We start from the raw sequence: 57,671 nt of genomic DNA, 5'->3' as shown, positions 1-57,671 counted from the left end.
GTGGTTCGTTCTGCCAGGTCGCGACGTTCGTCGCTGGCATGCTTTCCGTGATGCGTCTGGCAGCTGCACCCATTGAGTTGCCTGGCGTGCAGGGCGGCAGTTACAGCCTGCACATCACGAGCCTGAAAGAGGCACGTTTCAGGAACACGATCCGCCAGAAGTACGATTTCAGTTGCGGCTCGGCCGCGGTCGCTACCTTGCTGACCTATCAGTACGGTTATCCGGTAAACGAACAGACGGCGTTCGAGCAGATGTACGCCCACGGCAACCAGCCGAAGATCAACAAGGAGGGTTTCTCGCTGCTCGATATCAAGCGCTACCTCGAGAGCAACGGTTTCGAGGCCGATGGCTTTCAGGCACCCCTGGAAAAGCTGCAGCAGGAGCACCTGCCGGCGATTGTGCTGATCGACGAGAAGGGCTATCACCATTTCGTGGTCATCAAGGGATTGCTCGATGGCCGCGTACTGGTAGGTGATCCTGCGCGTGGCACGCGCTCGATGTCGCGCGCTCAATTCGACGCGGCATGGAAGAATCACCTGCTGTTCGTGATCCACAACCGGCGCGAACTGGCTGTCTTCAACAGGCGCCGTGATTGGCTCACTTCGCCGGAGGCACCACTGAGCTTCGCGATCGACCGGACCGGACTGGCCAATATCACCGTGCGCAAGCTTGGTTCGGGAGATTTGTGAGTACCGCCATGACACGACACGCACCCCTCAGGTTTGCTCCATGCGCGCTGGCTGTTTTTGCGGTCGCCTGGGCTGGCGCGACACGGGCGCAGGATCCGGCGAATCATCGGTTGATGGCATCGTCCGTGATCGCTACTTCAACAGATATCGGGCGAGTGGCTTCAACGCGAACGCTCAGCGTCGACGCAAGACCCTTGAGTGCATGGCCGGTCGTCAGCAACAGCCAGCTGGATGCTGTGCGTGGTGGCTTCGATATCGGTCGCGGGCTGTTGGCGTCGTTCGGCTTGCAGCGGTTGGTTTATATCAACGGCAATCTGGTTTCCAGCACCAGCGTGGACATTCCGAATATCGGGCAGATGACTTCGGATCAGGCAAGTGCGCTGGCCGCCGCCATCGGCACGGTCAATGTCATCCAGAACGGAGCGGGCAACCGCTTTGATCCATCCACCCTCAATCACACGATCTCGGCGACGGTGATCCAGAACAGTCTCAACAACCAGGAGTTGCAAAGTCTGACGACGATCAACGCCACAGTGGACAGTCTGAACATCTTCCGCAATCTCAACCTGCAGGGCAGCCTTCAGGCGGGACTTGTCGGTTCGCTGGGGCATTGAAGCGGCGGGCGTCGAACGTGGGAATGCGGTTTTCAAAGAATCTGTCGGGCCGGCCCTGTGCCGCCGTGCGTGAATGACGATCAGTCCTCAGGGGAAGCTTGATGGCCGGAAAATCATGGCGAAGCAGGTCCTGCGCAGGTTGTGCTGCAATGCTGCTGCTGGGCGGTGCGGCAAGCGCTCAGGATGCATCGCCGCAGCCGGCGGTGCCGACGGCATTCACTGGTGCGAGCGAGCTCTCTGCCGCAATTCGCAAAAGCATGATTGAACAGGATCGGCGGATTGAGGAGATGCGCCGCCAGCTGGCCGCGCAGACCGCGCAGATCGAGGCGATGAAGCGCGCATTGGCGGCGCAGCAGGCCGATTATCACGCGCTGCGCCATGCCGTCGGCTTGGACGTGCTTGATCGACAGCGTGCCGGCAACGTGAATGCCGGAGGCGCAATGGCCAGCGCACTACCCATGCCGGCCGGCACTGCCGTCGCCGATGGTGCCGAGCCTGAGGGGCAGGCTCAGGGTCAACCTGTAGGAAGGGCGCCCGAACGTACGCCCGGGCCGCCGGAAGTGGCGCCGATCTTCGACCAGCCGGGCGTACTGACCCCACGTGGAAAACTGGTCGTGGAGCCGTCCTACCAGTTCGGCTATTCCTCCGTCGATCGCATTGATCTGATCGGATATACGGTCATCCCTGCGGTTCTGATCGGCCTGATCGATGCCCGCCAGGTCAAGATCACCACCCAGACCGCCGCGGTGGCTCTGCGTTATGGTTTGACGAACCGGTTGGAAGTGGAACTGCGCGTGCCGTACGTCTACGCCCATACGGATACGATCAGCCGTGAAATTTTCACCGGAAGTGCCCAGGACAAGGTATTCACCACCACCGGTCACGGCCTCGGCGATATCGAGGCAACGGCCCGTTACCAAATCAATGATGGCGGTGCGGATCGGCCGTATTACGTGGGCTGGTTGCGTTTCAAGTCGCGTACCGGCACCGACCCGTTCGATGTCGTTACAGACTGCGTGACGCGGTGTGTGCAGAATGCGACGGGCACCGGGTTGCCACTGCAACAGCCGACCGGTTCCGGGTTCTATTCTCTGCAGCCGGGCATGACCTGGCTGTTCCCCTCCGATCCGGTGGTGTTCTTCGGCAATGTGAGTTACCTGCACAATTTCCCGCGCTACGGCGTCAGCCGGAATGTGCTGCTGGCCGGCAAACAATACCTGGGCAAGATTTCGGTCGGCGATATTGCCGATGCCAGCATCGGCATGGGACTGGCACTGAATGACAAGGCATCCATCAGCATCGGCTATGACCAGAGTTTCGTCGGCCTCACCAAGCAGAACAACAAGACAGTAGCCGGCTCGGCCAGGACGGTGCTGGGTACCTTGCTGATAGGTGGTTCGTACAAGCTTAACGACAAGCGCACCTTGAACTTCACTCTCGGCGTGGGCGTGACCCGGGATACGCCTGATGCCACCGTAACCGTCCGATTGCCGACGATGTATTAATCGCCGCTGCGGATGCCCTAGGCATGTGCGACGGCAATCGACGTCCATGCATGTGCAAGGCGTTCAAGGTGATTGAAGCTGCGAAAGTCGACTGCCTTCGCCATCGCCCGCTCTCGCATCATGAACGGGCAGGGCGCGGCATCGTGCTCGCACCAACGAGCTGCGGTCAGGACGGCTCGCCGGCCTTGCCCGCGCGCTGTGCTGCCCACCAGCCGCCGCCACAAATGCCAGCCACCAGCGCGGCATCCAGCACATATTGCATGGCGACATGCGTGTCGAACCAGCCACTCAGCCAGGAATCGTGCGAAATCATGCGACCCGCAGTGAACGCGATCGCGCCGGCACCGATGTACATGATGAGCGGAAAGCGCCCGATCAGCCTGAGGAGCAAGGTCGAACCCCAGACCACCAATGGCACGCTGACCAGCAGTCCGATGATCACCAGGGTCAGGTGCCCTTTCGACGCACCGGCAATCGCCAGCACGTTGTCCATGCCCATCAGCGCATCGGCGACGATGATCGTGCGCAGGGCGCTCCAGAACGTATTGCTGGCGCTGACAAGGGGGGCGTCGTCGGCATCGTGGCGCAGCAGCTTCCAGGCGATCGGCAACAACAGCAGTCCGCCGACCAGCATCAATCCCGGCAGTTTGAGCAGATAGACGACGACGGCGGTGAGTGCGAAACGAACCGCGACGGCGCCGAACGTGCCCCAGAACACGGCCTTTTTCTGCATGGCCTTCGGCAGGCGGCTGGCCGCCATGGCGATGACGATGGCGTTGTCGCCGGCCAGCACCAGATCGAGCAGGATGATGGCCAGCAAGCCGGAAAAGAAGTCAGTACCAGGGAGTGCCATGCGAGGTTCCATGCGCGTCGGACAATGCAGTGGACACGGACGCGCGCGGCCCGCAATCCACCGCAAAAGTCTCGTTCGCAGCATGACTGCCGAGGTGACCGGAGCGAAGCGTCGCTCGTGTTGACGATCACCGCACCGGGGCAGATGAACCTGCGCCGGGAACTACTCCCCTTTGGGATGTGTTTGCGGATTGTCGGGGGCCGGGTGATCGCGGTCAAGCAACGCGGGAAGCGCCAGTCGGCTAAAATGGGCGTTTCCTCTGTTGCGAGATCCCTCATGAGTGCGCATGACATCCGTTCTGCCGTCCGTCCCGATCCCGACCAGCCACTGGTCGATATCGCCGATTACGTAGTCGACTACCAGATCGACTCGAAGGAGGCTTACGACACCGCGCGCTATATGCTGCTCGACTCTCTAGGCACCGCGATGCTGGCGATGAAGTTTCCGGAATGCGTGAAGCATCTCGGCCCGCTGGTGCCGGGCGCGACGCTGCCGGGCGGCGCGCGCGTACCGGGCACCAGCCACGAGCTGGATCCGGTGCAGGCCGCGTTCGCGATCGGCACGCAGATCCGCTGGCTGGACTTCAACGACACCTGGCTGGCGGCCGAGTGGGGCCATCCGTCGGACAATCTGGGCGCGATCCTCGCCGTCGCCGACTACCTGAGCCGCAAGGCCGAGCGTGAAGGCGGCCAGCCGCTGACCGTGCGCGATGTGCTGGGCTATGCGATCAAGGCGCACGAGATCCAGGGCTGCTACGCGCTGCTGAACAGCTTCAACCGGGTAGGCCAGGATCATGTGATCCTGGTGCGCCTGGCCTCCACTGCCGTGGCTACCGCGATGCTCGGTGGCAACAAGGACCAGATCACGACTGCCGTCTCGCACAGCTGGATCGACAACGGCGCGCTGCGCACCTATCGCCATGCGCCGAACACCGGTCCGCGCAAGAGCTGGGCCGCCGGCGATGCCTGCCGGCGTGCGGTGACCCACGCGATCAATGCGGTCTATCGCGGCGTGGTCGGCTATCCCTCAGCTCTATCGGCAAAGACCTGGGGCTTCTACGACGTGGCGTTCAACGGCAGGGCGTTCGAGTTCGAACGGCCGTTTGGCAGCTATGTGATGGAAAACGTTCTCTTCAAGATCAGCTTCCCGGCCGAGTTCCACGCCCAGACAGCGGTGGAGTGCGCTATGCAGTTGCATGGTGAAGTTGTCGACAGGATCGACCAGATCGAGAAAATCGTCATCGAGACGCAGGAAGCCGGCTGCCGGATTATCGACAAGACCGGCCCGCTGGCGAATTATGCCGACCGCGACCATTGCATCCAGTACATGGTCGCGGTGCCGCTGATTTTTGGGCGTCTGGTGGCCTGCGACTACAACGATGATGTTGCCGCCGATCCGCGCGTCGACGCGTTGCGCGCCAAGATGACGGTGGTCGAAAACCCCCAGTTTACGAAGGATTATTTCGATCCGGCCAAGCGTTACATCGGCAATTCGGTGCAGGTGTTCTTCAAGGACGGGAGCAGCACCGGAAAGGTTTCGATCGATTACCCGATCGGCCATCGCAAGCGCCGTGCCGAGGGTATCCCCGTGCTGCTGCAGAAATTCGAAGCGGCGATGCGTGACCATTTGCCGGCACATCGGGTCAAGGCGATCGTGGCTGCGACGAAGGATACGGCGAAGCTCGATGCGATGCCGCTTCAGCAGTTCCTGGCGCTCTTCACATTGTAAAGACGGCGTGAGTGGAAGATTAAGGCAGGGTCAGAAGCGAAGGCAGGGCTGACGACCCTGTCGACCGGGTTCTGTTCGCCCGGCGCGGACGAGTTGAACTGGCGTTACCGCCGAAAAATTTAGCGGCCCAAACCCGACAAACTTTTCTGAACGGAGTCTCACCGGGATTTAAACACGCAGCGCTAAAGCACCAATAACTTAACAAGTTTGCTACACTCGCCACCGCTTGCCGCAGAAACGCCAAGCAGGGGCTGTAAATGCTCTGAATGACGTAGTTCAGTTCTGACGCGCGACTTCCGGTTGGGGTTGAACGGACGCGAAACCTAATAAATTGAGGAGACACCTGATGAAACGTAAGGGCTTGTATTTTCTTATTGCGCTGGCCCTGGGCGGCGTAGGTGCCGTTCATGCGCAGGACACCACTGCACCGGCGGCAGCACCGGCAGCTGCTCCGGCAACCTCGGACACGGCCACTTCAAGTTACGATGATCGTTGGTATATCGCTCCGACCGTGGGCGGTTATTACAACGACACCGACCGCAACACCAACAGCCGGCAGATCTATTACGGTTTGGGCGTAGGTCGTTTCTTCTCGCCGAACATGTCGATCGATGTCTTTTTTGACCGCACCAAGCGCAAGATTGATAACCATGTCCTGAATGGCGGCAGCGGCCATTCCGACAATAGCTGGTTCAACAACAACATCGGCGCAGTGGCGCGCTTCTATGCTGGTGACTGGAATGCATGGCGTCCATACCTGCTCGCCGGTGTGATGGGCAGCGATCATCATTCTGCGTTCGACAAGGGTTGGTCGCCGGCAGCCGAACTGGGCGGTGGCGTATCCAAGACGGTTACCGACAGCTCGGACATCCGCGTCGAAGCCGGCTACCGCTATGACTGGGACAACAAGACCCAGCCGGCGAAGAGCGGCTATGGCGACTGGTTCCTCGGCTTCAGCGTCGTGTCGCGCTTCGGCGCCCCGGCAGCTGCTCCGGCTCCCGTGGCAGCGACTCCGCCGCCGGCGGATTGCTCGACCAAGGACAGCGACGGCGACGGCGTGAACGATTGCGACGACAAGTGCCCGGGCACGCCCGCCGGTACGATCGTCGGTCCCGACGGTTGCCCGCAGAAGGTCGTGATCGACCTGCGTGGTGTGAACTTCAAGTTCGATCGCCCGAAGAAGGGCGAGACCGATATTTCGAAGTCGCTGGCTGAGCCGAGCGCGGATTCGATCGCGGTCCTGAACCAGGCCGTCGATACCTTGCAGCGCTACCCGCAGGTGCATGTAACGGTTGCCGGTTACACCGACTCGGTGGGCACCGATGCGTACAACCAGGGCCTGTCGGAGCGTCGTGCCTCGATCGTCTACAACTACCTGACCAGCCACGGTATCGACGCCAGCCGTCTGGAAGGCCCGATCGGTCATGGCGAGAACAATCCGATCGGTGACAACGCCACCGACGCCGGTCGCGCGCAGAACCGTCGTACGGAACTGCAGGTTCAGCAGTAATCGAACCGCGTAAGACAGTATGAAAAAACCCGGCTTCGGCCGGGTTTTTTTTGATTCGTCGAAACAGCCGCACGCATGCAGGCGGCGACAATCGATATCCGGGTCGTTCGCCACTTTGCAATCCTTGTGACTTTGCAGCTCGGGCCTATACCCTAGAGTAATGCCTCGTCCGCCTCTTCACTCCGCGCGCTCTGTTGCGCCCGCGTTGCATCCACCGCGGCATGGATTGGCGCGCGTCCTGTCCAAGCTGGGTGCGTGTTCACGCAGCCAGGCAGAGCAATGGATACGCGCTGGCCGCGTCAGCCTTGACGGGCGCGTCGTGCGCGATCCTTATCACCCAACCCTGATCGACCGTCAGCAGGTTGAGGTCGACGGCCAGCCGCTGAGATCCGCTGAACGGATCCATGTGGTCTTCAACAAGCCGCGGGGGCTGGTCGTCAGCGCGGCCGACGAGCAGGGACGCGCCACGGTATATACCGCGCTGGCCGCCGCCGGATTGCCGTGGCTGGGTCCGGTCGGCCGGCTGGACAAGGCCAGCGAGGGTTTGCTGCTGCTGAGCAACGACACCACCTGGGCCGCAGGGATCACCGATCCGGCCACGCATCTGGACAAGACCTACCACGTACAGGTGGCCGGCCAGCCGGATGCGGCGACGTTGGCGGCGATGCAGGCAGGCATCAACGATGCAGGCGATCTGCTGAAAGCGCGACGAGCGACGCTGTTGCGTGTCGGCGAGAAGAACGCATGGCTGGAAGTGGTGCTGGATGAAGGCCGCAACCGGCACATCCGCCGCCTGCTGGCGGCACTGGGTTTCGATGTGCTGCGCCTGATCCGGGTGGCGATCGGGCCATTGACGCTGGGTGAGTTGGTCAAGGGCCAATGGCGGCGGCTGAGTGCTGACGAAGTTCGCGCACTGGATATCAGCCGATGACGGACGACCTTGCCCGGGGCAGGAAGTTGTAGGAGCGGCTTCAGCCGCGATGCTCTTGATCTTGCCCGAGATCGGATCAAGAGCATCGCGGCTGAAGCCGCTCCTACATGGGATTCGGGGGATTCGGCGGGATCAGCTGCCGATCACGCCCAGCTGCCGACCCACCTTGGTGAATGCGGCGATCGCGTGATCGAGATGCTTGCGGGTATGCGCCGCGCTCATCTGCGTGCGTATCCGCGCCTGGCCCTGCGGCACCACCGGATAGAAGAAACCCGTGACGTAAATGCCTTGCTCCAGCAGGCCGGCGGCCATCGCCTGAGCCTGCTTCGCGTCGTAGATCATCACCGGCACGATCGGATGCACGCCCGGCTTGATGTCGAGGCCGGCCGCGCTCATCTGCTCACGGAAGTAGCGGGTGTTCTCCTTGAGCGCGTTGCGCATGTCACCGGCGCTGCTCAGCATATCGAACACCTTGATCGCGGCGGCAACCACGTGCGGCGGCAGCGAATTGGAGAACAGATACGGGCGTGAGCGCTGGCGCAGCAACTCGATCACTTCCTTGCGACCGGTGGTGAAGCCGCCCAACGCGCCACCGAGCGCCTTGCCCAGCGTACCGGTGAAGATGTCGATCTTGTCCATCACGCCGTGCACTTCGGCCGCGCCGCGGCCGGTCTCGCCGAGAAAGCCGGTGCAATGGCATTCGTCGATATGCACCAGCGCATTGTATTTCGCGGCCAGCGCGGTGATCCGGTCCAGTGGCGCGATGAAGCCGTCCATCGAGAACGTGCCGTCGGAGGTGATCAGCTTGGTCCGTGCGCCGGCTGCGTCGGCGGCCTGCAGTTGCTTCTCCAGGTCGGCCATGTCGCTGTTCGCGTAGCGGAAGCGCTTGGCCTTGCACAGGCGGATGCCGTCGATGATCGAGGCGTGATTCAGTGCATCGGAGATGACCGCGTCCTCTTCACCCAGCAGCGGCTCGAACAGTCCGCCGTTGGCATCGAAGCAGGCTGCGTAAAGAATGGTGTCCTCGGTGCCGAAGAACGCGGCGATCTTCGCTTCCAGTTGCTTGTGCAGGTCTTGCGTGCCGCAGATGAAGCGCACGCTGGCCATGCCGAAGCCATGTGTGTCGAGCGCATCCTTCGCCGCCTGGATTACCGCGGGGTGATCGGCTAGGCCGAGGTAGTTGTTGGCGCAGAAATTCAACACCTTGCGGCCGCCTTGCAGAGTGATCTCGGCGGACTGCGGCGAGGTGATGATGCGTTCGGCCTTGAACAGGCCCTGCTCGCGGATGGATTCGAGTTCGCTGGCGTAGCGCGCCTTGGCTGTATAGGTCATGGGAGGATTCCGGCCGGGGGCAAATTGCCATTGTAGGGCGCCGGCCGCCTGCTGCGCATGCGTCGCAGGCGGACTCAGTGCAGGCCGAAATCCGCGCGTGTGGTTTTTCCCTTGTCCTCGATGCCCTCGGCAGTGAGTTTTGGCTGCTTGATGGACACCCGCTTGTCGTCGAGCTTGCCATGCAGCCAGGTCTGCACGGCGGCGGCGCGGCGCTCGGCCAGGGAACGCATGGCGGCGGTGTCCACGCTGACATGGGTCTCCAGCAGGCTGCGCATTTCGTCGGGCTTCAGCGACTTGTTGAGGCCGATGAAGTCGTGTGGCTTCTCGAAATCCGCGTGCTTGTATGCGCGTTTGAGAAAGTGCTCGTATTCGTCGGGCGTGATCGACAGCGTGGCCAGCGTGGCTTCGGGCGTGTTGGCATCGGGCTTGCCGCCGGACTGGTCGGCCAGTTTCTCGCGACGGACCAGATCGTCGACGGTCACCTTGCGCAAGCCATCTTCGTCCTTTGACGGGTCGACGCGGCCGGTGATGTCGAGGGTGAGCGAAGGCTTCTTGCTGAGCATGCTCACGATCTGCCCCAGACGATCCTGGGCGTGCCCATCCAGCACGGCCGATCCCGGCGCGAACTCGACGTAGCCCAGGTCCTCGTGGTTGCCGCCGCCAAAGGCCGAGGCGAGCAGGCGGAACGGTGCCGTGGCGGCCCGGGCGATGAGGTTGCCGAACGCACGCCAGATCATCCCGCCCAGACTGAACTGCGGATCGTCCAGCGAGCCGGATACCGGCACATTCACGTCGATATTGCCCTCGGTGTCCTTGAGCAAGGCCACCGCCAGCTTCACCGGCAGGTGCGAGATGCCCGGGCTCGTCATGCGGTCGCCGAAGGTCAGCTGGGTGATGAAGATGTGGTTGTCGGCGCTGAGCTTGCGCTGGTCCAGCAGGTAGTGCACATCGGCGGTGAGCTTGCCCGCCGTGATGGGGTAGCCGGTGTACCTGCCGGAATAGGCGCTGAGCCGGGTCAGTTCGACATCGGTGGCCTTGCCCTTGATGTCGAGGAAAGCCACCGGCGCGAGCGGGTTGATCGTGCCGCTGATGTCCACCGGCGAGTTGTCGTCCAGCTGCGCCTGCACGGCCAGATCGGCTGGCGGGTCGCCGGCCGTGGTACCGAAGGCGCCGATCTTGCCGGTGAGCTTGGTGAGGTTGGCGGTGTAATTGGGTTTGATGAAATTGTCGGTGTAGTTGAGCTGGCCGTTGACCAGGGTTATCTGGCCGATATGGATGTCCGCGGCGGGCGCGGTCGCTGCAGCCGCTGCCGGTGATTGCGGCGCTGCGGCCGGGGCATTGTTCTGGGCGCGGGTCACCGAGACGGGCGCCTGTGCTTCCTTGGCGATCACATCGGACAGGTTGAGCCGGCCATTGCTGTTGACGATGACGCGGGCATAGAAGGCATCGAGCACCAGCCCCCCCAGGTGCAGGCGCGGCACGCCACTGCCGTAGCGCAGGTCGATATGGGAGCCGGCCAGCGAACGCCAGCGCATGAGGTCGTCGCCGGTGAGCTTGTCCTGCACGCGCACCAGTTCGAACGCGGCGTCACCTTTGTAGTCCAGCTTGGGCTCGGACTTGCGTCCGTCGTAATGCAGCTTGCCCTTGCTGCTCAGTCGCGCGCTGGTGACGTTCACGTTCAGGGGAACCCTGGCGTAGGGCACGAAGCCGGCGACGTCCAGTCGTGTCGTGGTCAGCTGCAGATCGGCGACGGTGGGCAGCGGCTGAAGTGTGCCGCCCGCCGCGAACGTGCCTTTGCCCAGGCTGCCCTCAAGCTTGATCTGCCGAGGCTGGTTGAGCTTGTCGCTGAGCCCTTCGATACCGCCCTTGATGGCATCGATGAACACGACGGCCGGCTTGCCGCCGTCGAGCGTCCGATCCGTGAGGCGCAATGACCCCTTGTCGAGGCCTAGGTGCGCGATGCTCCAGTGCCATGCCGGGCTGTCGTCATGCTTCGCGGGCGCGGCGCCCTTGGCGGCGAGCAGCCGCGTCAGGTCGATGCGGTTGCCGCGCTCGCGTTGGGCATCGATCTGCAGCCCATCCGTCGTCACGGCGCCCAGCTGCGCGTCGCGACCGGCCAGGTCGAGGCGGGTGATCTTCGCATCGAGCCGGTGCCAGGCCACCGGAGGGGCGTGGCCTTTGGCCAGGGGGGCCAGCGTAAAGTCGGCGATGCCGAGCTGGGCGGGCTCGATATGCAGGTTGATCGCCTTGCCCCAGTCGAGTCGCAGCTGGCTGGTGGCATCGAGTTTGCCCTTGGCGATGCGGGCGGCCACGCCGGAAGCGGCCAGCGCCTGCAACGGCACCATGTCCACCTGCTTGAGGCCCAACGCGCCGGTGTAGCGGCCGGTATGGATATCCAGGTCGCCGCGCGCCGTGACCTCGCCGCCGTTGAGCCCCGCGCCGAGATCGAGCGTCGCCGCCGGTGCGGCGAGCGTGGCCACGCCGCGCAGATTGCCGTGCAGTTGGACAAGGTGCAGCACAGCGTTGTTGGCGTCGGTGTAGCTGACCTCGCCGTCGTCCAGCGACAGCGATGCGATGCGCATATCGGTCGGCACCGCCTTTTCGTCCGTGCCGGCCGGGGCCGGGGAAGCCAAGAGCGTATCGAAGTTGCTGTGGCCACCGGGATGCTGGGTGTAGAACACCGAGGCGTGCTGCAGCTGCATCGCGCCGAAGTGATAGCGCGAGATCAGCGGCTGTACATCGGCCAGCTCGATCGTGCCGTGGCCCAGCCGCGCGATCGCGTCGCCGTTGCTGCTGTCGAGCATGAAGTCGTCCAGTTGCAGGTGCCCGGTGAGCTGTACCTGCGGTGTCGGCTGGGCCTGCACGAAATGCAGCGCCAGCTGGCCGCTCAGCGTGCCCTTGGGAATCGCCACGGGCAGCGGCTTCGGCACGTAGCCCAGGTAGCGCGGCAGGTCGAGGCGGTCGAGCCGGAAGTCCACGGTGGACTCGCGGCTGCTGGCAAATGGCTTGGTGCGGCCGTCGATGCGCAGCGGGCTGCCATCTACCGTCATCGCCAGCAACGGCTGCACGAAGATGTCGGTGTCGCTGGGCAGGTTGGCCAGAAACGGAATGCCCAGATCGAGGTGCTCGATATGGTGCTGGCTGCCCAGCACGCGATCGTCGAAGCGGATATCGCCATTCTGGATGCGGATGTTGGACAGGGCGAATCGCGCCGGCATGCTGTTCGGCGGCGAAGGCTGCCCGGCGAAGCGATCGATCAGGTCGGAGAAGTTGAAGCGCTGATTGGCCTCGCGCGTGATGGCGATGCGCGGACCGTCCAGTTCCAGCTCGTCCAGCACCGGCGCCAGGCGGAACAGCGAGCCCCACGAGGCATTGATACGCAACCGGTCGATGTCGACGAACGGCGTATGGCCGTCCGGATCGGGCAGATGCAGTTTTTCCATCTGCAGGTTCAGGGTGAACGGGTTGAACCGCACCTGTCCCAGCGTGAGCGGCCGACCCAGCATCGCCACGGCATGATTCTGCAGGTAGTTGCGCAGCAGCGGCGGCACCGCAAAGAAGCCGAGCAGGCCATAGACCAGCACCAGTACAGCCAGGATGAGCGCGGTGCGACGGGTGCGGTGCGAGCGGCTGGCGACTTGCGCGCGCGCGCGCGTGGAACCCCAGAGGGCGCGAAGACGCGACGAGCTCGACCCGGACATACCGACTCCATGGAAATGCTTGTTGGGCTGGTTCGATCCGGCACTGGCCCCTTGGATGGCGGGCATCGACCGTAGCTGCAAAATCTACTGCTGCGCGGCTTAATGCAAGTAGTACCGTGCGGCCCCGGTGCCGGGGACCGGCGGTTGCCGGTCAGATCACAATCCCGGTGGGCTGGCTGTGCGCCCGGTGATCAGTTCCAGGAGCAGACGACCTTGCCGCAGGTGCCGGCGTCCATCAGGTCGAAGCCTTTCTGGAAATCGTCGATATGGATCTGGTGCGTGAGCACCTTCTGCAGCGGGAAGCCGGTCAGCACCATCTGGGTCATCTTGTACCAGGTCTCGTACATCTTGCGTCCGTAGATGCCTTGAAGGGTGAGGCCTTTGAAGATCACCTTGTCCCAGTCGATGCCGGCGCCGCGGGGCATGATGCCCAGCATGGCGATCTTGCCGCCGTGGTACATGCAGTCGAGCATGTCGCCGAACGCGCGCGGGTTGCCGCTCATCTCCAGGCCCACGTCGAAGCCTTCGATATGCAGGTCCTTGACCGTGTCCTTCAGCGACTGCTTGGAAACGTTGACCACGCGCGTCGCGCCCATGTCGGCGGCGAGCTTGAGGCGGTAGTCGTTGACATCGGTGACCACCACGTTGCGCGCGCCGACGTGCTTGCAGATGCCGGCGGCGATGATGCCGATGGGGCCGGCGCCGGTGATCAGCACGTCCTCGCCGATCAGGTCGAATTCCAGCGCGCAATGCGCGGCATTGCCGTACGGATCGAAGAACGCGGCCAGCTCGGACGGGATCTGGTCCGGAATCGGCCACAGGTTCGAGGCCGGCATCGTCATGTACTCGGCGAACGCGCCGTTGCGGTTCACGCCGATGCCGATGGTGTTGGGGCACAGGTGCTGGCGGCCGGCGCGGCAGTTGCGGCAATGACCGCAGACGATGTGGCCCTCGGCGGAGACGCGGTCGCCGATCTTGTAGCCGGTCACGCCGGGGCCGATCTCGACGATGCGGCCGACGAACTCATGGCCAATGGTGAGGCCGGGCTTGATCGTGCGCTGGCTCCACTCGTCCCACTTGTAGATGTGCAGGTCGGTGCCGCAGATGGCCGTCTTCTCCATCTTGATCAGCACTTCGTTCGGGCCCACCGCCGGCAGCGGTACCTCTTCCATCCAGATGCCTTGTTCGGGCTTGCGCTTGACCAGGGCTTTCATCGTCTGCGGCATGGGAAATCCATTGTTTGGCCCGCGTGGCGGGCAGGGAGACGGCAATTATAGAGGGATCGTCCCGGGCACCGAAGAGGCATCGGTGGCATGGCGGCGAACCGGATCGGCGGCCCGCACCCTGTCGATAGACATTATCGCCATCGCGCAGGTTTACGGCACAGAGGCCAGTCCATGCCGCAAGAAAATACGATGTGACCTGATGCCAGTCCGGATGAAAGGAGTTGCCCATGCGTCGTGTTCTGCTCGCTGTCGCGCTGACCGCGCTACATGCAGGCGACGATCGCGTGGAAGGACTCGCAGCACCTGCCGGTCTATCCGGACGCGACCAGCTCGCTGCACGTCACCTTCGGCAACGTGCAAGGCATCGCGCCGCGCGACGGCGTGAGCTACGCGCCGTTTACCACGGTGCAGGGCATTCTGGAAAAGGCACCGGCGTCGAGCCGTTCAACTCGCCAAAGGCCGAACTCGCCGCGATCAAGGCCAAGGCATTCGGCGGTTATGCGTCACCGTAACTGGGTACGCTGCCGGTCGACTTCCTCGCCGACCTGGATATCACCGGTGGCAACTCCGGCTCGCCGGCGATGGACGCGAACGGCCAGCTGGTCGGCCTGGCGTTCGACGGCAACTGGGAGTCGGTGAGTGGCGACTGGCTGTTCAACCCGCAGCTCAATCGCTCCATCCGGGTCGACGTGCGCTACATGCTGTGGGTGATGCACCACCTCGATCACGCCGACAACCTGCTGAAGGAAATGGGCGTGCCAACGAAATAAGGCTGTAGGAGCGCACCTTGTGCGCGATGCTCTTTCTCCAATGACCGGCAAAAGCATCGCGCACAAGGTGCGCTCCTACAGGGTCGTCGCAGCTCAGATATCCAGCCGGTCGTAGCTGCGCTTGAACACGATCGGCTGTTGCACGGCCGGCGTGGTCCATGTTTCGGTGACGGTCAGATGATGGCCGTCGGGTGACTGTATCCAGTCCTGCCGGAGCCGGACGCCGCCTTCGAATTGCATGGAGATCTGCAGGCCTTCGGCAGTCAGTCGGGCCTGCACCAGCGCGTTGCCGCTGAGTGACTGACGCGTGCTGCCGTCGAGCCGGCCGTCCAACTGGTCCTTGTCGTCGAACGCCACGCGGATATCCCGGGCATCCTGCTGCACATTCATCAAAGAATCGTGGGCCAGCAGCGGTGGCGGATCGTCGGGAGCAGCCGTACCGTTGTCGGTGGTCGCGGCCTTGTCGTGGCTTCGACCGCCACCAGCATGGCCATGACCGCCGCCACCCATGCCGCGGCCACCGCCATGTCCACCAGGTGTGTGGCTTGCCGGTGTGCTCGCTACGGCGGCGCCGGCCGGCTGCTGCACGGGTTGTTCGCGTTTCTTTTCCGCGCGCAGGCGTGCCGCGATGTCGGATGAACTGTCGCTCTGCTGTTCGTTCAACCGCCATGTGCCGCTGAAATCGGGCATTGAAGGACCGGCCGCACGCACCGCCAGCGAGGACATCGCCAGCAGCAGCGCCAGCGACAGGCAACGCGATTTCGGGAACGTCAAGGGAAATACCTCTGAGGGTCGGCAGGGGCGATGTGACGGTCATCGGGACGCTGTCATCCCGTCAGGTCGCGGCATGGCAGCTCGCTCAAACGCATTGCTCGATGCAGCGGTTGACCGCGGCAGCGGATAGCCATGCGCCCGTTACAATGGACCGATGCCCGTCGATCATCGCCCCCTCGCCATCTTCCTGATGGGTCCTACCGCCTCAGGCAAGACCGCGCTGGCGTGCGGGCTGAGCGAGCGCTTTGCGCTGGATCTGGTCAGTGTGGATTCGGCGCTGGTTTACCGCGGCATGGACATCGGCACGGCCAAGCCCGATGCGGCGACCTTGGCGCGCTACCCGCACGCGTTGATCGACATTCGCGATCCCGGCCAGCCGTATTCGGCGGCGGACTTCCGTGCCGACGCGTTGCCGGTGATGCGGCAGATCAGTGCGCGGGGCAGGGTGCCGCTGCTGGTCGGCGGCACCGGGCTGTATTTCCGCGCGCTGCAGCAGGGGCTGTCCGATTTGCCGGAGGCCGATCCGGCGATCCGGGCGCGGCTTTCCGCGGAGGCCGAACAGGTGGGCTGGCCCGCCCTGCATGTGCGACTGGCGCAGCAGGATCCCGCGGCGGCGGCACGGATCGGCTGCAACGACGCGCAACGCCTGCAGCGCGCCTTGGAAGTTATCGAGCTCACCGGCCGGCCGCTGTCCGAACTGCAACGGGGCGGCGCGACGGGGCACTTCCCGTGGCGCGTGCTCAAGCTGGCGCTGCTCCCCGAAGACCGGCGCGTCCTGCACGAACGCATCGCCCTGCGTTTCGACATCATGCTGGCGGCGGGTTTTCTCGACGAAGTTCGCGCACTGCGCGCACACGGCGACCTGCATGCCGAGCTGCCGGCGATCCGGGCCGTGGGCTACCGGCAGGCGTGGGAGCATCTGGACGGCCTGACCGACCCGGCCGAATTCCGCGACAAGGCCATCTTCGCCACCCGTCAGCTGGCCAAGCGCCAGATCACCTGGCTGCGCAGCGACTATGGCGCCCGCCTGTTCGATCCCGATCGGCCCGGCCTGGCCGCGCGCGTCGCCGACGCCGTGCAGCTGTTTCTGGGTGGCCGGGACCAATCGGCCTAGCCATAACGACCGGATAGCCTCGCGGGCGTGACCCAGTGCACTTGCGCTACGCGAAAATCCCCTTTCATCAAGTATTTGAAAGCAGCTAACATCCCAGCATGTTGGGCCGGGGCGCCTCTGGCGTTTTTTCTTCGGTCTGTGTGCCGTGGCAAGGGGAGAACAAGAAATGTCCAAGGGACAATCGTTGCAGGATCCGTTTTTGAATGCATTGCGGCGCGAACGCGTGCCGGTCGCCATCTATCTGGTCAACGGCATCAAGCTGCAGGGGACGGTCGAGTCGTTCGACCAGTTCGTGGTGCTGCTGCGCAACCAGGTGAGTCAGATGGTCTACAAGCACGCCATCTCCACCGTGGTACCGAGCCGCAATGTGCGTATCGGCAATGGCCATGACGGTCATGAAGGCCATGAAGGCCACGACGGGCCGGCATCCGCCGACGCGGACGCTTGATAGACGGGGCATCAGCCCGCATGAAGTGGGTCTGACCCTGAAGGATCGCACCCACTAGTGTTCGATAGAAAAGAGAAAGGCGACCGCGCGGTTCTTGTCTTGCCGCATTCGCGCGGCGAGGGCGATACGGCGCGCCGTGCCGAGGAATTCGCCGAACTGGTGAAGTCCGCCGGTGCCGACGTGCTGGGCGTGGTCGCGGCCCGCGTCGAGGATCCCAACCCGCGCTATTACATCGGCAGCGGCAAGGCGGACGAAGTCGCCGAGGCGGCGCGGGCGCTGGAGGCCGACGTGGTGCTGGTCGACCACGTGCTCACCCCGGTTCAGGAACGCAACCTCGAGAAGCACCTGGGCATCCGCGTGGTCGACCGTGCCGGCCTGATCCTGGACATCTTCGCCCAGCGTGCGCGCTCGCACGAAGGCAAGCTCGAAGTGGAGCTGGCCCAGCTCAAGCATCTGGCCACCCGCCTGGTACGCGGCTGGACCCATCTGGATGCGCAGCGCGGCGGTGCCATCGGCAACCGCGGTCCCGGCGAAACCCAGCTGGAAACCGACCGCCGATTGATCGGCGTGCGCGTGAAGATGCTGACCAAGCGGCTGGAAAAGGTGCAGACCCAGCGCGGCCAGCAGCGCCGCTCGCGCCTGCGCAACACGGTGCCGCAGGTAGCACTGGTCGGCTATACCAACGCCGGCAAGTCGACCCTGTTCAATGCGCTGACCACCGGCGACGTCTACGCCGCCAACCTGCTGTTCGCCACGCTCGACCCGACCGTGCGCAAGCTGGAGGGCCTCAGCTGCGGGCCGGCCGTGCTGGCCGATACGGTGGGTTTCATCCGCGAGCTGCCGCACGATCTGGTCGCCGCCTTCCGCGCCACCCTGGCCGAGGCACGCGATGCGGATCTGCTGCTGCACGTCAGCGATGCCGCCGACGAGGAGCGCGAGCACCTGCATCGCGTGGTCGACAACGTGCTGGAAGAGATCGACGCCGGCGACGTGCCGCAGCTGCACATCATGAACAAGATCGACCTGGCCGGCGCCGAGCCGCGCATCGACCGCGATGCCGCCGGCAAGCCCGTGCGGGTCTGGCTGTCCGCCGCCACCGGCGTCGGCCTCGATCTGCTGCGCCAGGCGCTGGGCGAACTGCTCGGCGGCGAACGGGTGCAGTCCGCGCTGCAGTTGCCGTTGACGGCGGGCCGGCTGCACGCGCGCCTGAAGGCGGCCGGCGCCATCAGCGGCGAGACGGTGGACGAGCACGGCTGGCAGTTGCGCATCGACGCGCCGCGCAGCGTGATCGCGCCGCTCAGCGGAGGCGATCCCGCCGAAACCCTGCTGCTGCGCGAGCTGCTCGCCGTGGCGGAATAAGGCGCCGGCTCTGCTAGAATATCCAGCGTTTGTGCGGCCAACTCCTCATCGGGCCGTACACCATCGACAGCTCAGGCTGAATCTCATGTGTAACCCGGTGCCAAGCATGTCCTGGACGGGGTTGCCGGCCTCCGACGGCCTCAAGGAGACTGACAGTGGCATGGAATGAACCCGGCAAGAACGGGCAGAACGATCCGTGGAACAGGAAGCGTCCCTCCGGCAAATCGCCGCTGGACGACCTGCTCGACAATGCGAAGAGCCATCTGGGCAAGCTGGGGCAGGGTCCCGGCAGCATCCTTCTGGCCGTGCTGGTGCTGGTGGTGGTCTTCCTGCTGCTGAGCAGCTACACCATCGTGGGTGCGCGCCAAGCCGGCGTGATACTGCGCTTCGGTCAGTACTCGCGCACGCTGGCGCCGGGCTTCCACCTGAAGCTGCCGCAGCCGATCGAGTCGGTCACCAAGGTCGAGGCCACGCGGATCCGCTCGGTCAACGACAAGGTGGCCATGCTGACCAAGGACGAGAACATCATCACCATCGACTTCACCGTGCAGTACCAGGTGGATGATTCGCGCAAATACCTGTTCTCGCTGAACGACCCGGACGGCACCATCGGCGCCGCGGCCGAGGCCGCCGTGCGCTCGGTGATCGGCAGCAGCGACATGGACCAGATCCTGTCCGCCGCCGGCGCCAGCCTGGTCAGCGAAGCCCAGGTGGCCTTGCAGAAGACGCTGGACAGCTACGATTCCGGCCTGCGCGTCACCGAGGTCAGCTTCCAGAACGTGTCCCCGCCGAACGAAGTGAAGGACGCCTTCGACGACGTCAACAACGCCCGCGAAGACAAGCAGAGCATCGAGAACGGCGCCCTGGCGTACGCGAGCAAGGTGGTGCCGGTCGCGCGTGGCGATGCCGCGCGCATCGCGGCCGAAGCCGCCGGCTACAAGGCGGCGCGGATCGCCCGTGCGCAAGGCGACACTGCCGGCTTCGACCTGATCCTGGCCCAGTACAAGGCTGCGCCGGAGGTGACCCGCAAGCGCCTGTGGCTGGAAACCATGGAGCAGGTGATGGCCGACAACCCCAAGGTGATCGACAGCTCCGGCGGCCGCAACATCATCAACCTGCCGCCACTGCAGGGCGCGGCGGCCGCGCCTGAAACCGGTTCGGCCACGGTCGGCGCGATCTCGCCGGCGCCGGCGCCGGCCGGCAGCAATGCAGCCGACAAGGGGACGCAGCCATGATGAAGATCGCTTCCGCCGTCGTCGCGCTTCTGCTCATCCTGCTCGGCCTCAACAGCATGTTCGTGGTCGGCGAAGGACATAGCGCCCTGCTGCTGCAGTTCGGCCGCATCGTGCATACCGACTACCAGCCCGGCCTGCACTTCAAGATTCCGGTGCTGCAGCAGGTGATACATTTCGACAAGCGCATCCTGTCGCTGGATGCTCCGCCGGAGCGCTATTTCACCTCCGAGAAAAAGAGCGTCAACGTCGACTTCTACGTGAAGTGGCGCGTGGCCGACAACGCCGCGTACTACCGCGCCACCGGCGGCGACGAGCTGACCGCCGCGCAGCGGCTGACCCCGATCGTGAAGGATGCGCTGCGCTTCGAATTCAACGCGCGCACCTTGCCCGACCTGATCTCCGGCGGGCGCAAGGACATCACAGAGCGCGTACGTGCCCAGACCGATACCTCGGCGCGCAAGAACCTCGGCATAGCGGTCGTCGACGTGCGCATCAAGCGCATCGACCTGCCCAACGAGGTCAGCGAATCGGTCTACAAGCGCATGCGCGCAGAGCGCCTGCAACTGGCCAACGAACTGCGCTTCACCGGGCAGGAGTCGGCCGAGACGATCCAGGCCGACGCCGACCGGCAAGGCCAGGTACTGCGCGCCGACGCCCAGCGCGACGCGGCCAAGGTTCGCGGCGAAGGCGACGCTCAGGCGGCGGCGATCTACGCGCAGGCGTACAGCCAGGATCCGGAGTTCTTCGCGTTCTACCGTAGTCTGCAGGCGTACAAGAAGTCGTTCGAGGACGGCAAGGGCGTGCTGATCATGAAACCGGACGACGAGTTCCTGCGCTACTTCGGCCAGCCCGCCGCCAAGCGCTGAGCCGGCGGATTTCGGCGCGGTATTTCGAACCATCCGTCATTCCGCCGCGGGCCGGAATGACGAGCAAACATTTGACGATGCCCATCAGTGGTCATCACCGACGAAGCGAGAACAGCATGGGTAAGTCAGTAGTCATTCTTGGTGCCCAGTGGGGCGACGAAGGCAAGGGCAAGATCGTCGACCTGCTGACCGAGCGGGTCAGTGCCGTGGCCCGTTTCCAGGGTGGCCACAACGCCGGCCACACGCTAGTGATCAAGGGCAAGAAGACCGTGCTGCACCTGATCCCCTCGGGCATCCTGCGCGACGACGCGCTGTGCCTGATCGGCAACGGCGTGGTGCTGTCGCCCGAGGCGCTGATCCAGGAAATCGCCGAGCTCGAGGCCAACGGCGTCGAAGTGCGCTCGCGCCTCAAGATCAGCCCGGCCACGCCGCTGATCATGCCGTACCACATCGCCGTCGATAAGGCGCGCGAGATCGCCGCCGGCGGCAAGGCCATCGGCACCACCGGCCGCGGCATCGGCCCCGCGTACGAGGACAAAGTCGCCCGCCGCAGCGTGCGCGTGGCCGACCTGATGTACCCGCACGAGCTGCCGGCGCTGATCAAGACCGCGGTGGACTACCACAACTTCATCCTCACCCAGTGGCTGAAGGTAGAGCCGGTCGATTACGACACCGTGCTGAAAGATGCGCTGGCCTGGGGCGAGTACATCCGCCCGATGGTCGACGACGTCGCCACCATCCTGCACGACGTGCGCAAGGACGGCGGCAACATCCTGTTCGAAGGCGCGCAGGGCGCGCTGCTCGACATCGACCACGGCACCTATCCCTACGTCACCTCCAGCAACACCACCATCGGTGGCGCGCTCGCCGGCACCGGCGTGGGCGCGCGCGACATCGACTACGTGCTGGGCATCTGCAAGGCTTACGCCACCCGCGTCGGCAGCGGCCCGTTCCCGACCGAATTGAACGATGAGATGGGCGAGCGCCTGCGCAAGGTCGGCAACGAGTTCGGCGCCAGCACCGGCCGCCCGCGCCGCTGCGGCTGGATCGACCTGGTCGCGCTCAAGCGCGCCACCCAGATCAACGGCATCAACGGCCTGGCCATCACCAAGCTCGACGTGCTCGACGGCCTGGAAACCGTCAAGGTCTGCATCGCCTACGAATACCGGGGCAAGCGCCGCGAACTGGCTCCGCTCGACGCCGACGGCTGGGACGAGTGCAAGCCGGTCTACCTGGAATTCCCCGGCTGGGAAGAATCCACCGCCGGCATCCGCGACTGGAACCAGCTGCCACCCGCCGCCCGCGCCTACCTGCGCGCGGTGGAAGAGCTCTCCGGCTGCAAACTCGCCCTGGTCGCCACTGGTGCGGATCGCGACGACACCATCGTGCTGGATGATCCGTTCGCCTGATCGCCGCCACTCATAGATTGGAATCAAAGGCCCCGCATTGCGGGGCTTTTGTTGGCTGGGGCACCCACAGACAGCCATAAAGCTGGGTAGGTCACAGGCTATAATAAATAAAGTGTCTGGTATTATGGACATTTATATAAATATGTCCGATATTCGAGACATGGATACCCAAGCCCTCATGAGCGATATCGGCCAACAGATTCGACTGTTGCGCAAGCGTCGTGGCCTCACTCAAGCCGCGCTGGCCGAGCGTGCCGGCATGGCGCGTTCCAAACTGGTGCTGCTGGAACAAGGCAGCGGCTCGGTGGCATTCGAGAGCTACGCCCGCATCGCTGCGGCGCTTGATGCGGCGTTCCGTCTGGAGCCGGCGCAGCGCCCGATCTTCGAGGAACTCGCGGAGCATTACCGTGAGTAGGGGAACGGCCGCTGTCGTGCAGGCGCAAGTGTTGACGCCGCAAGGTGTAAGCGGCGATCTGCACCACGAAGCCGGTCAATACGAATTCCGTTATTCGGGCACCACACCGGATGTGGCGGTCAGCCTGACCATGCCGGTGCGACGCGATCAATACCGTGCCACGCAACTGCTGCCGATCTTCCAGCAAAGCCTGCCGGAAGGCTTTGTGCTGGAACAACTGCGCCTGCGCCTGGCCAAGCTCACCCAGCTCGATCCCATGCTGCTGCTCGCGCTTACCGGGCACGATGGTGCGATTGGCCGTCTATGCGTGCAATCGCCCGAGGTCGAACGCCTGCTCGGCAACGCGCAGACGGAAGCGAAGGGTGAACGACTGTCCGATATCCTCGCCTGGGACGGCACCGAAAACCTGTTCACCGAGCTGGTGGAACGCTACCTGTTGCGCACCGGCGTTTCCGGCGTGCAGCCCAAGGTGCTGGTACCCGAGCGCACTGACGCAGGTGCATCCAAAGCCACCCTCGTCGCCGGCGATCTGATCGTGAAAAGCGGGCAGGCCCAGTACCCGGGGCTGGCAATCAACGAATTCGTCTGCATGTCGATTGCGCGTGCCGCGAACATTCCCGTGCCCGAGTTCTTTCTATCCGACAGGCATGATTTGTTCGTGATGCGACGCTTCGATCGCGATGCGCAAGGCATGCCGCTCGGCTTTGAGGACATGGCCACGCTGATGGGTCTGGGCACGCAACAGAAGTACGAAGGCAGCTACGAGCGCCTGACCAAGGTCATCCGCAACAACTGCCCGGCCGAAAACGTACGGGCCGCACTGACCCAGCTGTTCGATACCGTGGCGCTGTCGGTGATCGTGGGTAACGGCGATGCCCATCTGAAAAATTTCGGTCTGCTCTATACCCACCCCGCCGTGGCCGACTGTCGCATGGCGCCGGCTTACGACATCGTCAACACCACCGCGTACCTTCCCGACGATGCACTGGCGCTGACTCTCAGCGGCAGCAAGAGTTTTCAGGCTGCGCGTCTGCATCTGCTGGAGTTGGCCGCACGCTGCGACATCGAACAACCGCGTGAACGCATCGGACACCTGCTGATAGCCTGCGCTCAGCAGCTGCAAACCCATGCTGACCTGCTCGATGAAGTGCCCGCCGTGAAGCAGGCCTTGCACCACTGCATGCAGCGAATGGAAGCGGGGTTCAGTCGCCCACTGGCACCACGCTGATTTCGGCAGCCATGTTGCGGGCCCTGCATGCGGCCTTGACGGAAGCCATGCTGACGGGAGCACCTGACCGGGGTCGGGAAAAATGTCGGGCAGAGTGTGGGGGAAAATCCTGGCTGCCGACTATGCCGCCGAATCGATGATCTCCTTCAGCGTCTGCTCCACCGCGCGCGCCGCCTCGGTAATCCGCGGGTCGTCGGAGATCAGCGACAACTGCGCGGTCGGCTGCACCATGCCGATCCAGGTCTTGCCGTGATCCTCGTAGGTCGAGATGCGGCAGGGCAGCGCCATGTTCAGCGACATGTCCATGCCCAGCACCTCCGCCGCCTGCCGCGAGTTGCAGACCTCCATCACCAGGCACTCGTTGGGCAGGTCGAAGCCCTTGTCGGCCAGCGTCGCCACCACGCGGCCGCAGGCAACGATCTCGCCGCGTGCGACCCGCAGGCGTCATGATCGACCTGCCGATACCAATCCCAGGGGGCAACATGACTGCACTTACCGACCGCTTCAGCCGCGCCGTCGACTACGCCCGCATCGCCCACGCCGCGCAGTTCCGCAAGGGCTCCCGCATTCCGTACATCTACCACCTGCTCGGCGTGGCCAGCCTGGTGATCGAGTTCGGCGGCAGCGAAGACCAGGCCATCGCCGGCCTGCTGCACGACACCCTAGATGATTGCGGCGCCGCGCACGAAGCAATGATCCGCGTGGAGTTCGGCGACACCGTCGCCAACATCGTCAAGGACTGCACGGACGGCACCGCCGAAGGCAAGGCCAGCCACACCGACCCCGACGCCAAGCGCCGCGACTGGATCGAACGCAAGCTCGCCTACCTCGCGCACCTGCGGGCGGCATCCGAGCAGACCTTGCTGGTCTCCGCCTGCGACAAGCTGCACAACGCGCGGGCCATCGCGCAGGACTTGGAGAATCCGGACGTGGACACGCGCGTGTTCGAGCGTTTTACCGGCGGGCGCGAGGGCACGCTGGGCTACTATCAGGCGCTGGCGGAAATCTTTTCCGCGCGCAACGTACCGGCTGCCAGGGTGCTCGATGCGACGGTGGAGTGGATGCATGAGCTGGCGGGGGCGGGCTCGCGCGTAGCGCTTGCTGTCACCTCGATGGGGTGATCGCCGGCTGACAACCGTGATAGGTGGGAAGGCCCCGCATCGCTGGGGTATTTCGCTTGCCGAAGCCGGTCGACGCAGTACAGACTTGGAGTTCTTCTGCGCCGCCTCATGGCGGCGCACGGTAGTCGCGGCTTTGCGATTGCCGGGATGTTGCGTGACTTTGCATTTCATTGGACCAAGATGGCCATCAAGAAATCCGAGCTCTATTCCTCTCTCTGGGCCAGCTGCGACGCCTTGCGCGGCGGCATGGATGCCAGCCAGTACAAGGATTACGTGCTGGTGCTGCTGTTCATCAAGTACGTCAGCGACAAGTACGCCGGCGTGCCGTTTGCGGCGATCACGGTGCCCGAAGGTGCCAGCTTCAAGGACATGATCGCGCTGAAGGGCAAGAGCGACATCGGCGACCAGATCAACAAGAAGATCATCGGGCCGCTGAAGGACGCCAACCGGCTGTCCGAGATGCCGGACTTCTATGACGCTACCAAGTTGGGCAGCGGCAAGGAGATGGTCGACAAGCTCACCGACCTGATCAGCATCTTCGAGAACAAGGCGCTGGATTTCTCGAAGAACCGTGCCGAGGGCGACGACATCCTCGGAGATGCCTACGAATACCTGATGCGTCACTTCGCCACCGAGAGCGGCAAGAGCAAGGGCCAGTTCTACACGCCGGCCGAAGTCAGCCGGATCATGGCGCAGGTGCTCGGCATCCGCGACGCGAAAACCAGCAACGCCACCACCGTGTATGACCCGACATGCGGCTCGGGATCGCTGCTGCTGAAAGTGGCCGATGAGGCGCGCAGCAAGCTGACCATCTACGGCCAGGAAAAAGACGCCACCACCGCCGGCCTGGCGCGCATGAACATGATCCTGCACGACAACGCCGAAGCGCAGATCGTGCAGGGCAATACGCTGACCGACCCGAAGTTCATGGACAAGGGTGCGTTGCGCACGTTCGATTACGTGGTCGCCAATCCGCCGTTCTCCGACAAGCGCTGGAGCACCGGCCTCGATCCGCTCAACGACCCATTCGAGCGCTTTGCGTCCTTCGGCACGCCGCCGGCCAAGCAGGGCGACTATGCCTACCTGCTGCACATCGTGCGTTCGCTCAAGAGCACCGGCAAGGGCGCGTGCATCCTGCCGCATGGTGTGCTGTTTCGCGGCAACGCCGAGGCCGAGATTCGCCGCAACCTGGTGCGCAAGGGCTACATCGCCGGCATCATCGGCCTGCCGGCCAATCTGTTCTACGGCACCGGCATTCCCGCCTGCATCGTGTTCGTCGACAAGCACGGCGCGCATGCGCGCAAGGGCATCTTCATGCTCGACGCCAGCAGCGGCTTCATGAAGGACGGCCCGAAGAACCGCCTGCGCTCGCGCGACGTGCACCAGATCGTCGACGTGTTCACGCGGCGGCTGGATATCCCGAAGTATTCGCGCATGGTGCCATTCGCCGAGATCGAGAAGAACGACTACAACCTCAACCTGCCGCGCTACATCGACAGTCAGCAGGCCGAGGACCAGCAGGATATCGAAGGCCATCTCAAGGGCGGCATCCCGCTCGCCGACGTCGACGCGTTGCAGCGTTACTGGGAGGTCTGCCCCGACCTGCGCAAGACGCTGTTCAAACCCAACCGCACCGGTTACGTGGACCTGGCCGTCGACAAGGCCGCGATCAAGTCCACCATCTACGAACACCCGCAGTTCGCCGCCTTCATCGACGGCATGAATACCCATTTCGATCGCTGGCGCAAGAAAAGTGCCGCTGCGCTCAAATCACTCGATGCCGGCTGTCACCCCAAGGACGTGATTGCCAACTTGTCGGAAAAACTGCTGGCGCATTACACCGGCCAGCCGTTGATCAATGGCTACGATGTCTACCAGCACCTGATGGACTATTGGGCCGAGACGATGCAGGACGACCTGTACCTCATCGCCGCGGACGACTGGAAGACCAGCACCTATCGGGTGATCGAGCAGAAGAAAAACAAGGACGGCAAGGTCACGAAGGAAGTGGACAAGGGCTGGGCCTGCGATCTGCTGCCGAAGTCGCTGATCGTGGCGCGCTACTTTGCCGCTGAGAAGGCGGCTGTCGATCAGCTTGCCACCGATGTCGAAGTCACCGAGGCGCAACTGACCGAGCTGGAAGAAGAACACAGCGGTGAGGATGCGGTGTTCTCCGGCTTCGACAAAATTAATACGAAAGCGGTGAAAGAGCGGCTGGACGAGATCGGCGACGACCGCGAAGCACGCGACGAGATCGCGGTGCTCAAGCGCTGGCAGAAGCTGGATCGCGAGAAGGCGGCGTTGAAGAAGCAGCTCAAAGAGGCCGAGGCGGCGCTGGATGCGGCGGCTTATGCGAAGTATCCGCAGCTTTCCGAGGGCGAGATCAAGACGTTGGCGGTGGACGACAAATGGCTGGGGGCGCTGGCCGTCGCCATTCACGGTGAGATGGATCGGATCAGCCAAGGGCTGACGCGGCGTGTGCGGGAATTGGTCGAGCGTTACGAAGCGCGGTTGCCGCAGATCGTGAATCGATTGGCCCCGTTGCAGACCAAGGTCGACACCCATCTTCAGCGGATGGGTTTTGCATGGAAGTGAAAGAGGCCTGTGCAACTTACGATGCACCGATCACCATGTCAGCGGGATACAAGCAGACTGAGGTTGGGATTATTCCTGAAGATTGGACTATTGCTAGTCTTTCTACGATTTCGGCTTTTATCACCAAGGGCGCAACACCAACCACGTATGGCTTCAAATGGGAGCAAGAGGGGATTCTATTCCTGCGTAGCGAATGCGTGGCAGAGGATGGTCTAGACCTCTCGCAGTCTATGCGCATCTCAGATGCGGCACACGCGACTCTTGGCCGAAGCCAAGTTACTGATGGTGACATCCTCGTTACGATCACAGGCAATGTAGGTCGTGCAATTTTCTTTCGTAGCGTAGAACCTGCGAATATCAATCAACACATTGCTAGAGTCCGGATTCGCGCGAATACGAAGGCCGATTTCGTCTATCACTTTCTTACACTTCCACAGTGTCGCGCTCGGTTTAACTCCATTACGACCGGCCAAGCTTATCCGCAGATCAGCCTAAAGCAGGTACGTGAAGCACCGATCGCGATCCCCCCGTCCAGAGCCGAGCAAGAAGCCATCGCCGAGGCCTTGAGCGATGCGGATGCGCTGATCGAATCGCTGGAACAGCTCATCGCCAAGAAGCGCCAGATCAAGCAAGGCACCATGCAGGCCTTGCTGACCGGCAAGCAGCGCTTGCCGAGTTTCGACGGCAAATGGCACCGGAAGGCCTTGAGCGAGCTGTTTGATTTCAGTGGAGGTTATTCCGCATCGCGCGATCAACTGTCGACGGAAGGGCACTGCTATCTGCATTACGGCGATATCCACATGTCAACAAAGTCATTCGTTGATGTCACAGCAGAGCGCCAAGAGCTGCCAAAGCTGGATATTTCGCTCAACAAGGTCAATGCCAATTCGCTGCTCAAGGATGGCGATGTAGTCTTTGTGGACGCATCCGAAGACGATGATGGAACGAGCAAGCACGTCGTCATCATCAATAGAGACAACGCGCCGTTCATTTCCGGTCTCCATACGATTGTTGCCAAAAGCAAGACAGATGAGCTTGACCATGCGTTCCGGCGTTACTGCTTTCAAACGTCTGACATCAAGCAGCAGTTCCGTTTCTTTGCCGTAGGTACGAAAGTTTCTGGTGTCAGCAAGTCCAATATCGGAAAGATTGAGCTTTCTATGCCGCCAAGCGATGAGCAGCGTGCCATCGCCACGATCCTCACCGACATGGACACCGAACTCGCTGAATTGGAAACCCGCCTCACAAAAACCCGCCAACTCAAGCAAGGCATGATGCAGGAGCTGCTCACCGGAAGGATTCGACTGGTTCAACCAGCCTCGAATGTCATTCCACTTCCTGAGAAGACGGAAACTCGAATTGCTACCGCAAGATCTCACAACCGGCAGATCAATGAGGCGATAGTGATCGCCGCGCTCGTCAACCAGTTTGGTTCTGAAGATTGGCCGCTGGCTCGTGTGCGTCGTACCAAGCTGGCCTACCTGCTGCATCGTCACGCCGAGGGTCGCGCGGATGGTTTTCTCAAGAAAGCTGCAGGCCCGTACGACCCCAGGACGCGATACAAGGGGCCTGAAGGCATCGCGTTGAAGAAAGCCTATGTTCGATCGCTCCACAACGGCACCTATGAAGGGTTCGTTGCTTCGAAAAATATTTCCGAAGCCGAGGCCTACTTCGAGAAGTGGTACGGTGCCGACGTGGTGGCTTGGCTGGAGCAGTTCCGCCTGCGGAAAACCGACGAACTGGAATTGCTGACGACCGTGGACATGGCCGTGGAAGACCTTCGGCGTGAAGGCAAGTCGATCAGCGTGGATTCGGTAAAGCAGTTGATCCAGGACAACCCCGAGTGGAAGCCGAAACTCGATCGGCCTGCCTTTTCCGATGCCGCCATCGCTGGTGCTCTGGCGGAATGCCAGACCCTGTTCGCGTCTTAGGCGATGGCGCGCTCTGCACGCTGGGCTTGTGGCTGGAAGCTTCGGCAGGCACTGACTGACCTCCCACGAGCCTACCTTTTGCACTTGGCATCCTCACAGGATTTCACTTGGCGAAGCGCGCCGGTAAAGATGATTTTTCGCTCATCCTTTCATAAAACCATGTTTTTGTTGGCTACTATGCGGTAGATTAAAGATCCTTTGAGCTGCTCTTACGGATCTTTCCGCGCATGGCTCGCTTTGTTCACCACGACCTTCGTTTGCTGAATCCGTCGTTCAGCTCGCCCTTGCTGGACGTGCTGACGGAGTTGGAGCATCTGCGCCGGCTGGAGCTACGCGGCACCACGCCGGTGCCGGTGTTCATGCAGCTCAAGGCGGTGTTCCACCTGCTGGAAAGCCTGGCCTCGGCGCGCATCGAGGGCAACCACACCACGCTGGCCGACTATGTGGAGCGCAAGGTGGCCGGCACCGAGGCCGGCGACGACGAAGCGCACGAGATCGGCAACATCGAGGAGGCGATGGGCGAGGTGGAGCAGGCCATCACGCCGGGCGCGCCGATCAGCGAGCACTTCATCCGGCAATTGCACAGCATGACGGTGGACGGGCTGCAGCGTGAGGGCGACCGCACGCCGGGTGCCTGGCGTACCGGGCCGGTGGCGATCGCTCAGGCCGAGCATCGGCCGCCGGAAGCCATCGACGTGCCGGCCTACATGCAGGAGCTGGTGGCCTTCATCAACCGCGACGATCCGCCGAAGTACGGCTTGATGAAGGTGGCGCTGGCGCATCACCGCTTTACCTGGGTACACCCATTCAGCAATGGCAATGGCCGGGTGGTGCGGCTGCTCACTTACGCGTTGCTGATCAAGTACGGCTTTCGCGTGCAGACCGGCGGGCGCGTGCTGAATCCGGCCGCGGTGTTCTGCACCGACCGCGAGCGCTACTACGCCATGCTGGCGCGCGCCGACGAGGGCACGGACGAAGGGTTGGAAGACTGGTGCACCTACGTGCTGTCCGGCGTGCTGGATGAATTGCGCAAGGTGGACAGCCTTGCCGATTACGGCTACCTGACGCGCGAGATCCTGTTGCCTGCGCTGGCTCATGCGCGTCAGCGGCAGTGGGTCACCACGCCGGAAGAGGCAGTGCTCGCCCTCACGGCCCGCAAGGGCGTGGTGAAGGCGGCTGATCTTTCCGACGCCATGCCGAAGCTCAACGCCGCTCAGCGGACTTATCAGATTCGCAAGATGGTCCAGAGCGGCATGCTGCAACCGGTGCAGCAGGGTGCGCGGCAATACGTGCTGGGCTTTACCAACAATTACCTGCTGCGTGGCGTGATCCAGGCGCTGACGCAATCGGGCTTCATCCCGGCCAGCGTCAGCGCGCCACCGGTGCCTGCGAAAGACGTTTGAAGGGGAAGGGCATGGATGACATCAGCAAGCCGGAACGCGTGACGCAGCGTCGTGTGATTGCGCTGTTTCGCGACGAGCTGAAATACGACTATCTCGGTGACTGGAGTGACCGCGAGAACAACCGGAATATCGAGGACGACTTGCTGACCGCCTGGCTTGCTCGACGCGGTTACAGCCTCGCGCAGATTGCCGTCGCCCTGCACAAGTTGCACACCGAAGCCGACAACCCCGCCCGCACGCTGTACGAGAACAACAAGGCGGTTTATCAGTTGCTGCGCTACGGCGTGCCGGTGAAGACCGAGGCGGGCCAGGTAACCGAGTTGGTGCGCCTGATCGACTGGGCCCAACCGGGGGCGAATCATTTTGCGATCGCCGAAGAAGTTACCCTGAAGGGTGGCCTTGAGCGGCGACCCGACCTGGTGCTGTATGTCAATGGCATCGCCGTCGCGGTGATCGAGCTGAAGAACAGCCGGGTCAGCATCGGCGACGGTATCCGTCAGTTGTTGTCCAACCAGCAGCCGGCGTTCAATGCATGGTTTTTCAGCACGGTGCAGTTCGTGTTTGCCGGTAGCGATTCGGAAGGTCTGCAGTACGGCACCATCGCCACGCCGGAGAAGTTCTTCCTGAAGTGGAAGGAAGACGAGGCCGACGACAGCCGCTACAAGCTGGACAAGTACCTGCTGAAGATGTGCCGCAAAGATCGGTTGATCGAGCTGATCCACGATTTCGTGCTGTTCGACGGCGGCATCAGGAAGGTGCCGCGAGTGCACCAGTATTTCGGCATCAAGGCCGCGCAGCAGCACGCCCACCAGCGCAAGGGCGGCATCATCTGGCACACCCAGGGCAGCGGCAAGAGCATCGTGATGGTGCTGCTGGCCAGGTGGCTGCTGCAGGACAGCCCGCATGCCCGCGTGGTGGTGATCACCGACCGCGACGAACTGGACAAGCAGATCGAGCGGGTATTCCACGATGCGGGCGAGAAGATCTATCGCACCAGCAGCGGGCGCGACCTGATGCACCAGCTCGGCCAGGCCGCACCCCGCCTGCTGTGTTCGCTGGTGCACAAATTCGGCCGGCGCGACGTGGACGATTTCGACAAGTTCATCGCCGACCTGGAGGGCCAACCCAGCGCGACGGTGGGCGAAGTGTTCGTGTTCGTGGACGAGTGTCATCGCACGCAGAGCGGCAAGTTGCACAAGGTGATGACGGCGATGATGCCGAACGCGGTATTCGTCGGCTTCACCGGCACGCCGCTGTTGAAGAAAGACAAGCAGACCAGCCTGGAAGTGTTTGGCGGCTACATCCATACCTACAAGTTCAGCGAAGCGGTGCAGGATGAGGTGGTGTTGGATCTGGTCTACGAGGCGCGCGATATCGACCAGCAGCTGGGCTCCCCCGAAAAGATCGACCAATGGTTCGAGGCCAAGACCAAGGGTCTGAACGACTGGCAGAAGGACGAGTTGAAGAAAACCTGGGGCACCTTGCAGCGCGTGCTCAGCTCCCGCTCCCGCATGGAGCGGGTGGTCGAGGACATGGTGTTCGACTTCAGCGTGAAGCCACGGCTTTCCAGCGAGCGGGGCAATGCCATCCTGGTGGCGCGCAGCATTCTGGACGCCTGCAATTACTTCAACTTGTTCCAGCAGACGCCGCTCGAGGGTCGCTGTGCGGTGGTGACGTCGTACAACCCGCAGACGAAGGACGTGACGCTGGAGGAAACCGGTGCCAACAACGACACCGACAAGCAGGTTATCTACAAGACCTATACCGATCTGCTGAAAGATGTGGAAGCGCAGCCGGGCAAGAGCAAGACGGAAACCTACGAGGATCGCGCCAAGAAGCTGTTCGTCGAGCAGCCATCCAACATGCGGCTGCTGATCGTGGTGGACAAGCTGCTGACCGGCTTCGATGCGCCGCCATGCACGTATCTCTACATCGACAAGTCGATGCAGGATCACGGGTTGTTCCAGGCGATCTGCCGCACCAACCGGCTCGACGGCGACGACAAGGACTTCGGCTACATCGTCGACTACAAGGATCTGTTCAAGAAACTGGTGAACGAGCAGGGCACCGGTGCGCTGCAGGTGTATTCGTCCGAGCTGGACCACAGTGCGGGCGGTGTCGACCCGGAAGTGCTGATGCAGGATCGTCTGGAGAAAGGTCGCGAGCGACTGGACGCGGCGCTTGAGGCGCTGGTGCTGTTGTGCGAGCCGGTCGAACCACCGAAAAACGATCTGGACCACATCCGTTATTTCTGTGGCAACACGGAAATACCTGCCGACCTGAAAGAGCGCGAGCCACGCCGGGTGGCGCTATACAAGGCGGCAGTGGCGTTGCTGCGCGCCTACGGCAATCTCGCGGACGACCTGTCCGGGGCGGGTTACGACGGCGGCGACATCAAACGCATCAAGGGCGACATCAAGCGCTTTACCGACCTTCGCGAAGTCATTCGCCGGGCCAGCGGCGAGACGCTTGATCTGAAGCCGTACGAGGCGGACATGCGCCACCTCATCGACACCTATATCGAGGCGAAGGCACCCCGAAAGATTTCTCCGTTCGACGATCTCGGGCTGCTGGACCTGATCGCCAGGAGCGGGATGGCCGAGGCGGTCAGCACGCTGCCCGAGGGCATCAAGGGCAGCAAGGACGCGGTAGCCGAAACCATCGAGAACAATGTCCGCAGCAAGATCATCCAGGAGCATCTGAACAATCCGGCGTACTACGCCAAGATGTCAGCGTTGCTGGACGAAGTGATCAAGTTCCGCAAGGAACAGGCGGACAAGTACGAGGACTATCTAAAGAAAATCGCTGACCTCGTCGGAAAGGTGCAGGCCGGTCATGCTGATGACATTCCGGAAGCGTTGAAACGCAGCGTGGGATTGCGGGCGATCTACGACAACCTCAGGATGCAGCCGGCTCCAGCTGCAGCGATGAATCTCCAGGATGAGGCTGGCCCGTTGCCGATGCCCGATCCAAGGCTGAAACTGGCAGTCGACATCGACGAGGCGGTCAGGCGCGAGCGCCATGCGGACTGGCGTGGGAATACTGCCAAGGAGAATCACATCAAGCGTGAGGCCTTGCTGCCTCTGCTGGGCAACGACGTGACCGAGGCGGAGCGCCTGTTCGACATCATCAAGCAGCAGCCGGAATACTGATGATCACCAGGCTCGACCTCGGCAGCATCCATGTGGATGTGGTTCGGAAGAACATCAAGAACATCCATCTCGGCGTGTACCCGCCGACCGGCAAGGTGCGCATTGCCGCGCCCGAGTGGATGGAGCTGGATGCGATCCGGCTGTTTGCCATCAACAAGCTGGCCTGGATCAGGCAGCAACAGAAGAAGCTGCTTGCGCAAGAACGGGAAACGCCGCGCGAATACCTTGAACGCGAAAGCCACTATGTTTGGGGACGGCGCTACTTGCTGCAGATCGTCGAAGTGGGAGCGCGTCCTTCGGTCCGGCTGATGCACAAGCACCTGCGGTTGCAGGTTCGTCCCGGCACGAGCGTGAAAAAGCGCGAAGTGCTGCTGGCTGACTGGTACCGCAGCAACTTGAAGCTTGCTGTGCCGGCGTTGCTGGCAAAGTGGGCGCCGATCGTTGGCGTACGTGCCGAGCACTTTTACGTGCAGCGCATGAAAACGAAGTGGGGCAGTTGTAACCCAACGGCACGGAACATCCGGCTCAATACCGAATTGGCCAAGAAGCCGCCCGAGTGCCTCGAATACATCGTTGTTCACGAACTCGTACATCTGCGCGAGCCGACCCATAACGATCGATTCATCGCGTTGATGAACAGACTGATGCCCCACTGGCGTGATTGCCGCGACATGCTCAATCGCCTGCCGGTGCGCAATGAGCATTGGGATTATTGATAGAGCGTATTGACCTCGGCTTCGCGTCCTTGACGTTACGGTTCAAGCGAATATCCACACTCGCCACGAGGAACCATCCATGTCCGACGAACACGCCAAGACCCCCGCCGACCACATCGGCAATACGGTGGCGCAGCTCAAGGAGATGCGGCACTACTCGAAGAACAACGTGGAGACGCTGACGGCGGAATGGCTGCTGTTCGACGGCGAGTTGTCCAAGCTGAAGCTGGCCGACAAGATTGCCGACCTGATGGATCGGCAGGGGCAGCTGCACGAGGCGCTGGAAGCGGCGATCACCGATCTGGAGGATGTGCTGGAGAAGATGCAGCCGGAGCCGGAGGAGTAGCTCCCGGCGCCGCGGCTGTTTCCAGGCGCGTCGTTGCCGGGCGGCGCCGATTTTCCGAGCAGCTGGAAATCGGCGGATGAAGGTCGCGCGGTCGATGCGAGGCCCAGCCGATTTGCAGGTGCGATCAGTGGTGTGCATCGATTTTGTTCGCCAGATCGACGCTGCGGGGTGCAGCCAGGCCGCCGTAGTGCGCGTCGATCCTGTCCAGGAACGTACGCGCTTCGTCAGGCCTGCCGCTGGCCAGCAGGCTTTCCGCATGCTGCAGCTGGGCGTCCAATGTTTTATCTATCCGCGCACGGCACCGGGCCAGTTTGTCTGCATCAGGTTGCGCAGGTTTGCCCAGCACGTCCAGGGCACGACTCAAGGGTGCGGGCGCGGCCACCTCGTGCCCTGACCAGGGCGCCGGCACGGTGTGTACATCGAACACGCACCATTCGTGCAGCGATTGCTGGCTGTGGCTGTCCATGTCGAGGTGGAACTGGTCGTTCTGGCCGGTGAGATAGACCAGCCGCGTGCTGTCCTGGAATTGCCGGAACAGCGGCGTGGGCGGCAGCGCGAGCTGCGCGCTGCCGATTGGATCGCTGCCGGCCATCAGCAGGGCGCCGTGGAAGAGGTCCGGGTAGCCGAGCGCGATGCGTTCGGCTACCCGCGAGCCGCCGGAGAAGCCGCCGATGTAGATGCGCTGCGGGTCGATCGGGTAGCGCCGGATGATGTTCTGCGCGGCCAGCAGGGCCAGCGGTAGGCGGCGGTCGAGCACGTCGGCATCGTTGCCGGAATTCGCCGCGCTGACATAGATCATGCCGTGACGATCCAGCGTGGATATCCACGCCGACGGGATGCTCGCTTCCGGCCACGGCGGCACGAATACCAGCAGTGCATAACCTTGCGGCGGCGCGTGAGCTGGCACGTAGACGACGAAGCTTTCACGCGCGGGGTCGAGCGGTTGCTCGCGCATGGCCTGGCCCGAACGTGCCGCAGCACGGTTCACCCGCAGCGCGTTCAACGGGCTCAGCAGGCGCCGCACCAGTTCGGCGCTGTGCGCAAGCGGCGCATCGCGGGTGAACACCACGTGGGGTTGCAAGCCGGTGGCTGCGACGGGCACGTCGGCAGCCGCTGCCGGCAGCGATATCAGCATGACGGCGAGAAGCAGGCAGCGGATCATGGGCCGATGGTAGCAATCACGCGTGCTCGCGTGCTCAGTCGGATACCGACGCGGTCGAAGGCTTTGTCGCTGCTTCGGTGTGCAGGCATTCGCGAGTCATGTCTGCGGTGTCGGCGCTCACGCAGAACTGGAAGCCGTGCGGCAGGTGGGTCAGATGCAGTCTGGTATCGACGGCCAGCGCAAACTGCATGAACGGTGTGGATGCGCATGATCGCTGCTGGGAACAGTCGCGTTTGAACACGGCGTAGCGACATTGGCCGCTACGGCTCTGGACGCAATCGAAATCCGCGCTGGGGCCAAACACGGTGACCTTGCTGTACATCACGTGGACGCCGTTTACCGTGCTGCGCCTGACGATGGTGTTGCCGGCGTAGTCGCAACCGGCAAGCGAAAGGATGAGGCAAAGCAGGGCGAGTAGCCTGTGCATGGGATGTCTCCTTTATCGCTGCTGTCGCAAGGGTTTACATGTTGCGGAAAAACGTCATGAAAGGCTGGCTGACGGTGAGGGTTTCCGGCCGTTGTTTCAGTCGCAGCGTGCCTTTGCCGCTGTCGTCGCGGATCACCGCGGCAATCGCCTTCAGGTTGACGATGGTGGAGCGGTGGATCTGCTTGAAGTAGGCGGGATCGAGCACGCCGAGCAGTTCGCGGATGGGTTTGCGCAACAGCGCTTCGCCGTCGGCGGTCATCGCGACGGTGTACTTGTTGTCGGCCCGGAAATAGGCGATGTCGTCGACCATGATCAGCCGCGTCTCGCGGCCGCTGCTGGCGGTGACCCAGGTCAGTGGTGTGGTGGCGCGGGCCGGTGCGGCGGCCTGGGCCAGTTCGCGCAACAGCTGTGCGAGATCGCTCGGGACGCTGCCGCTTGCGACGCGCGACTTGATCCGCTGCACGGTGGCGAGGAGCCGCTCGGGTCCGATCGGCTTGAGCAGATAGTCGACGGCGCCGCGTTCGAAGGCGTCGATGGCGTACTGGTCGTAGGCGGTGGTGAAGACGATCTGCGTGCGGGGGCTGCATTCGATCGCGCCGGCCGCGACATCCAGGCCGGACAGGCCGGGCATGCGAATGTCGAGAAAGGCCACTTCGGGTTGCTGGTCGGCGATGGCTTCCAGTGCGCCGGCGCCGTCCTCGCATTCGGCGATCACGTCCAGCTCGGGCCAGGTTTCGGCCAGCAACCGGCTCAGCGCGCTGCGCAACAGCGCTTCGTCTTCGGCGATCACGGCGCGCGTCACGGGGTGGCTCCGGCGGTAGCGGGTACGGTGATGGTCGCGGCGACGCCTGCAGGCACGTTCGCGACCACCGCCAGCGAAGCTTCGCCGCCGTATACCAGGCGCAGCCGTTCGCGCACGTTCTTCAGGCCGATGCCGGTACCGCTGCCGGCATCGCTGAAGCCCTGGCCATCGTCGGCCACCGTCACTGCGATGGTGGTGCCGTCGCGGCGCGCGAAAATCCACACGGTGCCGCCGGCGGCCTTGGGTTCCAGCCCATGCTTGATCGCGTTCTCCACCAGCGTCTGCAGCATCATCGGCGGCAGCGGCGTCGTGCGCAGCGATTCGGGTACGTCGATCTGCAGGCCCAGGCGTGCGCCCATCCGGATCTTCAGGATTTCCAGATAGGCACGGGCGCGTTCGAGTTCGTCGCCTAGGGTCGACAGCGTGTCCTCGGCCCGGGGCAGCGAGTGGCGCAAGTAGGCGATCAGGTGACCCAGCATCTCGTCGGCCTGCGCCGGATGGCTGCGCGTGAGGTATTGCGCGCTGGCCAGCGTGTTGTAGAGAAAGTGCGGCTCGACCTGCGCCTGCAGCAGGCTGAGCCGGGCCACGGTGAGTTCCTTCTCGGTGGCGGTTTGCGCGCTGGCTTTCTGTTCGTTGCGACGACGCTCGGCGACGCGGCGGGTAATCGCGCGGGCAATCGCCTCGGCATTCTCGAGGTTGCTGCCGTCGTCGACGCGGAACCAGTCGCTCCACGCGCCGCTTTCGGGTTCGCAGATCAGCGTGACGCTGCCGATGCCGTCGCCCGGCGTCACCGTGGCGAGGATCTGGTTGCGCGTGTGGCCGAACCAGGTCGATGGATTGAATGCGCCGAGCACGCTGCGGCCATACGGCGCCGGGCGTCCCACCTTGGCGTTTACCTGCAGGCTGTCGCGCGCGCTTTCGACGGCTTGGATGCGGGGCAGCTCGCGGATGGCCGCATCGAGCAGGTCGAAGGCTTCGCCGGCTTCGAACGGAATCTCGATCTGCCGGCGCTGCCGGTTGGCCAGGGTGCCGGCATCGACGCGCCCGGCGATCAACCGGACCCGCCGCAGGTGGGAGAACGCGCCGGTGATCACGAATGCCAGCACGATGCCGCCCAGCAGGAACGCCGGCGCCACGTCGTTGGTGTGGGTCAGGGCGGTCCATAAGATGATGATCAGCATCATCGTCAACAGCCATGCCAGCACGATGCGAACAATGAAGAAGAAACTCTTGATCACGGTGGGTTCCGGCCTGTTGCTGGGATTGCCGCGAAGCATACCGAGCTCCGATGCCGGACTCGCGGTTATTGCGACGGAACCCGAACTGGGACGATGAAACGGTTCCACCCTGGCGCGAACCGGGAGCCGCTCGCTGCCTGCCATGACTTCCGGCGGTGTCCGGATACACTGGCCGGCGTCACCATCGCGGCGGCCAGCGCGGGCTGGCCGATCGACGGCCGTCGTCCGTCCCGCGCGTTTCCGCGTATCCAGCGGCGGCATGCCCGGCGGGCTGCTCCAACACTTATGAGGGGATGTCATGCGTAGCATTCTGGTTTCGGCGATTGCCCTGGCGCTTGCCGGCGTTTCGATGAGCGGCATGGCGGCGACGCCCGTCCTCGCATCCCATGCCGAGCTCGCCACCACCCAGCTGCCGCGCAGCGTGCGGCCCAGCCACTACGACGTGTCGGTGACGCCGCATGCGGACAAGCTGAGTTTCGACGGCACAGTGACGGTGACGGTCGATGTGCTGCAGCCGACCACCAGCATCACGCTCAACGCGATCGACATGACGTTCTCGTCGGTGAGCCTGAAGCCGACCCGGCTCAGGGTCACCGCCCTGGCACCGCCGAAGGTGACGGTGGATGCCGCCGCACAGACGGCGACGTTCACCTTCGCGCAGCCGATCCCGGTCGGCAACTACACGCTGGCGATGAGCTACACCGGCAAGATCGGCACCCAGGCCAACGGCTTGTTCGCGATCGACTACGACACCAGGTCGGCCAAGAAGCGCGCGCTTTATACGCAGTTCGAGAATTCCGACGCACGCCGCTTCATCCCGTCGTGGGACGAGCCGGCGTACAAGGCGACCTTCAATCTGGAGGTGACCGTGCCGAGCGACGAGATGGCGGTGAGCAACATGCCGGCCGCCTCGAAAACCGATCTCGGCAACGGCATGACGCGCGTGCAGTTTCGGCAGTCGCCCAAGATGTCGACTTATCTGCTGTTCTTCGGGCTGGGCGAGTTCGATCGTGCCACCACGACGTCCGACGGCACCGAGATCGGCGTGATCACGCAGAAGGGGCTGTCGTCGCAGGCCAGTTTCACGCTGAAATCCGCTGCCGAGGTATTGCACGAATACAACGACTATTTCGGCGTGCCGTATCCGCTGCCGAAGCTGGACAACATCGCTTCGCCCGGGAGCAGCCAGTTCTTCTCGGCGATGGAGAACTGGGGCGCGATCTACACGTTCGAATACGCGCTGCTGCTGAATCCCGCGATCTCGACCCAGTCGGACAAGCAGCGAGTGTTCAGCACCGCGGCGCACGAAATGGCGCACCAGTGGTTCGGCGATCTGGTGACGATGCGCTGGTGGGACGACCTGTGGCTCAACGAGGGCTTTGCCTCGTGGATGGCGGCGCGCACCACCGAGAAGCTGCATCCGGAGTGGCATACCGAACTCGATGCGGTGGGCTCGCGCGAAGGCGCGATGTCGCGCGATGCGATGGTCACCACGCATCCGGTGGTGCAGCACGTGGAGACGGTGGAGCAGGCCAGCCAGGCGTTCGACGCCATTACCTATTCCAAGGGCGAGGCGGTGATCCGCATGCTGGAAGCCTACGTCGGCCCGGATACCTGGCGCGACGGCGTGCGGCGCTACATCAAGGCGCATGCGTACGGCAACACGGTGTCCGACGATCTGTGGCGCGAAGTGCAGGCGGCTGCCGGCAAGCCGATCACCCGGATCGCGCATGACTTCACTTTGCAGCCGGGTATTCCGCTGATTCGCGTGGAAGCGTCCGCATGCCGCGGCGGCAAGACCACGCTGAAGCTGACCCAGGGCGAATTCACCAAGGACCGCCCGAACAAGACCCCGCTCAAGTGGCATGTGCCGGTGATCGCGCAAAGCGTGGGCGGCGAGCCGGCACGCACGGTGGTGGACGGCACGTCCACGCTGTCGGTGCCTGGCTGCGGTCCGGTGCTGGTCAATGCGGGGCAGAGCGGCTACTACCGCACGCTGTATTCGCCGGCGCAGTTCGCGGCGATCGGGAGCGATTTCGCCAAGCTGGCTCCGATCGACCAGATGGGTCTGATGGGCGACACCTGGGCGCTGGGCATGGCCGGGCTGGAGCCGGCGTCGAGCTACCTCGATCTGGCCCATGCCACACCGGCCGATGCCGATCCGCAGATCTGGGGCGACATCGCCGAAAGCTTCTCCGGCCTGCATCAGTACTACCGCGGCGACAAGGCGCGGCAGGCGCGCTTCGATGCGTTTGCGCTGAAGCGGCTGCAGCCGGTGTTCGCACGCATCGGTTGGGAAGCCAGGGCGGACGAGGGTGGTCCGAGCACGATCCTGCGTACGCAACTGATCGGCGTACTGGCCGACCTCGGCGACACCGCCGTGATCGAGGAGGCGCAGCGCCGCTTCGCGGCACAGGCCAGCGATCCCAAGGCGGTGCCGGCCGCCTTGCGCAAGACCATTCTTGCGGTCGTGGCGCGGCATGCGGATACGGCTACATGGGACAAGCTGCATGCGATGGCGAAGGCCGAGACGACGCCGCTGATCAAGGATCAACTCTACTCGCTGCTGTCCGTTGCCGAGGACGATGCGCTGGCCCGGCGCGCGCTGGACATGGCGCTCACCGATGAACCGGGCGCCACCAACAGCGCCCGCATGATAGGCGTCGTCGCCTACCAGCATCCGGACATGGCGTTCGACTTCGCGCTGGCGCATCGCGCCCAGGTGGACAAGCTGGTCGACACGACCTCGAGCAGCCGCTATTACCCGGCACTCGGCGCCAGCTCGAACGATCCGGCGATGATCGGCAAGATCGAGGCCTACGCCGACGCCCACATCGCAGCCGGCTCGCGCCGCGCTGCCGATACGGTGATCGCCAACATCAAGTACCGCATGATGGTGCGCAGCAAGCGGTTGCCGGCGATCGATGCCTGGCTGGCGAAGAACGGCGGCTGATCCATGGCTGCGTTTTGACCACAGGGAAGCTCCGCGCCGCCGGGCTTCCTTTTTCCGTGCAGGCGGAGCGCGCCGCGGTTTGCGGTCGGCCTGCCTCCGGCGCCGGGCACAGCGATATGATCGCGGCGGTGCGCCGCCGCTCCTTTACCCAGCGAGCCCGAAAACGATGGCCGATACCGAGAACAAGATGGAACCCGTTAGCGCGGTCTACAAGACCTTGCTGGAATCGACCCGGGCGATTCCGTGGAAGATCGACTGGGGCACCATGCAGTTCGCGTACGTCGGGCCGCAGATCGAGGCGCTGCTGGGGTGGGCGCCGTCGAGCTGGGTGACGGTGGGCGACTGGGCCAGCCGCATGCATCCCGAGGATCGCGAGCGGGTGGTGAATTTCTGCGTGGCGCAATCGCAGGCAGGCGTAGATCACGAGGCCGACTACCGCGCACTGACCCGCGACGGCCGCTACGTGTGGATCCGCGACGTGGTGCATGTGGTGCGCAGCGAGGACGGCACGGTGGATTCGCTGATCGGTTTCATGTTCGACATCAGCGAGCGCAAGCAGACCGAGCAGCAGCTGATCACCTTGCAGAAGGAACTGGAAGAGCTTTCCTTCCGCGACGGCCTTACCGGCGTCGCCAACCGGCGCCGTTTCGACGCGCTCATGGAGCTGGAATGGAGCAACGCGCGGCGCAACCGGAAGCCGCTGTCTCTGATCATGCTGGATATCGATTATTTCAAGCAGTACAACGACCGCTACGGTCATCTCGAAGGCGACATCTGCCTGAAGCGCGTGGCGCGGACGCTGAGTTCGGCCGCGACGCGGGCGCGCGACCTGCTGGCCCGCTTTGGCGGCGAGGAATTCGTGCTGGTGTTGCCGGAAACCGACGAGGCTGCGGCACGCATGCTGGCCGAACGCTGCCGCGACCTGATCCAGGCCGAACAGATCCCGCACGAACAATCCTCGATCAGCCCCGTGCTGACGATCAGCCTCGGCGTGGGCACCGTGATCCCCAGCCACGACGACGAGCTGCTGCCGTTCATCGATACGGTGGACAAGCGATTGTATGAGGCCAAGCTGCAAGGGCGGGATCGCATCGTCGCGGATAGCTGAGCTGCCGCGACTGAAGTCGCTCATGCACGAGCGCGTGGCTTTGATTGGCTTGTCATCTGGTAGCGAGAGCAGGATTGAACCGGTACGCCCGATTTGCATTGCCAGTCATGATGTACATACAATGTGCGCACATTGGAGCCATGCCGTGACCGCACCCACTGCCATTCGCGAAAAGACCATCAACCTGCGTGCCACGCCGGCGCAGAAGCTATTGATCGAGCGTGCGGCGGAGGCTACCGGTACCACGCGTACCGCGTTCGTGCTGGACGCGATCCTGCAGCGCGCCGAGGCTGTGCTGGCCGACCGTACTCGCTTCGTCCTGTCGGATACGCAGTTGAAGCGCTTCGAGAAGGCGCTCGATGCTCCGCTGCCTGCTCCTGATGCATTGCGTCGACTGATGGCGCGGCAGCCGCGCTGGTCGCGCTGAGGCGTGGCGATTCTTGCACCGGCCCCGCTGAAACCGGAGCACGAAGTCGACGACTTCGCTTCGCCTCATCCGGAGCTTGCCGACTGGTTGCGTCGTCGTGCGCGCGACAACGAGGAAGATCGCGGGTCGCGGTGTTTTGTCGTCTGCGAAGGTCGGCGTGTCATCGGTTATTACGCACTGGCCGCCGGTGGCATCGAACGTGCGCATGCGCCGGGCAGATTGCGGCGGAACAAGCCGGATCCGATTCCTGTCATCGTGCTGGGTCGACTGGCGGTCGACAGCGCATGGCGGGGGCAGGGACTGGGCGCGGACCTGCTGCAGGATGCTGTGTTGCGCGCGCTGCGGGCATCACACGAGATCGGTGCACGCGCGTTGCTGTGCCACGCCATCGACGCGTCCGCCAGGGCTTTTTATGTACATCACGGTTTCGTCGAGTCCACGTTCGACCCGATGATGGTAATGCTGGACTTGAAGAAGGCCGAGGCGGTCCTGATTGATGACATCAGGTAACAGGGAGTCGTCGTGACCTGAAACAAGAGGCCCCGCAATGCGGGGCCTCTTGTCATCTACATCATTGGAAAGGGCGTGGTTTATGCCTCGACTTCTTCCTTGTAGGCATCGATTGGAATGCACGCGCACATGATGTTCTTGTCGCCGTAGATGTTGTCCACCCGGGCGACCGGCGACCAGTATTTCTGCAGCTTGAGGCTGGCCAGCGGGAACGCGGCCAGCTCGCGCGGGTAGGCGTGGGTCCACTCGCTGGCCGAGACCATGGTGGCGGTGTGCGGCGCGTTCTTCAGCGGGTTGTCCTCGCGGTCGAGCTTGCCTTCCTCGATCGCGCGGATCTCGTCGCGGATCTGGATCATCGCGTCGATGAAGCGGTCCAGTTCGATCTGCGATTCGCTCTCGGTCGGTTCCACCATCAGTGTGCCGGAGACCGGGAAGCTCAGCGTCGGTGCGTGGAAGCCGAAGTCGATCAGCCGCTTGGCCACGTCCTCGGCGCCGATGCCGGTGGCGTCCTTGAGCGGGCGCAGGTCCAGGATGCATTCATGCGCGACCAGGCCGTTGCGGCCGGTGTACAAGGTGGGGTAGTGCGCTTCGAGGCGCTTGGCGATGTAGTTGGCGTTGAGCAGGGCGACCTGGGTGGCCTTGCGCAGCCCTTGCTGGCCCATCATCGTGATGTACATCCACGAGATCGGCAGGATCGAGGCCGAACCATGGTTGGCCGCGCTGACCATTCCGACCGCGCCATGCTCGCCGAGCTTGCCGGGCAGGAACGGCGCGAGGTGCGATTTCACCGCGCACGGACCGACGCCAGGGCCACCGCCGCCATGCGGGATGCAGAAGGTCTTGTGGAGGTTCAGGTGCGATACGTCCGAACCCCATTTGCCGGGCTTGGCTACGCCGACCAGCGCGTTCATGTTGGCGCCGTCGGTGTACACCTGGCCGCCGTGCGCATGCACGATGTCGCAGATCGCGACGATGTCTTCCTCGAACACGCCATGGGTGGACGGGTAGGTGATCATCAACGCGGCGAGGCGGTCCGAGTACTTCTCGGCGGCACGGCGGATGTCTTCCACGTCGACGTTGCCGTTGGCATCGCACTTGGTCACCACCACGGTCATGCCGCACAGGTGCGCGGAAGCCGGGTTGGTGCCGTGGGCGGATTCGGGGATCAGGCAGATATCGCGGTGCTGATGGCCGCGCGAACGATGGTAGGCGCGGATCGCCAGCAGGCCGGCGTATTCGCCTTGCGCGCCGGAGTTCGGCTGCAGGCTCACCGCGTCATAACCGGTGCATTCCACCAGCATCGCCTCGAGGCCGTCGATCAGTTCCTTGTAGCCGGCCGTCTGCGTGCTGGGCGCCAGCGGATGGATGTCGCCGAACTCGGGCCAGGTGACCGGGATCATCTCGGCAGTGGCGTTGAGCTTCATGGTGCAGGAGCCCAGCGGGATCATGGTGCGATCCATCGCCAGGTCCTTGTCGGCCAGCATGCGCATGTAGCGCAGCAGCTCGTGCTCGCTGTGATGCGAGTTGAACACCGGATGGGTGAGGAACGCGCTCTTGCGCCGCAGCGCCGTCGGCAACGCGTCGGCGGTGATCGCGTCCAGCTCGTCGATATCGTCGATCTCGGCGCCGAACAGGCCAGCCAGCGCGAACACTTCGGCGCGGGTGGTGGTCTCGTCGAGGCTGATGCCGATGCAGGTGCCGTGGATCTGGCGCAGGTTGATGCGCAGCGCTTCGGCCCGGGCATGGACGGCGTCGGCGTCGACGTCGGTGATGTGCAAGGTGTCGAAGAAATTCGCGGCCACCTTGACGCCGGCCTGGCGCAACGCCGCGGCGAGGATAGCGCTGAGGCGATGCGTGCGGCGGGCGATGCGGGTCAGGCCCTCGGGGCCATGGTAGACCGCGTACATCGAGGCCATCACGGCCAGCAGCACCTGCGCGGTGCAGATGTTGGAAGTCGCCTTCTCGCGGCGGATGTGCTGCTCGCGCGTCTGCAGGGTGAGGCGGTAGGCCGGCTTGCCTTCGGCGTCGATCGACACGCCGATCAGGCGGCCCGGCATCGAACGCTTGTACGCGTCGCGGCAGGCCATGAAGGCAGCGTGCGGGCCGCCGTTGCCGAACGGCACGCCGAAGCGCTGGCTGTTGCCCACCACGATGTCCGCGCCCCACTCGCCGGGGGCGGCGATCAGGGTCAGCGCGAGCAGGTCGGTGGCGACCGCGACCAGCGCGCCACGCGCATGCGCGGCGTCGGCGATGGCCCGGTAGTCGTTGATGGTGCCGAAGGTGTTCGGGTACTGCAGCAGCACGCCGAAGCTGTCGACCGTGCCGCCTTCGGCGTCATCGCCGATATGCAGCTCGATGCCCAGCGCCTCGGCGCGGGTCCTGACCACTTCCAGCGTCTGCGGATGCACGCCGTTCGACACGAAGAACACGTTGGACTTGGACTTGCACGAACGCTTGGCCAGTGTCATCGCCTCGGCCGCGGCGGTGGCTTCGTCCAGCAGCGACGCGTTGGCGATTTCCATCCCGCTGAGATCGGCGCACAGCGTCTGGAAATTGATCAGCGCTTCCATGCGGCCTTGCGAGATCTCCGCCTGGTACGGCGTGTACGCGGTGTACCAGGCAGGATTCTCCAGGATGTTGCGCAGGATGACGTTCGGGGTCAGCGTGCCGTAATAGCCCTGGCCGATGAAGCTGCGGAACACCTGGTTCTTGTCGGCGATGGCGCGGATCTTGGCCAGTGCCTCGACCTCGGTGATCGCCTGCGGCAGGGCCAGCGGGGCGGGCGACTTGATCTTGCCCGGCACGATCGCGTCGGTCATCGCTTCCAGCGAATCGTGACCGATGACGCGCAGCATCTGCGCGATCTCGGCATCGTTGGGCCCGATGTGGCGCTCGATGAAGGCGTGATGGTGCTCGAGTTCGCGCAGGGAGGGCGTGGCCTGGGGAGATGAAGAAGCTTGGCTCATGACGGGCGTCCGGAAATGGCCGATAAAGGCCGGACGTGCGTGCCGCACGTGGGGCGCCCCTCTGTCCTTTTGCCTGAGAGTTTGGAGGCGAAAGCCTCGTGCCCCTTCGGCGGCGGCTTGCGCCGATGAAGGCAGCCGCTCTCTCCAGAGTGTTTACGCGTGATGGTACGGGGCCTGAGCGATTACGGGCGTTGCGTCTTCGGCAGCGGCGCATTCCCGTCAGGAACGGCCGCTTCTCCCACCAAACGTTTACCTCGGCGATTATACAGGCGTCGCACTTGCAGTGTCAGCGTGCACGGGCCTGCTCATTAAGATGTAGGAGCGGGCGATGCTCTCTTGCTTTGTTTTTTTGGAAGACTCAGTGCAAAAAGCATCGCCCGCCAGCGGGCTCCTACAGTACCCATCGGCCTGCGTTATGCTCTGCTAGCCGGATTCCAGGAAGCAAGCCGCATGATCCGCATCGCCGAAATCGACCACGTGGTATTGCGCGCCATCGACATCGTGGCGATGCAACGCTTCTACTGCGACGTGCTCGGTTGCGGCGAAGAGCGCCGGCAGGACGAAATCGGCCTGGTGCAGCTGCGGGCCGGCGCTTCACTGATCGACCTGGTCGGCATCGACGGCAAGCTCGGTCGTCACGGCGGCGCCGCACCAGGCAGCGAGGGCCACAACATGGATCACCTGTGCCTGCGCGTCGAGGATTACGACGAAGCGGCGATCCTCGCGCACCTCAAAGCACACGGCGTACGCCTCGGCGAACTGGGTTCGCGCTATGGCGCGCGGGGCGAGGGCCCGTCGATCTACCTGTACGACCCGCAGGGCAACATGATCGAGCTGAAGGGGCCAGCGGCTGTCTAATGCTTGGTTGAGCCGCCCTCCCTGTGGGAGAGGGGTTGAGGTGAGGGCTGGGGCGAAGCACTAATTTCGACGCACGAACCGAACCTTCATCCGTCGCTACGCGCCACCTTTCCCCCCGCGGGAGAAGGAAAAGGCAAATCCCGAAAAGACGAAAGCCGCCCCGGAGGGCGGCCTTCGTTTACCATTGGTGCCAGGAGAGGGGCCAAAGGATATAGATAGTCCATTGAATATCTAGAAAAAATTAGGTTTGAGCATTTGGTTGTACTCCTGTGCATACCGTGGTCGGGAACTGCCAAATAGCTCTTCGGAGTAGGGATCGTCAGCGCATATACCAGCGGTTTGGGGGCCATGCCGGCGGAATCTCGACGGAATCTGCGCCCCGAAATTTAGTTGAATGTTTTTCTACTTGCGCGTTTTCCCGACAAAGCCAAGTGCCCGCATCCATTCGGCGTCCCTGCGCATGGTTTCCGTGCGTTGCTTTCGATAGTGGCGTTCGGCACGACCTTGCAAATAGGCCGCCCACCAGCGTAGCGATCGATGGCTTTGTCGATTCCGCTGGATCAGCGCGCGCATCAACCAGCGTCCTGCCCCGGAAGCGAAGCGACGAAAAAGCTCATCGTCGATGCTGACGATGGACTCGATGCTGCCCGGATCTCCCTGGCGCGCACACCGGCCGAAAAGCTGGCGGTCGGTTCGCGCCGATTCGTGGAACTCGGTGAGTATCACGTGCAGACCGCCGGCTTGCTCTACTTCGGGCCCCAGTTTGATATCGGTCCCGCGACCGGCCATATTGGTCGCTACAGTGATTCGCCCGGGCTGGCTGGCCTGTGCAACCGCCTCAGCCTCGCTTTTGTCCTGTCGGGCATTGAGAACGGTATGCGCGATGGCATCCCGAACCAGCAATTCGCTCAACTGTTCCGAAGCCTCCACCGAACGAGTGCCGACCAGCACGGGGCGTCCCGCAGCGGCGACTTCGGTGGCACGTCGAGCTACCTCATGCCAACGCTCGCCGGAGGTGCGGCAGATCCGGTCGACCAGGCGCTGGCGCCGACTTGGCTTGTGTGTAGGGATGCGGGTGACCGAGAGGTCGTAACAGCGTTTCACTTCGGGTGCGACTTCCTGCGCGGTGCCCGTCATGCCGCACAGCAGCAGATAGCGTCCAAAAAAACGCTGATAGGTGACTTGAGCCAGCGTGCGTCGCTGGCCCGTGGCCTCGCAGCCTTCCTTCGATTCGATCATCTGGTGCAGACCGCGCTCCCAGGTGCGGTCAGGCATCACGCGGCCGGTGGATTCGTCGACGATCTGCACCTTGTCTTCAGCGATGATGTAGTGCTGGTCGCGTTGAAAGCTATGCACCGCGGAAAGCGCCTTCTGCACGAACTCGTCGCGCCACAGCGGCGATTGCCACAGGCCACCGTAACCAGCAGTGGCGTGACGTATCGCTTGCTTGCCGGCGAGTGTGAGCCAGATATCCCGGTGTGCGCCGACGACATAGTCGATACCCGCGCGCAGGGCTTTGGCCAGCGCGATGGATTGCGTATAAATGGCTGGATCGAGATCGTCCGGTAGCGTTTCGGAAATGATCAGCGGCGTGCTGGCCTCGTCGATCAACACGCTGTCGGCCTCGTCGATGATCGCGATGTGCAGTCCACGAAGAATCGGCAACTCCCCATGGCGTCCGCCGGCAAGTTCGCGCAGGTGCTGCTGGGTACGCGAGGCCTCGCCCAGCGCGATGCAGTCTTTCAGATAGTCGAACGTGAGTTCCTTGTTGGAGACGTAGGTGATGTCACAGGCGTAATTCTCGCGTCGTTTTGCCACATCCATATCCTGCAGCACCACGCCAGCACTCAGACCGAGCAGGGTGAACAGTGGGCGGTTCTGCTCGGCATCGCGTTCAGCCAGGTAGTCGTTGACGGTGACCACATGCACGGCCGCACCGCTGGCTGCAGCCGTGCATATGGCGAGCGTGGCGGCGAGTGTCTTGCCCTCACCGGTGGCCATTTCCGCCAGTCGGCCACGCAGCAAGGCACGACCAGCCAGCAATTGCACATCGTGATGACGCATGCCCAAGGCTCGCCGGGAGGCCTCGCGAATCAACGCGAAGGCGGGTGCCAGCGCGCGATCGGAGAAGCCCTCCCGGTGCATCTGTCGCGTCGCCACGGCCAAACCCGTGCGCAAGGCATCATCGTCATGCTGGCGAACGTTCTCTTCCAAAGCGTTCGTGGCGCGCAGGAAAGCTCGGGTACGACGACTCTCCCAGCGCGGCAGACGATCCAGCCACGCGCGAAGACGTTCTTCCCATGGCGCATGAACGACATCCAGCCGCTCCAGATAGGGGCCATCACCCAGTTCGACGTGACGCCCGACCAGCAGTGCGCGTACATCAGACACCGAAGTGGCTCAGGAAGACCTGGCGCAATCTTCGCAGTGCCTGGCGCGCCAGAGGTTCGCTGCCGTGTTCAAAACGGACATGGACCCGCTCGCCGAAGTCAGGTCGGGTATCGGCCGGCAGGGCGAGATCGACAATGAACACCCGCTGCAGGGTCTTCAATCCGTTCGGGTCGTTGGGGCTGGTGGGGATGGTGCCACCGCCATTGAGCCCGAGTGCAGCGGTTGGCAATTCCTTCACGCCGCCTGGAAATTCGCGTGATACGTAGGAGCGATGCACCTCCTCGATCGAGTCACTGAGACGCAGCGACACACCGCTGAGCCGTTGATGCACCAGATCGATATCGTCCTGCTGCACGACCACTCGTACCAGGAGTTCATGGCTCTGGAGCACGTAACCGAGCAGTTCGCCCTTCTTGTAGTAGCGACCGGGCATGTCCTGGGCGGAGGCGACGATCAGGCGCCCATCGCTTTCCGCATGGCCCGTCAATTGCACAACCCGGATCTGGGCCTGATGCACGATTTCGCGGGCCTCCTGCCATTGGCGGCCGGATACGGCCGCCTTCGCCGGATCGCTGAACTGCTCGGCGTCATAGCGCGCCTGCGCCTGTGCGAGCTTGGCGCGATCCACGGCAAGTTCAGCCTGCAGCTGCGGATTGTCCAGTACATACAGCGGCTGTCCTTTGTGCACCATGCTGCCGGGTGTCGACAGCCAGTGGGCGAAAAAGCCGTTCTCGCGTGCGTGCAACATGGCGTGGTCGGGCAGCCACACCACGCCTTCGGATCGCGTGCGCAACGGCAGCGGAATCATCAGCAATGCGGCAAGACAGATCAGCGTGAGCACGGTGCGGCGCATGGCCTGATGGCGGCGACGATGCAGCGATGCGCCTGACACCAGGTGCTTCCAGCCTTTGCGCAGCGGTACGCCGAACAGGCTGATCGCGCTCCAGAGGGCCATCACCACACCGACGATGAAGAACTTGCCGGCGACCAGAAAGATGATCGACACCGTGACAAAGGTGCGATAACACCAGGCCAGCGGCGAGTACAGCGTCAGCCAGCGTTGTTCGGCGGGGGTTTCATCCGGTTTCACGGCATCCGTCGCGCCGAAGGCATAGCGATCCAGCAGCCAGGACCACCATGCCAGACCGCGCTGGGCCAGATTGGGCATCTCGATCAAGTCCGAGAGGATGTAGTAGCCGTCATAACGCAATAGCGGATTACCATTCACCACCAGGGTGGATACGCCACCAATGACCATGACGTTGAAGGCCACGGCGCGCAGTAAACCCGGTTCGGCGAGCAGCCAGACATAGAGTGCCAGCGCGGCCAGGAACAGCTCCACCAGCATGCCGGCAGCCGCCACCAGCGCACGTCGGTACTTGGACGGAAATGCTGCCGAGGAAGATGCTTCCACATACGGCACGGGCGCGAAGATCAGGAACATCAGCCCCAGTTCACGCACCGCGCCGCCCCAGTGCTTGGCCGCGAACCCATGACCCAACTCGTGTAACAGCTTGACCACGGGGTACACCGCCAGCATCACCAGCAGATTGCTCGAGGACAGCACACGATCGGACAAATTGTGCGTCAGCTCCGCCCAATGCTGCGCGGCCAGCACGGCCGCGGGCAGCATCACGGCCAGCCACAGCAACGCGCCGAGCGGGCCGAAGCACCAGCCGACATAGGGGGCGAGCGCGCCGAGAAAACGATCGGGATTGAGCAGTGGCAGCTTCACGCTCATCGGGTTCAACAACCATTGCTTGATGGTGTCGAAGCGTTTGCGTTTGTGCCGGTCCAGTGCGGAGGCGGAGTCCGGTGCCACGTCGGTCTGCAACAGGTCGGCGGAATGCATTTGCACCAGCAGATCGACCACCTCCGGCTGGGTGCAGGCATCGCGTACCTCCGAGGCATTGGCACGCTCCCACAGCTCATGCACGGTGTGGTGGCCGTCCATGCCGGCGATCAACACGTAGGCGCTCGCTGAAAAGCGATAGACGCGACCGCCGGTCTGATCCTGCACCACGTACCAGGCCTTGCCACGAAACACCACGCGCTGCACCACGGCATACGGCATCAGGCGCGGCCGCAGCGCCGCCACGCTGTGCCAGGAGGGGCTGAAGGGGTTACGCGACACGGATCACCGCCATGTCTACAGACCCCAGTTCCACAGAGTGAGGCGTAGCCAGTCGAACAGGCTGTGCAGCAGCACCCATCCGAGTTTGCGTCGGCCGACATCGATCTTGCCCACACCTTCCATACCGGGCAGCAAAACGGACGATTCGCGCTTCAACTTCGCTTCGACACGGTAGAAATTCTTGCCATCTTGCACGGTTGCCACCGGCATGATCCTGGCGACGGTAAAAGGCATCGGGTTGCCGGCAAGCCCGCTCATCATCAGCTCGCCTTCTTGCGCCGTGTGGATCTGTCCGATGTCGCGCTCGTCCACCTCGAGAATGATGCGATAGCTGCGCAACGGAGCGACCTCGAACAATTTCTTGCCCGCTTCAACAGGTGTTCCAACCTGCTGGCTGAGATCCCCGCTGACGATCACGCCATCGTACGGGGCGACGATCTTCACCCGCGCCAGTTTGTCGTCTGCCAGGTCGAGTTGCGCTTGCGCTTCGTTCAACTGCGCGGTGAGAACCTGGATCGCCGTGAGGTCGTGGTTGGCCATCGCCTCGCGCAGCTTGTTGTCGTACTGGTCGCGCTCGCTGGTCCACTTGGCGCGCTCCACCAGCAAATCGTGGTCATCCAGCTTCGCGAGCACCTGATCCTTGCTCACGGTGTCGCCTGCGCGCACGAAACCCGCGGCGAGATAACCTTCGAACGGCGCGGCGGCGACGCGCTGGATCGCGCCCTCGGTCACCGTCTTGGCCGAGACGCGGTACGGCACCGGCAGCCAGATCAGCAACGCCATGGCCAGCAGCGCGAACAATCCGCCTGTTTTCCAGACCAGATGCCGCGGGCCCAGCAGCGCGCCCCAGAAACGCGAACCTTCATCGGCCAGCCGCTGCAGCGAGTTCCGTTCGGCATCGCGCCGTTGCGCCACCACTGGTGAAAAAAGCGCGGCAAAGGCCTCCAGCCATTTGCGCTCGCCGTCGCCGAAGCGCTGGCCATGGCCGCGTTCCAGCGTGATCACTGCGATGGTCTGCGCCTGATGGCTGACTGGAAGCGAGATCAGTGCATCGCCACCCACCCGCTGCAGCAACGCGGCGTGCGCGCGATAGGTTTCCGGTGCGGCGCCGTCCTCGGGTCGAAACGCCTCGATCGTCTGGGCCAGGTCGCAGGTTTCGCCCATGGCATCGACATAGGCCTGCACCATGGGCGAAGACTTTTCGAAGGTCGCCGCTTCCGACAGGGCGGCGAGCTTCACATGTGCCGCACGCACCAGGCCAATCGCCACTCGTGAGCAGTCGAAGCGTTGTCGCAATTCATTGCTGAGCTCAAACAGCGCCTGTTGGAAGTGGGTGTGCCGCAGGGCGACGGCGACGGTTTCCAGGATGCCCATCGAGCGGGTATTCGCTTCGGTCGCGGCGTCGAGCTCGCGCTTGCCGAACAGGTTGCTCAGCCAGGCGCTGCCCCAGTGCAGCTCGCGCAGCAGCGGATGCACAACCGCCATGTCGGCCGTGACTTCCAGCACGACGGCACCGACGATGCGTTCGTTGGCCGATACCGGCACCGCCACGTGCAGCCACTCGGGCTGCTCGGGCGCCGGCAGCCATACGACACGACGTTCGCCCAGCGCCTGCTGCACTGCAGCCCCCATGCGGGCCATGTCGGCGTTTGCCAACGGCCAGACGGCGATCGGCACGAAGGTCTGGCCATCGGTGGATTCGACCAGCACGGCAGCCTGGCGCACGGCAGGAAACTTTTCGCAGATCAGCGCGAGCCAGGCATCGCAGAAGGCATCGGAGGTGCGCGCCGTCACAAAGCGCTCCCAGTTCGTCGGCGTGCGCTCTTCGCCCGATGGCGAGCGGCCGGACGGTGGAAGCGACGATAGGCTCATGAGCCTTTTCGCCTTATCGGCGCCATGGCGAGGGTGCCGGCGTCGCTTTCGCGCGCGCTGAACAGCTGATCGAGCTCGTCCAGATCAGCGGCACTGAGCTCGCCCAATGTCGATTTCAGCTTGATGTACGAAGTGAGTTGCTGATAACGCCCCTTGCGCATGTCGCGCCGCGCGGCGACGAGCTGCTGGCGTGCGGTGAGCACGTCGGCATCGGTCTTCAGCCCGCGCGAGGCGCCTTCCTCGGCTGCGGCAAGTGTGGTTCCGGCCGAGGCCACCGCGATGTGTGCGGCAGCGGCTTTGGCTTGTCCGGCACGCCAGCCGAGAAAGGCGGTTTTCACGTTGAGAATAGCTTGTCGTCGCGTTGCGTCCTGATCGTCGCGCGCCTTGTCGCGCATGGCCAGGGCCTCAGCCACCTTGGCCGATTGTGTGCCGCCGGAGTAGAGCGGCACGCTGAGCTGCAGACCGACGGCCAGCTGGCGGATGCGATAGCCCGATTGGCCAGGGAAGTTGCCCACCGCCTGGTCGGTGTCGCCGTAGGTGGCCACCATGTCCAGCGTGGGCAGGTGGCCCGCGTGCTGCTTGCTGATCTCCGCATTGGCCGCCTCGATCGCCCGGCTGGCGGCGCGCAGTGCAGGACTGTGCGTATCGACCTGTTCCAGCCACTCGTCCAGGTCGTCGCCGACCAGGTCCGGAATTTTGGCGTCATCGCGCAGGTAAGGTTGCATCAGTCCATCGGCTGGCCCCACCCATTGTTCCAGCGCCGCAAGTTTGGCAGCCAGATCGAGTTCGGCCGAAGCTTCATCGGCGCTCGCTTCCTCGTACTTCGCCTGTGCGTCATCGGCCTGCGGCTGGCTCTGCGCCCCGAGTTCGGCAGCACGTCGCGCAATGTTCCACTGTGCATGCAGTGCATCGCGCTGTGCCGTGGTGAACTCTACCGCGTCGCGTGCCTCCATCAGGTCGAACCATGCAGTGGAAACCTTCAGGTAAAGCTGCTGCTCCGCGTCATCGAGTTGATCATGTGCCTGCGCGGCGTTCTCCTGCGCCTGATGCCAGGAGGCGATATTGGCGGGCCGCCAGAGCGGTTGATTCAGGCTGATCTGATCACCGTTGCTGTGATAGCGATCGTGTGGCGTTGTCGGCGGAGTGCTCAGGGTTTCATAGCGGCGACGGTTGCCGTTGCTGTTCGCCGTGGCAGTGAGCTGCGGCAGCATCGCGCCAAGCGCCTCGCGCGTGCGCGCTCGCGCTGCGGCGACATTGGCCTCGGCCGAGCGGAAGCCGGGCTCGCTTTCATGGGCGATCGCGAACAGTTCGCCCAGCGAGGTTACTTGCGGCTGGGTTGCATGGACGGAGACTGCGCAAAACCATGCGAACAGCATCGCGAGGCAACGCGTGGGAGGAGCATGACCACGCGCGCGGATCTGGCTAGCCACGACGGGACAGCCGCGAGAGGCGATTGATCAGCTGCGCCGGACGGGCGGCCATGGTGGCCGGCGTGGTGCACAAAGCATGGTGCGTATGGAGTGGCACTCAAATCCCTTCGCTACGGCCAAAGGGAGAGACCGGTCCATCGATGAGCGCCGGCAACACATGGCGCCGCCGCGACATGCGCGGCACCGAGTGAGTAACCAGGTCATTCCCCCAACACGCGCATTTTGGCATTGCCGCGGCGGCTGTGCCAAGTGCACGGCTTGAGAGATCTGTCAGCCAACTGCAATGACGATGGCTCGCCCCGAACTTGCATCCCGCTGTTCTCCCGGCCGAGGGGATGCCGCCGCAGCCGTGTCCTGGGTTAACATATGGGCGAGCCGATGGCGCCATGGCTCGGTTCGCCAGTCACAGGGGATGTCATGAAACGTATCGCGGGAGCAGCCGTACTGGCGGTTGCGCTGGCCGGTTGCAGCACCACCGGTCAGAAGATCAAGCGTCTGGATCCGGGCAGCCGGCCCGATCGGGTGATCGCTGCACTCGGCAAGCCGGATGCGGTGCAGGCTATCGATGGGTTCGAGGTTTATGTGTATCGCGCCCGCTTTCGCGATCGTCATTCGATCCGCCGCACCGACTATTCGGTGATCTTCGAGCACGGTCGCCTGGTGGAGTTCGGGCCGGGCCGCGCGAAACGCGAGGGCGCGGACGACGTGGTGATCGTTCCGTCTGCGCCTTAGGCATGAGTGTTCCCGGGGTGATCCATTCGTGGCTGGCATGCGTGGTCCATGCATGTCCAGATGGGCATCGCCAGCGCGCGAAGGGCAGGGGAACGTGCCGCTCCAGAGCCATGCTGGGTTATCCTGTGTTATCGGGGTCTGTCGTTTTTTCTTTTGGGGGATTTGACGTGAACAAGTTTGCCGCCGCTGCGGTGCTCGGTGTTGCCAGCGTGCTTTGCGCCTGCCAGACCACCGGGGCACGCATCACACACCTTTACACCGGCAATTCGGAAGTCGAAGTGCGCGAGACGCTGGGTCGGCCAGACGCCGTCCGCGTGCTCGGCGATTACGAGGTCTACACCTATCTGGCCCGTCACCACAGCCGGCTGTCGCTCCACCGCAGCGACTACACCGTGGTGATGCAGAACGGTAAGGTCGTGCAGTTCGGTGCGGGTGTCGCCCAACGGGAAGGCCTGCACACCGTGGTGATCGTGCCGCCGCAGTCCTGACTCAGTCATGATGACTTGGTTTCAGGACGCCGCTGTAGCAAATCACTTCGCCAAGAACCGGCACCGAAAAGGCGGCATGGAAACGGTAATTGCCGTCTTCGATCCGCTTGTAGGCGGTCGATCGAGGAATCAGCCATAGAGGCACTCGAAACCCGCGAAGGCGTGCGCTGATGACGCGCCAATGCCAGCCGCCTTCCATCACATCGACCGTTAGCGTTAGCTCCAGCGCGCCGGTTCTTTCGATCCAATAGCCCTCGGGCCAGCGGCCGTGCGGAATGAACTGCGAGCGGAGATGATGCGTGCCGTCAAAACACCGATCCCACCCTAAGGTGCTCGCGTTATGGCTGATTCTCACCGTCAAGTGGTGCGAGCCTGCGACGTCTGGCATGCCGAGCTTGCGCGCCAGACGACGCCCGAATGCGCCGGCCATGCCTCTGCCGAAGTGTAGAACTACCGGCCCGCTCAGCTCGCTGTTCCGCATATGTAACGCTTGGAGAAGCGGATGGAGATCACCGAATCGCGCTCCAAACCATGCCGTGACGGCATTGGTGCTTTCCATCTCTGTCATGCAAAGGCGCCAAGGTCAACGAATGCCGGTTCCATTTTGACGGCGGAGCGGTTCCGTTTGTCACCCCGCAAGCACGTCCGCCATTGACAGAAACTGTGCAAGCTGACGCCTTTCGTCGTGTTCAGCCGCTTCCGCTTCGTCGTGCTCATTGTCGTCTCCAGTGAAGTGACCGGAGAATTGTTGTTCCCATAAGTATCAACGAAAGAAGAGTACTGGTGAACTATTGCCTACAGCGTTGGAGACGTAGGCGAAGGGTGACCTTGTCCCCACATCCAGACATGCCCGTCGCTATCCACCGCCGCACTGATGTCTTCTCCAGCAGCGATTGCGACAATGCGCGGTATGCCGGGAACCCGCAAAGGTGTCGCCGTTGAGTTCTCTTCGCCGGGTTCGACGGAATGCTGTTGAGTTCCATCCAAAACTGAGCCACTTCGCCGGGTGATTTTCGTCGAATTTTGAGCCACCTCCTACCACCCTCCGCTCACAGCACGAGCGGGAGCAACAAAGCCTCAGGGTCAGGTCTTGTCTTGCCACATGCCACTTCGAGCGATGCGGCTTACCGTCGCATAGTGCAAGCCGAAATGCTCGCCGATCGCCTTCAAGGTGTAGCTGCCGCTGGCGTAGGCGGCGCGAA

The 57,671-nt window shown here is 63.4% G+C and carries 45 protein-coding genes, 1 pseudogene and 1 riboswitch (1 of these 47 running past the window's edge); of the genes and pseudogenes, 29 read left to right on the top strand and 17 right to left on the bottom strand.

What is annotated here, in order from left to right; genetic code table 11:
* The 3 genes from ACFPPB_RS15450 to ACFPPB_RS15440 form a co-directional block, all read left to right on the top strand.
* Window positions 1–689: the 3' portion of a C39 family peptidase gene (locus tag ACFPPB_RS15450; RefSeq protein WP_377328674.1), read on the top strand. The gene continues 16 nt to the left of window position 1, outside the view; the window shows 689 of its 705 coding nt (coding positions 17–705); its start codon lies off the left edge, out of view; its stop codon occupies window positions 687–689.
* Between the two features lie 8 nt (window positions 690–697).
* Window positions 698–1,303 (top strand): hypothetical protein, encoded by a 606-nt coding sequence (locus ACFPPB_RS15445; RefSeq protein ID WP_377328672.1) that lies wholly within the window; start codon window positions 698–700, stop codon window positions 1,301–1,303.
* A 149-nt stretch (window positions 1,304–1,452) separates the two neighbouring features.
* On the top strand, window positions 1,453–2,808 hold the full coding sequence (locus ACFPPB_RS15440; RefSeq protein WP_377328670.1) for an acetate kinase: 1,356 nt from the start codon (window positions 1,453–1,455) through the stop codon (window positions 2,806–2,808).
* Window positions 2,809–2,974: 166 nt separating this feature from the next.
* Here ACFPPB_RS15440 and ACFPPB_RS15435 read toward each other — a convergent pair whose 3' ends face one another.
* Window positions 2,975–3,661, bottom strand: coding sequence for a TerC family protein (locus ACFPPB_RS15435; RefSeq protein WP_377328668.1), 687 nt, complete (start codon window positions 3,659–3,661; stop codon window positions 2,975–2,977).
* A gap of 276 nt (window positions 3,662–3,937) precedes the next feature.
* Here ACFPPB_RS15435 and ACFPPB_RS15430 point away from each other — a divergent pair, with 276 nt between their 5' ends.
* The 3 genes from ACFPPB_RS15430 to ACFPPB_RS15420 all read left to right on the top strand — a co-directional run bounded on the left by ACFPPB_RS15430 (window position 3,938) and on the right by ACFPPB_RS15420 (window position 7,830).
* Window positions 3,938–5,389, top strand: a complete 1,452-nt coding sequence (locus tag ACFPPB_RS15430; RefSeq protein ID WP_377328666.1) for a bifunctional 2-methylcitrate dehydratase/aconitate hydratase — start codon at window positions 3,938–3,940, stop codon at window positions 5,387–5,389.
* A 346-nt stretch (window positions 5,390–5,735) separates the two neighbouring features.
* A complete protein-coding gene (locus tag ACFPPB_RS15425) occupies window positions 5,736–6,899 on the top strand; it encodes an OmpA family protein (protein WP_377328664.1) in 1,164 nt (387 codons plus the stop codon).
* 160 nt (window positions 6,900–7,059) lie between these two features.
* A complete protein-coding gene (locus ACFPPB_RS15420) occupies window positions 7,060–7,830 on the top strand; it encodes a pseudouridine synthase (protein ID WP_377328662.1) in 771 nt (256 codons plus the stop codon).
* 132 nt (window positions 7,831–7,962) lie between these two features.
* On the opposite strand, the gene kbl is transcribed toward ACFPPB_RS15420, so the two are convergent.
* The 3 genes from kbl to tdh form a co-directional block, all read right to left on the bottom strand.
* Window positions 7,963–9,162, bottom strand: coding sequence for a glycine C-acetyltransferase (gene kbl, locus ACFPPB_RS15415; protein WP_377328660.1), 1,200 nt, complete (start codon window positions 9,160–9,162; stop codon window positions 7,963–7,965).
* Window positions 9,163–9,236: 74 nt separating this feature from the next.
* Entirely contained in the window at window positions 9,237–12,863 is a 3,627-nt protein-coding gene (locus tag ACFPPB_RS15410) for a DUF748 domain-containing protein (protein WP_377328658.1), read from the bottom strand.
* A gap of 191 nt (window positions 12,864–13,054) precedes the next feature.
* Window positions 13,055–14,077: an L-threonine 3-dehydrogenase gene (tdh, locus tag ACFPPB_RS15405; protein WP_377328721.1), complete on the bottom strand. Its 1,023-nt coding sequence runs from the start codon at window positions 14,075–14,077 to the stop codon at window positions 13,055–13,057.
* Window positions 14,078–14,347: 270 nt separating this feature from the next.
* Here tdh and ACFPPB_RS15400 point away from each other — a divergent pair.
* Window positions 14,348–14,859 (top strand): annotated as a pseudogene (locus ACFPPB_RS15400) (S46 family peptidase); the annotation flags it as partial.
* Window positions 14,860–14,952: 93 nt separating this feature from the next.
* On the opposite strand, the gene ACFPPB_RS15395 reads toward ACFPPB_RS15400, so the two are convergent.
* Window positions 14,953–15,633, bottom strand: coding sequence for a hypothetical protein (locus ACFPPB_RS15395; protein WP_377328656.1), 681 nt, complete (start codon window positions 15,631–15,633; stop codon window positions 14,953–14,955).
* A 154-nt stretch (window positions 15,634–15,787) separates the two neighbouring features.
* On the opposite strand from ACFPPB_RS15395, the gene miaA reads away from it, so the two are divergent.
* The 8 genes from miaA to ACFPPB_RS15355 all read left to right on the top strand — a co-directional run bounded on the left by miaA (window position 15,788) and on the right by ACFPPB_RS15355 (window position 23,707).
* The gene (gene miaA / locus ACFPPB_RS15390; protein ID WP_377328654.1) at window positions 15,788–16,747 is read left to right on the top strand and encodes a tRNA (adenosine(37)-N6)-dimethylallyltransferase MiaA; all 960 of its coding nucleotides are present in this window, start codon (window positions 15,788–15,790) and stop codon (window positions 16,745–16,747) included.
* A gap of 166 nt (window positions 16,748–16,913) precedes the next feature.
* Window positions 16,914–17,195 (top strand): RNA chaperone Hfq, encoded by a 282-nt coding sequence (hfq, locus tag ACFPPB_RS15385; RefSeq protein WP_377328652.1) that lies wholly within the window; start codon window positions 16,914–16,916, stop codon window positions 17,193–17,195.
* Between the two features lie 57 nt (window positions 17,196–17,252).
* Window positions 17,253–18,554: a ribosome rescue GTPase HflX gene (gene hflX, locus ACFPPB_RS15380; RefSeq protein ID WP_377328650.1), complete on the top strand. Its 1,302-nt coding sequence runs from the start codon at window positions 17,253–17,255 to the stop codon at window positions 18,552–18,554.
* 155 nt (window positions 18,555–18,709) lie between these two features.
* The gene (hflK, locus tag ACFPPB_RS15375) at window positions 18,710–19,789 is read left to right on the top strand and encodes an FtsH protease activity modulator HflK (RefSeq protein ID WP_377328648.1); all 1,080 of its coding nucleotides are present in this window, start codon (window positions 18,710–18,712) and stop codon (window positions 19,787–19,789) included.
* Window positions 19,789–20,655, top strand: coding sequence for a protease modulator HflC (gene hflC, locus ACFPPB_RS15370; protein WP_377328719.1), 867 nt, complete (start codon window positions 19,789–19,791; stop codon window positions 20,653–20,655). Before hflK ends, hflC begins: the two co-directional genes overlap by 1 nt.
* A 116-nt stretch (window positions 20,656–20,771) precedes the next feature.
* On the top strand, window positions 20,772–22,064 hold the full coding sequence (locus ACFPPB_RS15365) for an adenylosuccinate synthase (protein ID WP_377328646.1): 1,293 nt from the start codon (window positions 20,772–20,774) through the stop codon (window positions 22,062–22,064).
* A gap of 178 nt (window positions 22,065–22,242) precedes the next feature.
* The gene (locus ACFPPB_RS15360) at window positions 22,243–22,479 is read left to right on the top strand and encodes a helix-turn-helix domain-containing protein (RefSeq protein WP_377328644.1); all 237 of its coding nucleotides are present in this window, start codon (window positions 22,243–22,245) and stop codon (window positions 22,477–22,479) included.
* Complete coding sequence (locus ACFPPB_RS15355; protein WP_377328642.1) at window positions 22,472–23,707, top strand: type II toxin-antitoxin system HipA family toxin; 1,236 nt, start codon at window positions 22,472–22,474, stop codon at window positions 23,705–23,707. The genes ACFPPB_RS15360 and ACFPPB_RS15355 overlap by 8 nt, the downstream gene beginning before the upstream one ends.
* Window positions 23,708–23,827: 120 nt before the next feature.
* Here ACFPPB_RS15355 and ACFPPB_RS15350 read toward each other — a convergent pair whose 3' ends face one another.
* Window positions 23,828–24,109: a DUF302 domain-containing protein gene (locus ACFPPB_RS15350; RefSeq protein WP_377328640.1), complete on the bottom strand. Its 282-nt coding sequence runs from the start codon at window positions 24,107–24,109 to the stop codon at window positions 23,828–23,830.
* 80 nt (window positions 24,110–24,189) lie between these two features.
* Here ACFPPB_RS15350 and ACFPPB_RS15345 point away from each other — a divergent pair, with 80 nt between their 5' ends.
* The 7 genes from ACFPPB_RS15345 to ACFPPB_RS15315 all read left to right on the top strand — a co-directional run bounded on the left by ACFPPB_RS15345 (window position 24,190) and on the right by ACFPPB_RS15315 (window position 34,971).
* Window positions 24,190–24,828 (top strand): HD domain-containing protein, encoded by a 639-nt coding sequence (locus ACFPPB_RS15345; RefSeq protein WP_377328638.1) that lies wholly within the window; start codon window positions 24,190–24,192, stop codon window positions 24,826–24,828.
* 180 nt (window positions 24,829–25,008) lie between these two features.
* The gene (locus ACFPPB_RS15340) at window positions 25,009–27,423 is read left to right on the top strand and encodes a type I restriction-modification system subunit M (RefSeq protein WP_377328636.1); all 2,415 of its coding nucleotides are present in this window, start codon (window positions 25,009–25,011) and stop codon (window positions 27,421–27,423) included.
* Window positions 27,414–29,354 (top strand): restriction endonuclease subunit S, encoded by a 1,941-nt coding sequence (locus ACFPPB_RS15335; RefSeq protein WP_377328634.1) that lies wholly within the window; start codon window positions 27,414–27,416, stop codon window positions 29,352–29,354. Before ACFPPB_RS15340 ends, ACFPPB_RS15335 begins: the two co-directional genes overlap by 10 nt.
* A 227-nt stretch (window positions 29,355–29,581) precedes the next feature.
* Window positions 29,582–30,757, top strand: a complete 1,176-nt coding sequence (locus ACFPPB_RS15330; protein WP_377328632.1) for a Fic family protein — start codon at window positions 29,582–29,584, stop codon at window positions 30,755–30,757.
* An 11-nt stretch (window positions 30,758–30,768) separates the two neighbouring features.
* Window positions 30,769–33,909 carry a type I restriction endonuclease subunit R gene (locus ACFPPB_RS15325; RefSeq protein ID WP_377328630.1) on the top strand — a complete coding sequence of 1,047 codons (3,141 nt, stop codon included), beginning with the start codon at window positions 30,769–30,771 and terminating at the stop codon, window positions 33,907–33,909.
* Window positions 33,909–34,625 (top strand): M48 family metallopeptidase, encoded by a 717-nt coding sequence (locus tag ACFPPB_RS15320; RefSeq protein ID WP_377328628.1) that lies wholly within the window; start codon window positions 33,909–33,911, stop codon window positions 34,623–34,625. The genes ACFPPB_RS15325 and ACFPPB_RS15320 overlap by 1 nt, the downstream gene beginning before the upstream one ends.
* A gap of 79 nt (window positions 34,626–34,704) precedes the next feature.
* Complete coding sequence (locus tag ACFPPB_RS15315) at window positions 34,705–34,971, top strand: hypothetical protein (RefSeq protein ID WP_377328626.1); 267 nt, start codon at window positions 34,705–34,707, stop codon at window positions 34,969–34,971.
* A gap of 124 nt (window positions 34,972–35,095) precedes the next feature.
* On the opposite strand, the gene ACFPPB_RS15310 is transcribed toward ACFPPB_RS15315, so the two are convergent.
* The 4 genes from ACFPPB_RS15310 to ACFPPB_RS15295 are packed head-to-tail and all read right to left on the bottom strand — an operon-like array spanning window position 35,096 to window position 38,600.
* Window positions 35,096–36,133: an alpha/beta hydrolase family protein gene (locus tag ACFPPB_RS15310; RefSeq protein WP_377328624.1), complete on the bottom strand. Its 1,038-nt coding sequence runs from the start codon at window positions 36,131–36,133 to the stop codon at window positions 35,096–35,098.
* Between the two features lie 34 nt (window positions 36,134–36,167).
* A complete protein-coding gene (locus tag ACFPPB_RS15305) occupies window positions 36,168–36,560 on the bottom strand; it encodes a hypothetical protein (protein WP_377328622.1) in 393 nt (130 codons plus the stop codon).
* A gap of 34 nt (window positions 36,561–36,594) precedes the next feature.
* Window positions 36,595–37,362 carry a LytR/AlgR family response regulator transcription factor gene (locus ACFPPB_RS15300; protein WP_377328620.1) on the bottom strand — a complete coding sequence of 256 codons (768 nt, stop codon included), beginning with the start codon at window positions 37,360–37,362 and terminating at the stop codon, window positions 36,595–36,597.
* On the bottom strand, window positions 37,359–38,600 hold the full coding sequence (locus ACFPPB_RS15295; RefSeq protein WP_377328618.1) for a sensor histidine kinase: 1,242 nt from the start codon (window positions 38,598–38,600) through the stop codon (window positions 37,359–37,361). Before ACFPPB_RS15295 ends, ACFPPB_RS15300 begins: the two co-directional genes overlap by 4 nt.
* 298 nt (window positions 38,601–38,898) lie before the next feature.
* Between ACFPPB_RS15295 and ACFPPB_RS15290 the strand changes: the two genes are divergently transcribed.
* The 4 genes from ACFPPB_RS15290 to ACFPPB_RS15275 all read left to right on the top strand — a co-directional run bounded on the left by ACFPPB_RS15290 (window position 38,899) and on the right by ACFPPB_RS15275 (window position 43,598).
* The gene (locus ACFPPB_RS15290) at window positions 38,899–41,553 is read left to right on the top strand and encodes a M1 family metallopeptidase (RefSeq protein ID WP_377328616.1); all 2,655 of its coding nucleotides are present in this window, start codon (window positions 38,899–38,901) and stop codon (window positions 41,551–41,553) included.
* A 187-nt stretch (window positions 41,554–41,740) separates the two neighbouring features.
* Entirely contained in the window at window positions 41,741–42,661 is a 921-nt protein-coding gene (locus tag ACFPPB_RS15285; protein ID WP_377328614.1) for a sensor domain-containing diguanylate cyclase, read from the top strand.
* Between the two features lie 145 nt (window positions 42,662–42,806).
* Window positions 42,807–43,088 (top strand): type II toxin-antitoxin system TacA family antitoxin, encoded by a 282-nt coding sequence (locus ACFPPB_RS15280; RefSeq protein ID WP_377328612.1) that lies wholly within the window; start codon window positions 42,807–42,809, stop codon window positions 43,086–43,088.
* Window positions 43,089–43,091: 3 nt separating this feature from the next.
* On the top strand, window positions 43,092–43,598 hold the full coding sequence (locus ACFPPB_RS15275) for a GNAT family N-acetyltransferase (protein ID WP_377328610.1): 507 nt from the start codon (window positions 43,092–43,094) through the stop codon (window positions 43,596–43,598).
* An 80-nt stretch (window positions 43,599–43,678) separates the two neighbouring features.
* Here the strand turns inward: ACFPPB_RS15275 and gcvP are convergent, their stop codons facing one another.
* Window positions 43,679–46,564 carry an aminomethyl-transferring glycine dehydrogenase gene (gene gcvP, locus ACFPPB_RS15270; RefSeq protein WP_377328608.1) on the bottom strand — a complete coding sequence of 962 codons (2,886 nt, stop codon included), beginning with the start codon at window positions 46,562–46,564 and terminating at the stop codon, window positions 43,679–43,681.
* Between the two features lie 51 nt (window positions 46,565–46,615).
* Window positions 46,616–46,722, bottom strand: a riboswitch (glycine riboswitch).
* 292 nt (window positions 46,723–47,014) lie between these two features.
* Between gcvP and ACFPPB_RS15265 the strand changes: the two genes are divergently transcribed.
* Complete coding sequence (locus ACFPPB_RS15265) at window positions 47,015–47,422, top strand: VOC family protein (protein ID WP_377328606.1); 408 nt, start codon at window positions 47,015–47,017, stop codon at window positions 47,420–47,422.
* A gap of 402 nt (window positions 47,423–47,824) precedes the next feature.
* On the opposite strand, the gene ACFPPB_RS15260 is transcribed toward ACFPPB_RS15265, so the two are convergent.
* Genes ACFPPB_RS15260 through ACFPPB_RS15245 form a run of 4 tightly spaced genes read right to left on the bottom strand, consistent with a single transcriptional unit; the run spans window position 47,825 to window position 55,249 of the window.
* Window positions 47,825–49,813 (bottom strand): preprotein translocase subunit SecA, encoded by a 1,989-nt coding sequence (locus tag ACFPPB_RS15260; RefSeq protein WP_377328604.1) that lies wholly within the window; start codon window positions 49,811–49,813, stop codon window positions 47,825–47,827.
* Window positions 49,806–51,947: a hypothetical protein gene (locus ACFPPB_RS15255; RefSeq protein ID WP_377328602.1), complete on the bottom strand. Its 2,142-nt coding sequence runs from the start codon at window positions 51,945–51,947 to the stop codon at window positions 49,806–49,808. The genes ACFPPB_RS15260 and ACFPPB_RS15255 overlap by 8 nt, the downstream gene beginning before the upstream one ends.
* Window positions 51,948–51,962: 15 nt before the next feature.
* A complete protein-coding gene (locus ACFPPB_RS15250; protein WP_377328600.1) occupies window positions 51,963–53,819 on the bottom strand; it encodes a GAF domain-containing protein in 1,857 nt (618 codons plus the stop codon).
* Window positions 53,816–55,249: a TolC family outer membrane protein gene (locus tag ACFPPB_RS15245; protein ID WP_377328598.1), complete on the bottom strand. Its 1,434-nt coding sequence runs from the start codon at window positions 55,247–55,249 to the stop codon at window positions 53,816–53,818. Before ACFPPB_RS15245 ends, ACFPPB_RS15250 begins: the two co-directional genes overlap by 4 nt.
* 417 nt (window positions 55,250–55,666) lie before the next feature.
* Between ACFPPB_RS15245 and bamE the strand changes: the two genes are divergently transcribed.
* Together bamE and ACFPPB_RS15235 are read left to right on the top strand one after the other, a co-directional pair.
* Entirely contained in the window at window positions 55,667–55,981 is a 315-nt protein-coding gene (gene bamE / locus ACFPPB_RS15240; protein WP_377328596.1) for an outer membrane protein assembly factor BamE domain-containing protein, read from the top strand.
* Window positions 55,982–56,148: 167 nt separating this feature from the next.
* Window positions 56,149–56,469, top strand: coding sequence for a hypothetical protein (locus tag ACFPPB_RS15235; RefSeq protein ID WP_377328594.1), 321 nt, complete (start codon window positions 56,149–56,151; stop codon window positions 56,467–56,469).
* Window position 56,470: 1 nt separating this feature from the next.
* On the opposite strand, the gene ACFPPB_RS15230 is transcribed toward ACFPPB_RS15235, so the two are convergent.
* Entirely contained in the window at window positions 56,471–57,028 is a 558-nt protein-coding gene (locus ACFPPB_RS15230) for a DUF4166 domain-containing protein (RefSeq protein WP_377328592.1), read from the bottom strand.
* A gap of 236 nt (window positions 57,029–57,264) precedes the next feature.
* Window positions 57,265–57,501, bottom strand: coding sequence for a hypothetical protein (locus tag ACFPPB_RS15225; protein WP_377328590.1), 237 nt, complete (start codon window positions 57,499–57,501; stop codon window positions 57,265–57,267).
* Between the last annotated feature and the right edge of the window lie 170 nt (window positions 57,502–57,671).

This window comes from Rhodanobacter terrae (assembly GCF_042657005.1).
Classification (GTDB): domain Bacteria; phylum Pseudomonadota; class Gammaproteobacteria; order Xanthomonadales; family Rhodanobacteraceae; genus Rhodanobacter; species Rhodanobacter terrae.
Note: the sequence above shows the minus strand (reverse complement) of the source record. Positions and strands in the feature narration are given on the sequence as shown.

Excerpts from the sequence above, each read along its gene's own strand:
- ACFPPB_RS15320 (WP_377328628.1), top strand. The coding sequence starts at position 33,909 with ATGATCACCAGGCTCGACCTCGGCAGCATCCATGTGGATGTGGTTCGG.
- miaA (WP_377328654.1), top strand. The coding sequence starts at position 15,788 with ATGCCCGTCGATCATCGCCCCCTCGCCATCTTCCTGATGGGTCCTACC.
- ACFPPB_RS15445 (WP_377328672.1), top strand. The coding sequence starts at position 698 with ATGACACGACACGCACCCCTCAGGTTTGCTCCATGCGCGCTGGCTGTT.
- kbl (WP_377328660.1), bottom strand. The coding sequence starts at position 9,162 with ATGACCTATACAGCCAAGGCGCGCTACGCCAGCGAACTCGAATCCATC.
- ACFPPB_RS15440 (WP_377328670.1), top strand. The coding sequence starts at position 1,453 with ATGCTGCTGCTGGGCGGTGCGGCAAGCGCTCAGGATGCATCGCCGCAG.
- tdh (WP_377328721.1), bottom strand. The coding sequence starts at position 14,077 with ATGAAAGCCCTGGTCAAGCGCAAGCCCGAACAAGGCATCTGGATGGAA.
- ACFPPB_RS15315 (WP_377328626.1), top strand. The coding sequence starts at position 34,705 with ATGTCCGACGAACACGCCAAGACCCCCGCCGACCACATCGGCAATACG.
- ACFPPB_RS15230 (WP_377328592.1), bottom strand. The coding sequence starts at position 57,028 with ATGGAAAGCACCAATGCCGTCACGGCATGGTTTGGAGCGCGATTCGGT.
- ACFPPB_RS15290 (WP_377328616.1), top strand. The coding sequence starts at position 38,899 with ATGCGTAGCATTCTGGTTTCGGCGATTGCCCTGGCGCTTGCCGGCGTT.
- ACFPPB_RS15425 (WP_377328664.1), top strand. The coding sequence starts at position 5,736 with ATGAAACGTAAGGGCTTGTATTTTCTTATTGCGCTGGCCCTGGGCGGC.
- bamE (WP_377328596.1), top strand. The coding sequence starts at position 55,667 with ATGAAACGTATCGCGGGAGCAGCCGTACTGGCGGTTGCGCTGGCCGGT.
- ACFPPB_RS15435 (WP_377328668.1), bottom strand. The coding sequence starts at position 3,661 with ATGGCACTCCCTGGTACTGACTTCTTTTCCGGCTTGCTGGCCATCATC.
- ACFPPB_RS15430 (WP_377328666.1), top strand. The coding sequence starts at position 3,938 with ATGAGTGCGCATGACATCCGTTCTGCCGTCCGTCCCGATCCCGACCAG.
- ACFPPB_RS15410 (WP_377328658.1), bottom strand. The coding sequence starts at position 12,863 with ATGTCCGGGTCGAGCTCGTCGCGTCTTCGCGCCCTCTGGGGTTCCACG.
- ACFPPB_RS15345 (WP_377328638.1), top strand. The coding sequence starts at position 24,190 with ATGACTGCACTTACCGACCGCTTCAGCCGCGCCGTCGACTACGCCCGC.
- ACFPPB_RS15305 (WP_377328622.1), bottom strand. The coding sequence starts at position 36,560 with ATGCACAGGCTACTCGCCCTGCTTTGCCTCATCCTTTCGCTTGCCGGT.
- ACFPPB_RS15330 (WP_377328632.1), top strand. The coding sequence starts at position 29,582 with ATGGCTCGCTTTGTTCACCACGACCTTCGTTTGCTGAATCCGTCGTTC.
- ACFPPB_RS15325 (WP_377328630.1), top strand. The coding sequence starts at position 30,769 with ATGGATGACATCAGCAAGCCGGAACGCGTGACGCAGCGTCGTGTGATT.
- hflC (WP_377328719.1), top strand. The coding sequence starts at position 19,789 with ATGAAGATCGCTTCCGCCGTCGTCGCGCTTCTGCTCATCCTGCTCGGC.
- ACFPPB_RS15335 (WP_377328634.1), top strand. The coding sequence starts at position 27,414 with ATGGAAGTGAAAGAGGCCTGTGCAACTTACGATGCACCGATCACCATG.
- ACFPPB_RS15250 (WP_377328600.1), bottom strand. The coding sequence starts at position 53,819 with ATGAGCCTATCGTCGCTTCCACCGTCCGGCCGCTCGCCATCGGGCGAA.
- hfq (WP_377328652.1), top strand. The coding sequence starts at position 16,914 with ATGTCCAAGGGACAATCGTTGCAGGATCCGTTTTTGAATGCATTGCGG.
- ACFPPB_RS15365 (WP_377328646.1), top strand. The coding sequence starts at position 20,772 with ATGGGTAAGTCAGTAGTCATTCTTGGTGCCCAGTGGGGCGACGAAGGC.
- ACFPPB_RS15340 (WP_377328636.1), top strand. The coding sequence starts at position 25,009 with ATGGCCATCAAGAAATCCGAGCTCTATTCCTCTCTCTGGGCCAGCTGC.
- ACFPPB_RS15360 (WP_377328644.1), top strand. The coding sequence starts at position 22,243 with ATGAGCGATATCGGCCAACAGATTCGACTGTTGCGCAAGCGTCGTGGC.
- ACFPPB_RS15285 (WP_377328614.1), top strand. The coding sequence starts at position 41,741 with ATGGAACCCGTTAGCGCGGTCTACAAGACCTTGCTGGAATCGACCCGG.
- ACFPPB_RS15420 (WP_377328662.1), top strand. The coding sequence starts at position 7,060 with ATGCCTCGTCCGCCTCTTCACTCCGCGCGCTCTGTTGCGCCCGCGTTG.
- ACFPPB_RS15265 (WP_377328606.1), top strand. The coding sequence starts at position 47,015 with ATGATCCGCATCGCCGAAATCGACCACGTGGTATTGCGCGCCATCGAC.
- gcvP (WP_377328608.1), bottom strand. The coding sequence starts at position 46,564 with ATGAGCCAAGCTTCTTCATCTCCCCAGGCCACGCCCTCCCTGCGCGAA.
- ACFPPB_RS15310 (WP_377328624.1), bottom strand. The coding sequence starts at position 36,133 with ATGATCCGCTGCCTGCTTCTCGCCGTCATGCTGATATCGCTGCCGGCA.